We start from the raw sequence: 52,618 nt of genomic DNA on the forward strand, positions 1-52,618 counted from the left end.
CGGCGGGGTCGGGGAGTGCGAACCTGTTGCCCGCCCAGGTCACCGCCGACCGCCAGTGGAACAGTGCCAGACCGCCCGCCACGCACAGCGCCGACAGCAGCAGGGCGAAGTTGAGGCCGTGCCACAGTGCCAGGTGCGCGGGTGCGTTGCCGGCGTTGAAGGCGACGGTGTCGGCGTATCCGGCCAGAACCGGGTCGATCCAGCGTGTGGTCAGGCCGCCCAGGAGGCCCAGGGCGCTGAGAAGCACGACCGGGGCGGTGAAGAGGGGGCCGGGGGCGTGCACCGGGGTGGGGGCGATCCCGGGTTTGTCGAAGAACGCGCCCCACAGGAACCGCAGGCTGTAGGCGACGGTCAGGACCGACCCGATGACCAGGGCTGCCAGCACGGTCAGCAGCACCGGGCTGCCCGAGTACTCGAACGCCGCGAACACCGCTTCCTTGGCGACGAACCCCGCCATCGGCGGCAGCCCGGCCATGGAGGCCAGTGCCAGCACCGAGGCCCAGAACACCACGGGCATGCTCGTGCGCAGGCCGGAGAGTTCCCGTAGGTCGCGGGTGCCGGTGCTGTGGTCGATGATGCCGACCACGAGGAACAAGGGGGCTTTGAAGACCGCGTGTGCGCACAGCATGGCCAGCCCCGCCAGCGCCGTGTCCCTGGTGCCCGCGCCCAGGATCGCGGTCAGGAAGCCGAGCTGGCTGACCGTTCCGTAGGCCAGGACCAGTTTCAGGTCGTTCTGGCGCAGGGCCTTCCAGCCCGCCGCGACCATGGTCGCCGAGCCCAGGACCAGCGTCGTGTACTGCCATACGGCGACGTCGCCGAAGCCGGGGGTCAGGCGGGCCACCAGGTAGACGCCGGCCTTGACCATCGCCGCGGCGTGCAGGTAGCCGCTCACGGGGGTGGGTGCCTGCATGGCGGCCGGCAGCCACAGGCTGAAGGGCAGGATCGCGGACTTGGAGAGCGCACCCACCAGGATCAGCGCCAGGGCCACCGCGACCGGGGTTCCGCTCGGCGGGTCGGCCACCAGCAGCGAGATGCGGTAGGTCCCGCCGATCTCACCGAGCATGACCACGCCCACCAGCAGGGACAGGCCGCCCAGTGTGGTCACGACGAGCGCCATCGACGCCGCGCGCCTGCTGTCGCGGCGCTCGGTGTAGTGGCCGATCAGGAGGTAGGAGAAGACCGTGGTCAGTTCCCAGAAGACGAACAGCTGGATCAGGTCGTCGACCATGACCAGGCCCAGCATCGCGCCGGCGAACGCGGTGAAGACGCCGGCGAACCGGCCGAGCCCGGGCTCGGCGTCGCCGAAGTAACGGGAGCAGTAGACGAGGATCAGCGTGCCGATGCCGGCCGCGATCAGTGTCATCGCCAGCCCGAGGACATCCAGGCGGAAGGCCAGTTCAAGGGAGAACGCGGGAGCCCATGGGATGGTGAGTTCGACCGGTGTCCCCGCCATGATGCCGGGGAGTTGGGCCACTGCCCACGCGGTGGTCACGGCCGGAACCGCGGCCAGCACCAGGAAGGCGTTGCGTCCCCACCACCGGACCAGCAGAGGGGCCAGTGCCGCAGCCACGAAATGTGCGGTCAGCAGCCACAACAATGTGCGCCCCCTTCATGTGGACCGTGCGTGGTCCGGTTCGAAGCCCCCGCTGGGGCCTCGCCAGGTGTCAGCCTGGGCATTGGCCGCCCTTGGCCCCGGAGCGCCACATCCGTATCCATGGAGTGGCCGGGCTGGTTTACGGTTGGTTTATGTGCGGTAGCTATTTAATGTCTACGCTACCTATTGGTCAAGTGTCGTAGTGAGGATGTTGAGTGGAACGTCCCGGTGGTGACTTCGCGGAGTTCTCGCAGGCATGGGGCGATCTGATGGGCGCGGTGGTGCGTGCGCGGGGTCGCGGTACAGCCCTGACCGAGCCCGAGCTCACACTCTCCCAGGCGCTCCTGCTGGAGGTCATCGGCGGGCTGGAGCACCCCACGGTCGGCGAGATCGCCAACGCCGCGGGGATCGCCTCCCCCTCGGCCACCCGAATGCTGCAACAGTTGGAACGCAAGGGCATGGTCAGCCGGCGCCGCTCCGACCGCGACGAGCGCAGCACCGTCATCACGGTCACGGAAGCGGGCAGCCGGGCGCTGACCGAGCACCTCGACCACGTCAGGGACCGGCAGCACGCGATCTTCACGGCCGTCGATCCGCGGCTCCGTCCGGCACTCGTGGAACTCCTGCGCGGGATGCGCGACGTCGTCAACGACATGTGAGCCCTGGTCGCCAGTCCGGATCGTTGCCCGATCCGTCTGTGGCGGCGATCGGAGCGAAAGTGACGCAGCGTTTCGCCGTTTCCTGGAACTCTCCTGTGAAACATCCGCTTCGATAGCGGCTTTCCAGGCGTTACAGCGGTCGGTGACCTGGGCAGCGGACACCGCGACGCTCAACTGGCAGTAATCTCGGTTTGCCCCCGTTTCTGTGCTTCACCGCACTCCGGCGGAGCGCGGGGGCGGTCGGACCGGGGGGTTTCCGGCAGTCGGCAGGTGCTGTGCGGGCCGGGGCAGGAACATTGGTCGACAGGCAATCGCCGCAGTTCGAGCTGTAGTTCAGGCTAAGGGGCTGGTGCATGACGTGGGCTGTCGTCGTGGCCGTCGTGGGGGCGCTGGCCATCGCGAGCGGAGCGGCACTCCAGGAGCGGTCCGTGCTCAAGGCGCCGGCCGTCGGCGTCAGCCAGCTCCGGCTGCTGCGCCACCTGATGCGGTCGCCTCGATGGCTTCTGGGAACACTGCTCACCGTCTGCGGCGTCACCGCGCACATCTGGGCGCTGTGCCACGCCCCGCTGACCGTCATCCAGCCCATCGGCATCAGCGGACTGCTGTTCGCCGTGGTGCTCTCCGCCTTCCTGCACAAGCGCAGACTGACGGCGGCTCAGGTCGCGGGCTGCCTGGCCGTCACCGGCGGCTTGGTCGCGCTGTTGACGGTCCTCCCCGCGCACGCCGGCGAACCCGACCTCAACGGCAAGGTCCTGGCGGCCATGCCGTTCGCGTCGGTCGCCGTCATGCTGGCCTGCCTGGTCGTCGCGCGCCACACCGGCCGCACCACCCGTGCCTGGACGCTGGCGCTCGCCGGAGGGGTGGGGTTCGCGGTGACCTCCGCGCTCGCCAGGGTCATCGGGGTCGGCGTGCTCGACGACCCCGGCACCGTCCTGCGTCCGCTCACCCTGGTCACGGTCGTCTTGGGGTTGTCCGGCGCGCTGATGGTGCAGAACGCCTACCGCACCGGCCATTTCGCCCTCGCCTACGCCGTCCTGCTGATCAGCGATCCTCTGGCGGCGGCCGCGATCGGGGTGGCGCTGCTCGGTGAGTCGCTGCCCTCGGGGCCGATCGGATCGGCGGTTGCGGTGCTGTCCGCCCTCGTCATGGCCTGCGGGGCGATCGTCCTGGCCCGCTCGTCCGGATCCGCCGGCAAAGCCGGTTCCACGGCCAGACCGCCGCTGGAGGGCGAACATCTCCACCTGCCGTCCGTCGCCCAGGCCGGCCCCGGCATCGAGCACTGGAACGTCCCCCGCAACCGCTGACCCGAGCCGTTCACGGGGGACGGGACCGCGTGGAGCCTGCTGCCCATCGTTGACGCCGTTCGGTGTGTCGGGTGGCAGCCACCGGTGCGGATCCCGGACATCCCCGTCGATGTCCGATGTGCTGTGCTACTGCCCCTGGGTCCTGCCCTGTTCGACCACCGTGCGGCCCGTGACCGGTTCGGTCACGGGCCCTGCGCGGAGGAAGGGGCGGGTCACTCCTCGCTACTCGGCCTGTTGCTCGGCCCCGGGTTCCCCGCGTGGGCGGCGATGTGCTGGAGTGCGGTGATGTGGCCCGACAGTGCCTTGCGGCCGGCGTCGGTGAGGTTGAGCCATGTGCGCGGGCGTTTGCCGACGTAGCCTTTCTCGGCTTGCACGTAGCCCAGTTTGTCCAGCGCGCTGACCTGTTTGGACAGTGCCGAGTCGGACAGTTTGACCGCCTCGCGCACGTAGGAGAACTCCGCCCAGTGGTTGGCCGCCAGTACCGAGACGATCGACAGCCGGGTGGGGTTGAGCAGCGACTGGTCGAGGTCGCCGTGGTCGGTCATGGCGTTATGCCTTGGGGTCGCGCGCGGCGCGGTTGAGCAGTCCGCGCCACAGCGGGATGGTCAGCACGACGACGGTGATGCCGATGGTGGTGGGGTAGGGCACGTCGAAGCTGCGCATGATCAGCCCCGCGGCTGCGGCCAGGGCCATCAGGACGAGCATCACGCCTGTCCGCATCATCCTGGCGCGCCCCGACATGCCCACGGGGTGGGAGGAGGGGGAGCGCTGGTAGCCCATGGCCGAACCGGAGCGCTTCCAGCGGGGCAGGGCGGCCAGTGCCAGTGCGGCGGCCACGAGGACGAAGAGCAGGGGGGTGCTCAGGTCCGGTCGCAGGTCGGAGACGACGCCGTAGCCGATGGCCACGGCTCCCAGGGCCCACAGTGTCCAGGCGGGGTGGGCGTCGGGGGCCGCGGCTTGTTCGCGGCGCTCGTTGACCTCGTTGAGGGCCTTGGCGGCTTCTTCGGGGGTGGGATGCGACTGCATCGTGAAAACTCCCTCGCGGTTGTCCTTCAGGGGGGCGAGCGTCTCGTGTGTTTCCGTGCTTGCCTGGCTTTCATGCTGTTGCCTACAAAGAAAGTACACGAGCACTTGCCTCTTAGGCAAGTAGATGCCTGAAAGAAAATACAGTCCGCTTGTGGCGGGGTGGTGGGTGCGGGCCGGGGAGGAGGGCGGCACGGCGTTCGCGCAAGCGTGCCGTCCTGCACGTTCTCCGGTGGTCGGGGTGCGTCCGCGACCGCGATCGTGGCCGGCCGCTTGCCGTCGGGACGTACGCCACCGCCTGGACGGGTCCCTGAGGCACAGGGCCTCGCCCGTCCAGGAGCCGCGGGCCACCGGACGGCTCGGTAGCGAGGGACGGTGCCGCCCGGCCCCACGACCGGGAGCCGGGACTGCGCGTCCGCGAACCGTCGCGACACACAGAACCCGATCACGCCCCCCGTATCGGGTTTCGCACCCCCGCATTCGAAACGATGCCGATCGGGTGTGCTTTTTCCGGATAAGGCAGTTTTTCAGGGGAACAAGGGTTCCGTCCGGACCGCAGGGCGCCCCCAACGAGGTGACCGACCCGCGATCCGCCGTGAAGAACCGCCCCGAGAAAGGCACCCACCGGTGAACGACTTACACTCCTCTCCTCGCGACGAACCGCGCCCGGCCACCGACACGCGGCGCCCCGGATGGATCGAACTCCTCGTGGGCATGGCGGTGATGGCGCTGCTGGTGTTCGGGCTGCCGCCGGTGCTGAACCAGCTGGGCATGAGCGGGCCCACCGCAGGCATCGTCTCGGGTCTGCTCAGCGGCGGTGCCGGGATGGCCGCCTTCGCCGCCGCCGCGCTCGTGCGCCTGCGCTCCTGGCACGCCTTCGGCGTGCGCCGCACCACCGTGCGCTGGTTGCTGATCGGCGTCGCCGCAGGGCTCCTCGCGCTCGTGATCAGGAGCCTGACCGTGTACGTGGTCACCCTTTTCGTCGACGTGGGAACCGACACCCAGGCCAGCTACGCCGCCGGTGCCGGTGCCGGGCTGATGTCGCTGGCCCTGATAACGCTGACCCTCGGAGTGCTCACCCCCATCGGTGAGGAACTGCTGTTCCGCGGTGTGGTGACCACCGTGCTGCTGCGCTACGGCGCCCTGGTCGGCGTGGTGGGCAGCGCCGTGGTGTTCGCGCTCATGCACGGCATCAACGAGATCCTGCCCGCGTCCCTGCTGGTCGGGCTGATCGCCGCCGAGATCTACCGCCGCAGCGGATCGATCTGGCCCGGGGTCGTCATGCACATGGTTTACAACGGCATCAGCCTCGCGCTCTTGGCCTTGGCGGCGACGGCGGCGTGACCCGCGACGCGCACCGGCCCGCCGGACCGGTGCGCGCCGGGCGGCCCGGTTCCCCCGAGGCGCTGACGGGCCGCGAAGCGACCTGTCGGCGGCTACGCGGGGGCCGGGCCTTCGCGGTCCGCCACTGTCCGGTAGATCTCCTCGAACCGGTCCAGGGAAGCCTGGTGGTCGTGCCGGGTCGCGGCCTGGCGGCTCTTCGCACCCATGGCCGCCGCCAGGGCGGGGGAGCCGAGCAGTTCCGACAGGTACTTGGCCAGCTCGACGTGGTCGCCCGGCGCGTACAGGTAGCCGTTGCCTCCGGTGGTGACCAGGTGCGGCAGCGCCATGGCGTCGGCGGCCACCACCGGCAGCCCGCTGGCCATGGCCTCCAGGGTCGCGATGCTCTGCAACTCGGCGGTCCCGGCGATCGCGAAGACGTCCGCCGCGTGGTAGACCAGCGGTAGTTCCTCGTCGGAGACGAACCCCAGGAAGTGCACACGTTCGTCGACCCCGCACTCCTCGGCGAGCCGGGTGAGGCGCTGGCGCCTCGCACCCACGCCCACCAGCAGCAACTGGCAGTCGGGCACCGTGATGTCCGCCAACGCGCGGACCAGGTCCTCGATCCGCTTCTCCTCGTCCAGCCGGCCCACGAACAGCGTGCTGGGCCGGTCGGGCAGCCCGAACCGCGCCCTGACCCGTGAGCGGTCCTCGGGAGCGCCCACCGGTTGGAACCGGCCGAGGTCGATACCGCAGGACAGCGCCTCGACCGGGCGGGTGAAGCCTCCGTCCACCAGGAGCCGGGCGGCGATCCGGGTCGGAGTCGTGACGTGCTGGACCTGTCCCAGGACCCGGAACAGGTCGCGCCAGGCGTAGGACCCGACCCCGAGCCGCAACGGGTCCGGGACGCGCAGGTGGTTGAACAGGTTCTCCGGCATGAAGTGGTTGGTGGCCACCACCGGGACACCGTGCCGCCGGGCCGCGGCGAGCAGGAGACGGCCCACGATGAAGTGGTTCTGGATGTGGATCACGTCCGGCCGTACCCGTGCCAGCAGGCGGTCCAGGTGCCCGCGGCCGCCCAGGGGAACGGCGAGCCGCAGCGACTGGTGCGCCAGCGACGGCACCGACCGCAACCGGTGCACCGTCACCCCGTTCTGCTCCCGTACGACAGGTGGGCCGCTGTCGGACTGGCACAGTACGTGTACCCGTGTCCCGCGGTCGCCCAGGCCGTGGGCCAGCCGCGTCGTGAAGCAGGCCGCTCCGTTGACGTCGGGCGGGTAGGTGTCGGTGCCGATCAGGACGGTGAGCGGGCGGCTGGCGGGCACGGCCATGGTTGCGGTCTCCCGGGTGTGCGCGGCCGGGGCCTGCGGCACACGATCGTGGGGGTCGGTGTTCGTGGGCCGCGTCGCGCCGATGAACGGCGCGGAGTCGGCTGCGTACCGTGTGGTGCCGAGAGAATACCCTCCGTCGCGGCGCCTGTGCCGGAGGCGCTGCTCACTTTTGGGTCTCCCCGCGCCCGGACGGCGGCGATTCGGAGCGGAGAACCACGTCGGCAGGCCCGGGCACGTTGGCAGGCACGGGGCGGATGCGGCCACCGTTTCGGAGGGGGCGGCCGGTTCCGGCCGCCGACCCCCGGGAAAGGGAGGGGCGGCTGATCCGAAGGCGGCGTTCGCGGACACGAAGAAGGGCCCGGTGTCCGCTCCATCCCCTGAAAGCGTCCACCGGGCCCCGGGAAGGGGCCGGCGTCTCCCCGCTGACCACGCCGGCCCCTGGTCCTAGCCGCCGATACTCTCGGCGGACTGCCCGGACAGGGTGACCTCGGCTTCGCCGGTGTTGCCGCCGCGCTGGTAGGTGATGGTGACGGTGTCACCGGGGCGGTGCGAGCGGATCGCCGCGATGAGCACGTTGGGATCGGTCACGGTCCGGTCGCCCAGCGCGGTGACCACGTCACCGGCCTTCAGACCGGCCTTTGCGGCCGCCCCGTCCTGCCCGACCTCCACGATCTCCGCGCCGGCGGCGTCGTTGGACGCGCCGGTGATGGTCGCGCCGATGGTGGCGTAGGTCGCCTCACCGTTCTCGATGAGTTCCTGGATGATCGGCTTGGCCTGGTTGATCGGGATCGCGAAGCCGAGGCCGATCGAGCCGGCCTGGCCGCTCGCTCCGACGCTGTTGGAGGCGATCGCTGTGTTGATCCCGATGATCTCGCCGTTGAGGTTCATCAGCGGGCCCCCGGAGTTGCCCGGGTTGATGGGCGCGTCCGTCTGGATGGCGTCGATGACGGTCGAGGTGGAGGGCTGCTGGGATTCCTGCTCCTGTTCCTGGCCCTGTCCTGGCGGACCGAACGGGAACCCCTCCCCGGGCTGGCCCTGGTCCTGCTCGGCGCTTCCGGTGTTGACGGGGCGGTTCAGCGCGCTGACCACACCCGAGGTGACCGTTCCGGACAGCCCCAGCGGGGAGCCGATGGCCACGACCTCCGCGCCCACCTCCACCTTGTCGGAGTCGCCGAACGAGGCGGGGGTCAGCCCGGAGACCCCCTCGGCCTTGAGAACGGCGAGGTCGGACACCGGATCGGTGCCCAGGACGCTCGCCTTGGCCTGGGTGCCGTCGTTGAACTGCACGACCAGGTTGTTGTCGGCGCCCGCGATCACGTGGTTGTTCGTGAGGATCTGGCCGTCGGAGCTGATGACGACGCCGCTGCCGCTGCCTTCCCCGGCGTTGATGGAGACGACGCTCGGCAGTGTCTGGTTGGCCACCTTGCTCACGTCCCCGCTGGAGACGGAAGTGGAGGGGGAGCCGTCCAGCGAGCTGATCGGGGAGTTGCCGGTCAGGACCTGCGTGGTGATCACGGCGGCGGCCGGACCCACGATCAGGCTGGTGACCAGGGCGGTGGCGCCTGCCGCGACGAGGAGGCGGTTGCGGCTCCACGGCTTCTGGGGCCGGGGCTCCGGTCCGGTGGGGCCGGACGGGAAATGGCCCTGCGGGAATCCGCCGTGCGGAGGGGCGGGCGGGGCGCCGAAACCGCCACCGCCCGCTGAATAGGCGTTGAACGGCGTGTCGTTGGGGGGCGGCCCCTGCTGCGGGTACTGCTGGGTCGTGTGCGGTTCCTGCGGCCCCGAGCCGAACGTGGCGGCGCGTGCGGGGCGGTTGGGGATGAACGACCGCTGCGGCCCCTGCGGCGCGGCGGACTGGTCGGGGGCGCTCCACCCGGTGTGCTCGCCCGGGTAGGCGGGGCCGAGGTCGGGGGTGGTCGACTGGGCCGGGTCCTGCGGGCCGGTCCGGGGCGCCTGAGCCCAGGGGCCCGCGGGCTCGGAGGAGACGGGGCCGGGCTGCTCGACCGGCCCGGGGCGGTCGGCCGGGCGGCTGTCCCCGAAGCCGGGGGCCGCGGCCGGTTCGTCGCGTTCGGCGTCCGGGGAGACCGCGCCGGGGAGATCGGTGCCGGCCGGCGGGGTCCCATTGTTCTCCGGGCCCTCGGTGGGGGAGCCCGCACCGTGATCGGTTGCGCTCATCTGTAATTCCTCCGGGCGTTCGTCGTTACGTCCACAAGAATCACCGGAAAAGGTTAGAACGCGGTGAGACGGCGGATAGGCGCGGTTTCGAGTGGCTGTCCGAAGTTTCGGCCATGCTTTGTCAAAGTACCGGTCATCAGGGCCTTCCCTGTGCCGGTGGCCGGCCGGTGCCGCCTGCCGGACCGGAGGGGCCCGGCCGGCGGGAGTGGGGGCGGGGTTGCTCATCAAAGCGGTGATCGTGGCGGTACAAGCCTTCCGGTCCTCGTGTCGGAGGGGCCTGCGCCCCTCCCCGGCTCCGGGCGACCGTCGAAGTCATCGCGGTGCGAGCGGGGCGGCGGCGGTGGCGAAACGGCCGCGCGGACGACACCTTGCCGGGGCCGCCGAGCCCCGACTGACGGCCCCTCACGCGGTGGCGGACCGGTAACGGCTCCTGGACGCCGCGAGAAGGGCCGGTCCGCCACTCTCGCGTGGTCCGTTTCCCTCGTCCTTCCCGTTCGCGAGCGGCAGGAGGACCACCACGGTGAGACCTCCGCCGGGGTTGGGGACGGCGGTGGCGCTGCCGTGGTGGCTGTCGGCGATGGCCCGCACGAGGGTGAGGCCCAGGCCGTGGCCGTCGGTGCCGGTCCGGCCGCGCGCCCGGTGAAACGGCTCGAACAGCCGGGCGGCCTCCTCCGGCCGCAGGGTTTCGCCCGTGTTGGTGACGGTGATCGACGCGTTGCCGTCGCGCAGGGTCGTGGTCAGCCGCGCGGTTCCACCGGCGCTGTTGTGCCGGATGGCGTTGTGCAGCAGGTTGACCAGCAAGTGGTGGAGGAGGTCCGCGTCGCCGTCCACCTGGACGGGGACGCAGTCGTCGTGCACGTCGATCCGGGCGGAGGCGGCTTCCGCCTCCACCTGTTCCAACGCGCCCGCCGCCACCGCCGCGAGGTCGACGGGGCGCGCGTCGGTCACGCCGTGGTCGGCCCGGGACAGGGCGAGCAGGGACTCGACGGTCGCGATGCTGCGGTCATTGGTGGCCAGGAGCTTGGGGACCAGGGAGGCGAGGTTGTAGTCGTCTGGGTGTGCGGCGGCGACTTGCAGCATGGTGCGGGTGGTCGCCAGCGGGGTGCGCAGCTCGTGCGAGGCGTTGGCGGCGAAGCGCCGCTGGGCCTGGAAGCTCGCGTGCAGCCGGTCGAGCATCATGTCGATGCTGTCGGCGAGTTCGGTGAATTCGTCCGGGGGGCCGTCGAGGCGGATCCGTTTGTGCAGGGTGTCGCCCGCCATGGCGCGCGCGGCCCGGGTGATCCGGTGGACGGGGGTGAGGATGCGCCCGGCGATGATCCAGCCGAGCAGGAACGCGACCAGGGCCAACCCGGTGATGGCCACCCCCGACACCTGGAGCAGAGCCGCCAGGATGTCGTCTTTGCCGGCGATGGTCACGCGCGTCGGGTGCAGGGTGTCGGCGGGGACGTGCTCGGCGTTGGCGGGGATCGCCGTCATCAGGCGGCCCTCGGTGGGCAGCTCGTAGATCGGGAGGTAGCGCATCAGGGCGTACACGGCGGCCAGCAGCACGATGCCGCAGACCAGCACGGTGCCCCCGTAGAGCAGGGTGAGCCGGAGGCGCACCGACAGCCGGCTCCGCCCCAGGACGGCGGCGACGCTCACGGGGCGACGGCGAGGTAGTAGCCGACTCCGGTGGCGGTGTGCAGGATCGGCGGTGCCCCGAGTTTGCGCCGCAGCGTGGAGACGGTGATGCGGACCGCGTTGGTGAACGGGTCGGCGTGGGCGTCCCACGCCTTCTCCAGCAGGTGTTCGGCGCTCAGCACCGCCCCGTCGGCGCGCAGGAGCAGTTCGAGCACGGCGAACTCCTTGCGGGTCAGGCGCAGCGAGTGGTCGCCTCGGCGGGCGTCCCGGCGGGCGGGGTCGAGTCGGAGGTCGGCGTAGGTCAGCACCGGGGGGTGGATCGTGGCCCCGCGCCGCCGCAGGGCGTGCAGCCGGGCGACGAGTTCCGGGAAATCGAACGGTTTGACCAGGTAGTCGTCGGAGCCGAGCCGCAGGCCGTCGATCTTGTCGGACAGTTGTCCCGACGCGGTCAGCATCAGGACCCGGCAGTCCGGCCGGTTGGCCACCGCGTGTCGGCAGACGTCGTCCCCGTGCACGCCGGGGAGGTCGCGGTCGAGCACCATCACGTCGTACTCGTTGACCGCCAGGTTCTCCAACGCCGAGGCCCCGTCGGCGGCGATGTCCACGGCCATGCCCTCGCGGCGGAGACCGGACCGCAACGCCTCGGCGAGGAACGCCTCGTCCTCCACGACCAGCACCCGCACGTGCCTACCCCCTGTTTCGTGAGGACGTCGGTGCCGTTCGCGCGACGCCCGTGGATATCGGCTGTCCGAAGCGGTCACATTGTTCCCGCCGCTACGTATGGTCAATGTATGGCTACGGCCAGACGTCGACGATAACCCTCGTCCGGCTCAATGGGTCCCGGCCACGGCTTCCGCCGGGGCCGCTCCGGTGGATCGTCCACCGGTGCCGGGTTCATACCGAACGAAGGGGATTCCCATGTCCTTGGTCCTGAGGGGCACCGCCGCGCTCGCCGCCGGCCTGGCCATCGCTTTCGGGGCGGGGGGTGCCGCGTTCGCGGCCGGTCCCGGCGAAGGTGTCCCGGGCGGCTGCACGTTGCCCGTGCAGGGGCCCGGTGGCGGGGTGGGCGCTCCGATCGAGTGCCCGCCGCTGCCGTGGGAGCCGTCGGGTGACGTCGGTGTCGTGCCATCGGGTGACGAGGGTGTCGAGCCTTCGGGCGACGAGGATGCCCCGGGGGTGTGTACGTTGCCCCAGGAGTCCGGGGATGACAGTGCTCCGGTCGAGATCGAGTGCCCGACGGTGCCGGGGGTGCCTGCGGGTGACGAGGGTGTCGAGCCGTCGGATGACGAGGATGCCCCGGGGGTGTGCACGTTGCCCCAGGAGTCCGGGGATGACAGTGCTCCGGTCGAGATCGAGTGCCCGACGGTGCCGGGGGTGCCTGCGGGCGACGAGGGTGTCGAGCCGTCCGGCGACGACGGTGAGTAGATAGGTCCGTGGTCGCGGTGACTTCCTGAGGAATCACCCTTTCCCGGTGGCCCGTGCGGCGGAGATGACCTCCGCCGCACGGGCCACCGGTCGGTCGGGCGTGGACCGGTGACGGCCGTTCCCGGTTCGAGGGCTCCCGCGCCGGGGGAGACCGGCCTGTTTCTCGCGGCCCACCCCAGCTCAGAGCCGGTAGGGGTGGGCGGCGTGGAAGAGGTCCTGGAAGTGGGCGAGGTAGTGGCGGGTGTCGGTGATCGGCAGTGCCAGGGGGAAGGGGATGGCTTCCACGGTGGTGGCGTTCTCGGTCATGGTGAACCCGCAGGACCAGATCACCGGGGGGTCGTGGTTCTCGGGCAGGATGCGCAGGGTGACGTGGGGCAGCTCGGCCAGTGCCAGGAGCAGCAGGCGTTGTTCGGTCATGGTCTCCACGCCGCCGATGGGGCGGCGCAGCGCCGTCTCGGTGAGCACGTAGGTGCGGGGGTGTTCGGCGTCGATGAGCAGGTGTTGGCGGTGGGTGCGGATCTGGATGATCTCTTCGACGTGCTCGGGCCGTAATAGCCCGCTCGCGGTCAGGAGGGTGTGGGCGTAGGCGGGGGTTTGCAGGGGCGCGGGCACGGTGGAGGGTGCGAAGGCGCGGATCTGGCCGTGGGGTTCGTCCAATGCCAGGTTGCGTTGGTGTTTGACCAGGGCGGTGGAAACGTCAACGCCCATTAGGAGTGTCCTGGCTGAGTGGTGCGGGGTGGGTGCGCGGGGTCTCGCGCAGAAGCGCGCGGAACTGGTGGGCGGGGTAGCGGCGTGCTCCGCCGGGGGTGGTCACGTAGGTGATGAGGCCGTGGCTTCCCCAGCGGGCCACGGTGGAGGCGTCCACCCCGAACAGGGTCGCGACCTGGTGGTTCATCAACAGGGCGCCGTGGACGCCTTCCAGCGGCGTATCCGGGTCAGGGCCACTGGGGGCGGGGGTGGGGTCGGTGCAAGACATGAGGTCAAGGGTCCGTTCGGGCAGTATCGGCACCCGCCGCGAGAGGGCGGGCGCACGCTTGGTGGTCGAGGGGTGGGAGGGGCCGCGCGTGCGGGGTGAGCGGACGCGCGGCCCCCGTTGTTGGCCGGTTACCGGTCGGGGCGGTCCGAGGAGTCAGCGTGGTCCCGGTGGCCTTGGTGGTCGTCCAGGGCCCGCTGTTCGGCGCCCAGCTGGGTGAGGAGGGCGTCGAGGGTGGGGGCGTGCAGGTCACGCTTGCGCCCGCTGCTGTGTTCGGCCCGGGTCAACGGCGCGCGCCGGTGGGCGTTCCACATCCGTTGGGGGTCGGTGTCAGGGGTGTGGGTGATGGTCCAGGCCGGGAAGTCCCACCGCACCCGGGCCAGGGCCGCAGTAACACTGTCGAGGGTGTCCACCGTCCTCACCGGCCCGGTGGGCACTGTGTTGAAGGGGTGTGGGCGCGTACCCGGGGTGCGGTGTAGGCGCGCAGGGGTGAGGGCGGTTCGTAGACGTGCAGGCAGTGGTCCAACAGTTCGATGTCGGAGACCGCCACGACGTGGGCGGTGACACGGTTGCGCGCGGTGTAGGGCGCGGCCTCGCCGTAACGGTAGGTCACCTCCCACAGAGCCGAATGCGACTCCGCGACTTCCGCGAAACGCGGATAGTCCGGGATACGCGGCACCACCCGCGCCTGACGCACCGGCACGGGGAGTGGCCCAGGCACATCCGGCGCGGCACCGGGGGCACCGGCGCAGTGACGGCCCACCCGCCGGGCAGGCATCACCGCCGCCACCACTAACACACCCGCCAACACCAGCAGGGACAACAAACGCGGCGGGGTCCCCTTCCGGTGAGGTCCTGCCGTTGGACGGGGGCGGCTCACCGAATGCCTTCCTCGCTCTTCGCGTGGTCGCGCCCGGGCCATGATCGACGCCTCGGTTTCGGGTGCTCCGAGGACCCATTCCAGGGTGAAGAACACGCCCTGCGTGTGGGCCATAGCGCCCCAGTCGGTGGACATCGCCGCGACCAGGAACAGTCCGCGTCCGTGCTCGGCGTCCGCTCCAGGCGTGCGCACGCGGGGCCGGTCCAGCACGTCGTGGGGATGGCGGTTTCTCACCTCCACCCGCACCCTGCCCGCGTCCACGCGCACCTCGACGCCATAAGACGATCCGGGGTCGCCGCTGTGGGTATGCGTGATGGCGTTGGTCGCAAGCTCGCTGACCAACAACTCAGCGGTCTGGCTCACCTCGGGGGGAACGACCGCTCCGGGGTCGGTGACCAGGGCTGCGGCGACAAACCGCCGCACCTCGGCCACACTGCCGGGGATGCCAGGAAACACCGCCGCGCACACCGCCATCACAACCCCCCGCCATTCACGCGTCGTACGTAGGGGCGTATCCGTCGGGTTGTTCGCACAAAGGGGCGTTGAGGGGCGAGTCGGGCACTAACCTTGCTCATTGAGTCTCCACCTGGCCTTATCCAGTCGTGGGGGCTTAAGGCCCTGCCCGGCGTCGTTAGCGCCGGACAGGGCCGCTCTGCGTTCTGGGCATCTCATGAAGCCGAGCACCATGCCCTTGCATATATATACTCTATATATACTTTGCTGTATAAGGTTGTGGCAACAGAAGAGGAAAATCAAGCGGACCACTCGACAGCGCCTTTGCCGTAGCGTGCATACGTGCCTGAGGAAGGATTGAAGTGACACCACACGACCGGCCGCGTTCGCCCTATGCACAGATCGCAGACCACTACCGCGAACTGATCGCCAACGGCGAACTCAGCGAGGGTGCTCGCCTGCCAACCGTGGCCGACCTCGCCACAGCCTTCTCCGTCTCCCCCGGCACCGCCCACAAAGCAGTGCGGCAACTTCGGGGCGAAGGACTCGTGCGCACCACCCAACAGGGGACGACTGTTCTCGGCCATCGCGCCGTCCCCGCACCACCGGAACGGGTCCGCAAATCGCACCCGACCGGAAGCGACCTCGTAGACGTCACCGAAGCGGGCATTGTGCCCATGCTCCCCAACGTCGGCGCGGCACTGGGTATCAACGCGGACGCGCTCAACCTCACCGTCGTGCGCCGCCAAGCGATTACTTTCCGGGCCGGGAAGCCCTACCGGCTCTCCGTGGGCTGGCTGCCGGTGGCTTTCACCAAAGAAGTGCCCGAACTGCTGGAACCGTTCCCCATCACGAACGTCCTCGACCTGGTCGCGCAGAGAACCGGTCGCACGGCGACCGGCGGGCGGGACTACTTCGAGGCCCGCTACGCCGACCAGCGGGAAGCCGACGCTTTGCGGATTGCCGTGGGTTCGGCCGTACTCGCCGGGACCTCGGTCTGGACCGACGGGAGCGGACCCATCCAGTACTACGAATTCGTGTTGCCGCCCCACCACGCCGTCACCAGCGACTACGCCTGGGACACGCGATAGGGGGGCGAAGTGCATTGACGAAGCACCACGGCGACGCCTCTCGTGGATTCCCCGAATGCTTTGTCACGCCCGGGGTCGTACGCGGTATCGGTCGGCCGGTCGCACGCTGCCCGAGGGGTAAACAGCGCGGGTGAATCGGGCGGGGCTGCCTGGGGTGCAGCGGGTTGTGTCGTGGATTGCCAGGATCGCGGCGCGGGTGGTGTGCAGGGCGGCTTTTTCGGCTGGAGAACAGGGGGACTGCGTCCGCCAAGTGGGTCGGAGCCGTTGGGCTTCGCCGCTCTTTTCCCGGTCGGCGCCTGATCCTCGGGTCCCGCCCTGAGGTGCGTGCGTGTACGGGACCGGTCGCCTGGCCCTTATCCGTCCTACCGGGTCGAAACCCGAGGCGGGCAGCTTGACCGGTGCCGGACGGAAGCGCTGACGGTACGAGGGCACGCGCTTACGGTTGTGGCAGCGGATTTGCCCTGAACGAATCGGAGTCGGCAATGGGGCGGCACGGCAACGACGACAAGCCCGAGGACAGTGGGAAGGGCGGGGACTGGCAGAGCGACGGCCAGGACGACAGCAAGCACGGGAGCGGCGAACCGGTTGAGCCGCAGAGCGGTGACGGCCAGGAACCACGGTGACCGTTGATCCGCCCCAAGGGCCGGACTCGCTGGTTCGGCTCTTGGAGTCCTTGGGGGCGCTGGGTGATCCGGCGTGGCGGGCGGCCTTCGCCGCCGTCCCCCGGCACCGGTTCATCCCGGATGTGATCTGGCCGCGCGATGCCCAAGACCCGGCCTGGCGTGCGCCTTTGTCCTCGGACAGTCCGCAATGGCGTTCGTGGGTGTACTCGGATTACGCGCTGATCACCCAAGTCGACGACGGCGAGCCGGCGGGCGGCGACGGCAGGGGCCGGTACCCGACCAGTTCGGCGTCCCAACCCTCGCTGATGGCGCGCATGCTGGACGCGCTCACAGTGAGCGGTGGGGAGAGCGTGTTGGAGATCGGCACGGCGACCGGTTTCAACTGCGCTTTGCTGTGCCATCGGCTGGGATCTGGTCGCGTCGCCTCGGTGGAGATCGACCCGGCGTTGGCGGAACAGGGGCGCGCGAACCTCGCTGCGCTGGGCTACCGGCCTCACCTGGTGGTGGGGGATGGATCGAAGGGGGTGCCCGAGCGGGCGCCCTTCGACCGGGTGGTGGCCACGGTGGCGGCCCGTGAGATCCCATGGGCCTGGGTCGAGCAGACGCGGCCGGGCGGCGTGGTGGTGACTCCATGGGCGACGAGTTATTACGCGGCCGGGCTGTTGCGCCTGGACGTCGGAGACGGTGGCGCGTGCGGGCGTTTCCTCGGGGACGCGCCGTTCATGCTGCTTCGCGGCCAGCGGTCGGCCAAAGGGGGGCTGTGGGACTTCGTCGACGAGAGGGCGCCGGGAGTCGAGCCCTATCGGGCGGTGTTCGACCCCTCCCCGCTGGCGCTGGACGACACGGGGTTGGACCTGGCCGTCGGGGTTTTGGTGCCGGGCCTGGCCTACTACCGCTTCGACGCCAAGGACGGCAGCGGAGAGGCCAGCGTGTACGCCTATGATCGGGCGGGTTCCTGGGGGCTAATCGAGTACGAACCCAACGCGTCCGAGTATGAGGCGTACCGGTTCGGGCGGCGTGACCTCTGGGCGGAGGTCGCGCACGCGTGTTCGTGGTGGAACGACGCGGGTCGTCCGGGCCGTGACCGCTTCGGCGTCACGGTGACGGCGGCCGGTCAGCGGGTGTGGCTGGACGAGCCGGGAAACGTCGTGGCCTGACGAGAAACACCCCGACCACGCCCCTCGTGGATTCCCCGAATGCTTTGTCGCGCCCGGCGTCGTACGCGGTATCGGTCGGCCGGTCGTACGCCGACCGGGGACAAACGGTGCGGTTGGCGTGCGGGGCGGCTGTTTCGGGGAAATCCGGACGGCGTCCGCCAGCGTGGACGATGATGGTGGGCGGGTCCGTTGGGCGGCGCGCTGGAGGACCGGTCCGGCGTCCTCCGGCGCGTCGCGCAGCCGATCGCCGTCGCCTGGCGGACTATTGGTCCCGTACCCTCCGTCTCGCCCAGACTCACCGCGTGGCCGCCCACTAGCCCAAGTTCGCAGGCCACGCGGTGATTGACCCGGCCACCGCCCCCGGTGGCCCCTGCCCGTCAGCCGGTCTCGGCGGGCAGCGACTCGTCGGCCCCCCACGCGCTCCAGGAGCCCGGGTAGAGCCGGGCGCGGTCGAAGCCCGCGTGCTCCAACGCCAGCAGGTTGTGGCAGGCGGTCACACCCGAACCGCAGTAGGCGGTCACCGTCCGGGCCCGGTCGGCGCCGAGCGCGGAGAAGCGCGCGCGCAGGTCCTCGGGGGAGGCGAAGCGCCCGGCAGACGTCAGGTTGTCCTGCCACGCGGCGCTGCGCGCACCTGGGATGTGGCCGGGGCGCGGGTCCACGGCCGCCGGCTCCGCGCCGGTGTAGCGGCCCGGTGCCCGGGCGTCCAGCAGCAGGTGCCGCTCGTCGCCCGTGTGGCCGGCCACGGTCTCCTTGTCCGCCACACGGTCCGCGGGCCACTCCCTGGTGGCGCGCGGACGCGCCACCGGCACCACGCCGCCCACGTCCAGGGGCCCGTCCCAGGCGGGCAGGCCCCCGTCCAGGACGGCGGCCGAGGAGCCCAGCGCGCGCAGCATCCACACCAGGCGGGCCGCGATGGAACCCCCGGCGTCGTCGTAGGCGACCACGGCGGTGTCGTCGCCGATTCCCAGCCGCGACAGGGTGGCGGCGAAGTCGTCGGGGTCGGGCAGCGGGTGCCGGCCGCCCTCGGCGGTGGCGGGGGCGGCGAGGTCGGCGTCGACGTCCACGAACACCGCGCCGGGTAGGTGTCCGCCGAGGTAGGCGTCGCGCCCCGACCGCCCGTCCAGGTACCAGCGGACGTCGGCGACGAGGACGTCGTCGTAGTGCGTATCCAGCCACTCGGGGGAGACGGCGACGGGCAGGGACGGGGTGTGATCAGGTTGCGCCATACGGTCAGGCTAGTGCGGGGCCCGGCGCGGCGCGATCGGTTCCCCGTGGTGTTCCCGGGCTTTCAACGGGACGTTCACCCTGATCGGGGGCGTACCCGGCGCAGCCACAGCAGTCCCAGGACGGGGAGGACCAACGGCACGAACCCGTAGCCCTTGCCGAACGCCGACCACACGGTGTCGTGCGGGAACGCCTCGGGGATCAGCAGCGTGAGGGTTCCCACGCCCACGACGCCCGCGAACTCCACCGCGCAGCAGGCCACCGCCACCCAGTAGGAGGCCCGCCCGGCGCGCGCGATGCCGATCGTGGCGACGATGTAGATCACAGCGGCCACCGCCGAGAGCGTGTAGGCCAGCGGGGCCTCGTCGAACTTGGTGAGGATCTGCACGGTGGAGCGCCCGGTGGCCGCCACCGCGAACAGCGCGTAGACCGCGACCAGCAGGCGTCCCGGGCCGGTGCGCCCGGCCGACTCGGCGTCAGACAACGGGAGGGTTCCAGATCTGTTCGAGTCGCACCATCATGACCGGCAGGATGAGGCAGGCGAAGGCGATGACCGCCGGCCCCCACTTGCTGCGCTCCATGAACCCCCACGCGGCGCAGGCCGGGGGGAACAGCACGACGGTGATGAGGTAGCTGAGGAAGGTGGCGGTCTCGGCGGGTCGCTGGCCGTCGACCAGCAGGGTCACCGACACCGCGAGCTGGGCGAGCAGGAGGACCTCCAGCACCGCGAGGCCGATCAGGTGCGGCACCACCATGGGTTGGCCGCGAAAGACCGACACCAGGAACCAGCCGGCCATGGCCAGCGAGACCAGTTCGATGATGGTGGTCAGGGCGTCAACCACGACTCGCTCCGCGCATGCCCTCGTCCGCTCCGCCTCGGTTCGTTGCGCCAGGCCCGCCCTGGACTCCTACGCAGCGTAGTCCCTGCCGGGGGCGCGGCGTATCCGGGGTGCGGGGCCTCTAGATCATCGAGTAGACGGCCGACCCCACCCCGCCGCCGAGCAGACCGCCCACGACGGGTCCGGCGATCGGGATCCAGGAGTAGCCCCAGTCGGAACCGCCCTTGCCCCGGATGGGCAGGAAGGCGTGCGCCAGGCGCGGGCCCAGGTCACGGGCCGGGTTGATGGCGTAACCGGTGGGTCCGCCCAGGGACAGGCCGATGCCCACCACCAGCAGTGCGACGATCAGCACCCCGGTGCCCGAGAGCGTGAGCCCTTCGTTCTGGCCGGTGGCCACGATCACGAAGACCAGGGCGAACGTCGCGATGATCTCGGTGACCATGTTCTGCGCCGGGTTGCGCACCTCCGGCGCGGTGGAGAAAATGCCCAGGTAGGGGCCTTCGGTGTTGCCGAACTGCCCGAGATAGGTCAACCAGACCAGCGCCGCGCCCACGATCGCGCCGAGGATCTGCGCCACGATGTAGACCGGGACCTTCGCCCACTCGCCGGTGTCCAGCGCGAGGCCCAGGGTCACCGCCGGGTTGAGGTGCGCGCCCGACAGCGGCAGCGCGATGTAGGCGCCGGACATCACCCCCAGACCCCAGCCGAACGCGATGGCCACCCATCCGGCGTTCTGCGACTTGGATCTGCTGAGCGTCACGCCGGCCACGACCCCGCAGCCGAACAGGACGAGGATCGCCGTTCCGAAGAACTCACCGACGAAGATCGTTGCGGTTGTCACCATGTACCTCCGGATATCACCGTGTGCGACTAATCGCTCCCTACCCGTGACCAGTCCGATTTAGGCCATGTACTGCATGGTTGGTTTGCTGGTCCGTTTTCAGCGGTGGGGAGCGGCTGTCGGTCCGAGGGGGCGAGGTGGCCGCCGGGGCCCGCTCGCAGCGGTGGCCGGTGCCGGCCGGTGCGGCCACGGCGCTCGTATCCGTCCGGGGCGAGTCGCCACCGGTACGGGCAGCGGTTCCGGCCGGGCTGCCCGGTATCCGGCCCCGGTCACGCCCCCGCGCCGAGGCGACGGCGGCCACCGCCTCGGGGGCGGACCGGCGCGGGATTACCCGGGCGCGACGCTTCGGGCGATCGCCTCGCGGAGCAACGCCCGGCGCCCGTCGTGGACGTGCTCGGGTTCGTCCGCCGTGGCGGTGTAGACACTGCTCGCCGGCGACCACGCGGATGCCATGCCGATAACCAGGATCAGCAGATCGGCGGGGTCCGTTTTTCGGAGCCGGCCGGCGGCCTGGGCCTCGGCGACGGCGGCGAGCTTCGACTCGTGTCGCGGATCGTCGAACCATCGTCCGGTCGGTCGCCGTTCGAGCCGGGTCCAGGCGATAAGCCGTGCGAAGGCGGGGTCCCCCAGGTTCTGGTCGTAGAGGCGCACCGCCCAGGCGGGCAGGTCGTCGGCGTCGAAGGGGACGTCGTCGGCGCCGGCGTCCACCCGGTCGGCGACGACCGCGTCGAACAGGCCCTCCTTGCTGCCGAAGTAGGCGTAGAGCTGCGCCTTGTTGGCGTCGGCCGCGCCGACGATGCGGTCCATGCGGGCACCGGCGATTCCGACGCGGGCGAATTCCTCGGTCGCGGCGTCCAGGATTCGTCGCCGCGTCGCGATCCCGCGCGCGGTCGTCGGCAGCTCGGGCATCCCCAGATCATCTCAGAAAAACCAGTTGGTTGTTATCTCCCGGGGTGGCCGCTACGGTACTAAAAAGACAGACCATTCTTTCTTTTTGGAGGCATGATGAGCACGACACTCGCTTGGCAGGGCACGACCGGAGGCGTCCCCCTGCAATGCGTCGAGATCCCGAGGAGGGAGCCGCGCCGCGACGACATCACCGTCCGGATCGACTTCTGCGGCGTCTGCCACAGCGACCTCCACGCACTCCAGGGGGCCACCCCGCACATGTCCGACAGTGGTGGGCTGGTCCCCGGTCACGAGTTCACCGGGACCGTCGTCTCCGTCGGCTCCGCCGTCACCCGGTTCGCGGCGGGCGACGGCGTCGCGGTGGGCACCTTGGTCGATTCCTGCGGCGAGTGCGCGATGTGCGTGGTCGGGCAGGAGAACTTCTGCCACCTCGGCCCGCTCAGCACGTACGGCGGCACGGACCCCGTGGACGGCAGCGTGACCAAGGGCGGTTACAGCCGTGAGTACGTACTGCGGGAGAAGTTCGCCTACCACCTGCCCGAAGCCCTCGATCCGGCGGCGGCGGCACCGCTGATGTGCGCGGGCGTCACCATGTGGGAGCCCTTGCGAGCATTGGGCGTCGGCCCGGGAAGCCGCGTCGCGATAGCCGGCCTGGGCGGGCTGGGCCATCTCGGTGTGAAGCTCGCCGCCGCACTCGGGGCCGAGGTCACCGTGCTCAGCCGCACGGCCGGCAAGGCCGAGGACGCGCTCGCCCTCGGGGCAGAGGGCCTGCTCCTGACGACCGATGAGGACCAGGTGCGGCGGGCGCGGGGGCGCTTCGACCTCGTCCTGGACACCGTCTCGGCTGACCACGCGCTCTCGCCGCTCCTCGGTGTGCTCGCACTCGACGGCACGCTCTGCGTCGTCGGCAACCCCCTGATGACCGGGCCCCGCCTGCTCGAACTCACGTCCGGTCGCAAGAGGCTCACGTCCTCGGGGACCGGCGGAACCAAGGGGACCGCCGAGATGCTCGCGTTCTGCGCACGGCACGGAATCACCGCCGACGCCGAGGTGCTCCCGTCCTCCCGCGTCACCGAGGCGCTGAACCGTCTCGGGTCCGGCGACGTCCGTTACCGGTTCGTCCTCGACCTGTCCGACCTCGACCAGAAGAACGCCTGAGCCGTGGCCCTCGACGACCCGGGCGGCGACTCCTCGCGGAAGGGGTAGGGCGGGACGGTAAGGAGATCCCCCGATCCTGCCCTTGGCCGAGGGCGTGCTGACCGGGAATTACCGGGCGGGCTGCCAGAAGTACGGTCCGCAGGCGGCGACGCTGTTCCGTGGCGCGAACCTCTTCGAACCGGGCGAGTCGTTCCTGAAGGCCGTGCGGTCCCGCCGTATGAGATGCGCCGCGAAGAACGCGAACCGCTCTTCGACGTCATGGACGCCGTCGCGCGGGCGCGTCGCGGCACCGTCGCCCAGGTCGCGCTCAACCGGCTCATCGCCGTCGGCCCGCTGGTCGTCCCCATCCCGGGAGCGAAAAGCCCGCCCCAGGCGAAGAGCAACGCCGCCGCACTGGACTGGTCGCTGACCGTCCGGGAGTTCGCACTCCTCTCACGGACCGAGGAGGGGATCAGGCACTCACCGGGACGCTGAGGCACCGTTCCCCTCGGCGGCCGGTGACCCGCGTCCCGTCCGTCGGTCGGCGGCCGGGTTTCCGTTCCCGGTGCGGACGGGGGCACACCCCCCGTCCGCACCGCCGCCGCATCCGACCGGGGTGCGGGTCACCGGCTCCCGGGTGCGGCCGGAGAGCCGTGAGGGCGGGCACCCGGAACCGAGGTGTGTCCCCCGCCGGGGCCGGGCCCGTCCGGCGGGGCGAAGTGCCAGGTTGTCCCCCGGGTGGAGGGTGCAATAGGATCGGTCCTTCGTTTTGGCGGCATTCACCTGCGCGCTGAGGATCGGAACGAACCGGGCACTCTGCACACGAACCGGGGCGGGACCCACGCACCGCCGCCACCGCCCGTTCCCGCCGACCAGCAGAGGCCCGCTACGCCATGACCGACACCCGGCTCCCCCCTGCCCTGGCCCCCGAGATCCAGGCCGAGCGCGACCACCTCGCCGCCTCCCGGGAGGCCCTCCGCCGGATGCGCGCCGACGTCGTCGAGACCGCCACCTCCCTCGGTGACGTCGTCGGGGACAAGGTCACCAACGAGGTCCTGCGCCGCGCACGCGCCAAACGCGCCGAAGAGCTCGTGGACCTCCCCGACGTCCCGCTGTTCTTCGGCCGCCTCGACTACGCCCCCGGAGCGGTCTTCGAGACCGACCCCCGGGACGGCCGCACCGCCGCCCGGACCCCCGACGCCGACCGCGTCTACATCGGCCGCCGCCACGTCCACGACAGCGCCGGGACGCCCATGGTCCTCGACTGGCGGGCTCCCATCTCCATCGCCTTCTACCAGGCCACACCCGCCGACCCGATGGGCGCGCGGCTGCGCCGCCGCTACGGTTTCTCCGGCCTCGCCGAACTCACCGCGTTCGAGGACGAGCCGCTGGTGGGCCCCTCCGCCGCCGACGCGGGCGGACGCCTGCTCGCCCAGGAGATCGAACGCCCCCGCTCCGGCCCGATGCGCGACATCGTCGCCACCATCCAACCCGAGCAGGACGACCTCGTGCGCGCCCCGCTGGAGCGGTCGCTGTGCGTGCAGGGGGCTCCTGGCACCGGCAAGACCGCGGTCGGCCTGCACCGCGTCGCCTACCTCCTCTACGCCGAGCGCAAGCGCCTGGCCCGCACCGGGGTGTCCATCGTCGGCCCCAACCGGTCCTTCCTCTCCTACATCCGCAACGTCCTGCCCGCGTTGGGCGAGCTCGACGTCCGCCAGACCACGGTCGAGGACCTGCTCGGCCACGTCCCGGTGCGCCGCACCGAGGAACCCGACGTCGCGCGGCTCAAGGGCGACGCGCGCATGGCCGAGGTGATCCGCCGCGACCTCTGGTCCCTGCCGCGCGAGCCGGCCGACGCGCTGGTCGTGCAGCGCGGATCGCGCCGCTGGCGCGTGCACCCCGAGGAACTGTCGGCGATCCTGGCCGAGCTGCGCGAACGCGGCGTCGCCTACGGGTCGGGCCGCGACCTGCTGGCGCACCGCCTGGCGCACGCGGTCCTGACCCGGATGGAGGAGGCGGGGGAGGCGTGCGACGACCGCACCCAGGACCAGGTGCGCCGCACCAAGGAGGTCCGCGCCGCCGTCGTGGCGATGTGGCCCAAGGCCGACCCGGTCAAGCTGGTGCTGGGCCTGCTCACCGACCCCGAGCGTCTGGCGCGCGCCGCCGACGGCATCCTCACGCCCGAGGAGCGGGCGGCCCTCACACTTCCGGGGAGGCCGCGCGGAGCGAAGTCGGCGCGCTGGTCGGTCGCCGACCTCGCGCTCATCGACGAGGCGGCCGACCTGATCGAGCGGCCCGTCGCGCTGGGCCACGTCGTCGTGGACGAGGCCCAGGACCTCACCCCCATGCAGTGCCGTTCGCTGGGGCGGCGGGTGGCCACCGGGTCGGTGACCGTCCTGGGCGACGTCGCCCAGGGCACCGCCCCGGGTGCGGCCGGCGACTGGGCGACGATGCTGGGCCATCTCGGCAAGCCCGATGCCCGCATCGCGGTCCTGGACCGCGGCTACCGCGTCCCCGCCCAGATCATCGACTTCGCCGCGCGGTTGCTGCCCGCCATCGCCCCCGCCCTGGGCGCCCCGGTCGCGGTGCGCCAGGCCCCGGGGGCGCTCACCCGCAGCGAGGTCGCACCGGAGGCCCTGACCGGTGCGGTGGTCGGGGCGTGCGCCGCCGCGCTCGGGGAGGAGGGCTCGGTCGGTCTGATCGCCGCCGACGCCGACGTCCCGGCCCTGCGCGACGCGCTGGCCGCAGCGGGCCTGGCAGCGGCCGTCCTGGGGGAGAGCGAGGACGCCATGGAGGCCGAGCGCCTGGTCTGCGTGCCCGCGACCCTGGCCAAGGGCCTGGAGTTCGACGCGGTGGTGGTGGCCGAGCCCGCCCGCATCGTCGCCGCGGAGTCCCGGGGGCTGCACCGGCTCTACGTCGTCCTGACCCGCGCGGTGTCCAGCCTGACCGTGGTGCACGCCGAGCCCCTGCCGGAGGAGCTGGGCGACTGACCCGGGCCGCTGCCCGGACGACGGCGGTGGGGCGCGCGGCGCGGTCGGCGCTGCGTGTTCCCCACGATGGCATGCTGGCACGGTGGCGCAACTGAACGGGAAACCAGTCGAGGCCGACCAGCTCGCACGCCTGGCGTTGACCAACTACGGGCACTTCACGTCGATGCGCGTCGACAACGGCCGGGTGCGCGGCCTGGCGCTGCACCTGGAACGGCTCGGCCGCGACTGCCGGGAGCTCTTCGGCGCCGAGCTCGACCCCGAGTACGTCCGCGGCCTCGCCCGGCAGGCCGTCCCCGCCACCGGGTCGGTCACCGTCCGGGTGACGGTCTTCGACCCCGGGCTGGACCTGGGGCACCCGGCCTCGGCCCACGACCCCCACGTGCTGGTGACGTCCCGCCCGGCGGCCGAGCTCCCGCTCGCACCGCTACGGGTCCGCTCCACCGCCTACGTCCGCGACGTGCCCTCCGTGAAGAGCGTCGCGCTCTTCGGAACCCTCCACCACCGTCGGGCGGCCCAGCGCGCCGGGTTCGACGACGCCCTCTTCGTCGACGGGCGGGGCCGCGTCGTGGAGGGCGGAACCTGGAACATCGGGTTCTTCGACGGGCGGCGAGTGGTCTGGCCGAAGGCCGACTGCCTCGACGGGGTCACGATGCGGCTGCTCAAAGAGGCGCACGATCATGTGACGATCCCGGTTGAAGCCGCCGGGATCGCCGACATGCGGGCGGCGTTCGCGACGAACGCGGCCGTCGGGGTCCGGGCCGTCGGCGGTATCGACGCGACCGGCCTGCCCGACACCCACCCGGTCATCGACCGCCTTCGCCGCAGCTATCTGGAGGTTCCCGCAGACCTGCTGTGAGGGCCCGGTGCGGACCGTGCGGGGGTTCACCGCCCGGCAGTTACCGCGACGCGAGTGGGAAGTGGCGGACGGCCTTTCGTTCTCGTTTCGAGAATTCCAGACAGTCCTGAACAGCTATTACAACAAAAAAATTCATGAAAACCCATGAAGACAACGGCAAGCGGAAAGAAAGCCACACAAGCCCCTGGAAGTCGCCCTCCGGGTGTGGTTGACTGCACTGCGTCAATACCCCTTAACGGTGCGTTCTCCCCGTGCCCCCGGATTCCGCGCCCCATCATTGACCAGGAGCCGCATGTCCGCTTTCGCGCGAAGCAAGTCCGTCGCCTTCTCGATGGCCCTGGGATTGCTGATGTCCCTCGTCGTGGCGGTGGTCGGTGCAGCCCCCGCCTCGGCCGCCGGCACCTTCCGCCTGTGCAACGTCGCCGGCGACTATTCCGCCACCGCGCATTTCCCCGGCCGGGGCGGGTTCTCCACGTACGTGACCAATCCGGGCCAGTGCAACAGCATCAGCACCAACGGCGGCGAGTCCTTCTACGTGAAGATCACCAGGTTCAACTCCGGCGGCCTGTCCAAGAACAGCACTTCGTACCACATCCCCTCCGGTCGGAGCATGCAGTTCTCCACCGGTGGAACCTTCGCCTCCCCCCAGTTCACCCCGCAGGTCTACTAGAGTTCCCGGCCGTGAAGGACCGGCCCCCGTCGCGCCTGCGGCGGGGCCGGTCCTGTTCGGCCCCCGTCGCCCACCCGCCCCGCGCTGGTGTCCGGGCTCCAACCGCCAGGTGTCACCCGGGGGCCGGTCCGCCTCCGGTGCCGGAGGCCCCGCCGCCCCACACCCCCGGAAGACAGACCACGCACACCAGCCAGGCCGCCACCCCGACGATCTGCACGCGCTGGGCGACACCGAAGCCCTCCACCGGCTGGCCCGCGCCGACGGCGAGCAACAGCAGGACGACGATCATCGCGACCGCCTGCACCCCGAACACGGCCGCCGCCACCAGGAACCGGGGTCCGCCCGAAGGACGCAGCGCGATGGCCATTCCGGCCGCTCCCACCAGCGCCATCGTCCCGGCCAGGCTGCTGCTGACCGCGTGCCATGTGTGCACCGCCGACAGGGCGCCGGCGGTCTCGGCCGACGCGCACACGGCGTCCGCGGAGACGGCGCAGTCCATGGGCAGGAACGAGTCGGCTGTGGTGGCCAGCCCGAACCCCGCCAGTCCCAGCCACGCCACCAGGTGCCAGCATCCCCGCTCCCCGGTGAGGACCCCGCACACCGCTGCCAGCGCCGCCAGCACCCCGGCCGCGCGGTCGGCTGCGGAGAACAGCCCGGCGTAGGGCTGATCGGCGGCCGACAGTTCACTGACGAAGCTCAACGTCGGGCTCAGTCCCGTCGCCAGGCCGAACTCCAGCAGCCACAGCGAATAACACCCGGCCGCGATCAGCGCCGACGCCCGGCCCACCGCCCGCACCGCATGTTCCCCGTTGGCGGGGACCTTTCCCACGCCGATCATCGGGGACCCGGTTTGACCAGCGGGAACGGCAGCGTCTCCCGGATACTGCGGCCGGTGATGAGCATGACCACCCGGTCAACGCCGATCCCCAGCCCGCCGGTGGGCGCCATCGCGTACTCCAGAGCGGTCAGGAAGTCCTCGTCCAACTCCATCGCCTCGGGGTCGCCGGCCGCGGCGGCCAACGACTGCTCGGTCAGCCGCCGACGCTGCTCCACCGGGTCGGTCAGCTCCGTGTAGGCGGTGCCCAGTTCCGTTCCGTAGGCCACCAGATCCCATTTCTCCGCCAGGCGCGGGTCCCCCCGGTGCTGGCGGGTGAGCGGGGAGACGCTCGTGGGAAAGTCCAGGTAGAAGGTCGGCCGGGTCGTCACGCTCTCCACCAGGCGCTCGTAGAGTTCCAGGGTGATCTCCCCGTGCCCCCAGCCGGGGTGCAGGGCGATTCCGTGCCCGCGCGCGATGCGCTCCAACTCGGTGACCGGTACGTCGGGGCCGACCTCCGCCCCCACCGCGTCGGAGATCGCGGTGTTGATGGGGATCGCGGGCCATTCCCCGGAGACGTCCACGTCCTCGACCGTCCCGTCGTCGCGACGGCGCCGGATCACCGCGCTGCCGTTCGCGGCCACCGCCGCCGTCTGGACGAGCTCCTGGGTGAGCCGGCGCATGTCGTGGTAGTCGGCGTAGGCGTGGTACGCCTCCAGCATCGTGAACTCCGGGTTGTGCCGCACCGACACCCCCTCGTTGCGGAAGGTGCGCCCCAGTTCGAACACCCGGTCCATGCCCCCCACGCACAGCCGCTTCAAAAACAGTTCCGGCGCGATGCGCAGGTACAGGTCCATGTCGTAGGCGTTGATGTGGGTGGTGAAGGGGCGGGCGTTGGCGCCGCCGTGCACGGGTTGCAGGATCGGCGTCTCCACCTCCGTGAACCCCCGCCCCGCCAGGCTCTCGCGCAGGCTCCGCACCACGGCGCTGCGCGCCCGCAGCAGTGCGCGGGCATCGGGGCTGACCGCCAGGTCCAGGTAACGGCGCCGCACCCGGGTCTCGGGGTCGCCGATGCCCAGGTGTTTGTCGGGCAGCGGACGCAGGCACTTGGCCGTCATCGTCCACTCCGCGGCCAGCACCGAGAGTTCGCCGCCGCGCGAGGTCGCCACCGGGCCGGTGACTCCCACGAGGTCGCCGATGTCCACTTCGCGCCGCCACCGTGCGAGCCCGGCGGCCCCGGTCGCCTTCTCGGTGAGCATCACCTGGAGCCGCCCCGACCAGTCCTGGACGGTCGCGAAGCACACGCCGCCGTGGTCGCGCACCAGCAGGACCCGGCCCGCGATCGACGCCGTGTCGTCGGTGACGGTGTCCGCAGCGGTCCCGGCGTGGGCTGCTGCCAGCTCCGCGCAGGTCCGGTCCGGCGCGAACCCCACCGGGTAGGGGTCGGTGCCCCCGGCGCGCATGGCGTCGGCCTTGGCGATGCGCACCCGCACCTGTTCCGGAAGCGTGCCGTGCGCGGGGGCGCGTGTTTCGCCCTGCCCGTCCTGTGGCGCCGCCCCGCGCACCGGGGCGTCCTGCTCGGGCAGCGCGGCGGGCGCCGAGCGCTCGGCGGCGATCGAGGAGTGGACGTCCCCCCGGTTGAACAGCGACAGCAGGCTCGGCGGGGTCACGAACCCCTCCGCGATCCCGGCCGACAGCGCGACCCGGGCCAGATCGCGGGTCTCGCCGAAGCACAGGTAACGGGGGTTCCACCAGGGCCGGTACTTCACGTTGGAGCGGTACAGCGCCTCCAGCTGCCACCAGCGCGACAGGAACAGCAGCAGACCGCGCCACGCGCGCAGGACCGGTCCCGCGCCGAGCCGTGCGCCCTCCTCGAAGACGGACCGGAACACCGCGAAGTTCAGCGAGACCCGCTGCACGCCCAACCGGCCGGCCTGGCGCATCAAGGAGGCGACCATGAACTCCATCAGGCCGTTGTCGGCCGCGCGGTCGCGCCGCATCAGGTCCAGGGACAGCCCCGACGGGCCCCACGGCACGAACGACAGCAGCCCCGCCACCTCGCCGTCGGGCCCCAGCGCCTCGGCCAGCACGCACCGGCCGTCGGCGTTGTCGCCCAGCCGGCCCAGGGCCATGGAGAAGCCGCGTTCGGTCTCGGTGTCGCGCCAGGCGTCCACCCGGTCGATGATGCGTTCCATCTCCGCCGCGTCGATGTCGCGGTGGCGGCGGACCCGGAAGGTGTACCCGGCGCGCTCGACCCGGTTGGCGGCCTGGCGCACCACGCGCATCGCCCGGCCCTCCACGGTGAAGGTGCCGACGTCCAGCACCGCTTCGTCACCGAGTTGGAGCACCTTGAGTCCGGCGCGCGCGTACGCCGTCGCGCCCTCCTCGCCGGCACCCGTCACCGCCGGGGTCCAGGCGTACGCCTCGGCTTCGCGCAGCCACGCCGAGATCGCGCCGCCCCATGCCTCGGGGTCGCCGATGGGGTCCGCGCTGGCCATGCTCACCCCGGCCACGACCCGGTAGGTCACCGCGGCCTTGCCGCTCGGTGAGAAGACCACGCTCTTGTCGCGGCGGGTGGCGAAGTAGCCCAGTGAGTCGCGGTCGCCGTGCGCGTCGAGGAGCCGGCGCACGTGTGCCTCGTCGGTCGGGCTCAACTCGGCCTTCGCCCGTTGGGAACGGAACATCACCAGGAGCGCGGCCAGCAGCGAGAGCGCGCCCATGAGGCCGATCGTGAAGTTCACCCAGGTGGGGGCGTGGCCCGGGCGTCCGACCGTGAGCTGGAACGCGCCGCCCAGCGTCTTCTCCAGCGACCACAGCGCGCGGTCGGTGGGATCGGTCAACGTGCCCGGGGCCATGGTGACCAGCCCCCAGCCGATCAGTGCCGACGCCCCCAGCCCAAGGACGAGCACCCCCAGCGCCTTGGGCATGGAGGCCGGCTGCACCTTCGCGCGGAACTCGTCGCGCGCCAGGACCAGCACCACCAGCAGCACGGTCATGATCACCGCGTTCGGGACGATGAGCCACAGCAGCAGCCGGGTCTCGTGTTCGCCCGCGGGGACGAGGTACAGGCCGAGCAGCACCGCGTAGTCCACGATCACGACGAGCGCCGTGTAGGCCACCGCGATGCGGTAGGCGGGGCGTTTGCGCATGGCGAGGGCGCCGGCCAGCAGCGCCAGGAACATCGCGTAGGCCAGGTTCGCCGGGGCCGGGATGAACACGACCTCGATGACCTCGGCCACCCGGCCGGTGGCGTCGCGCAACGGCAGGAACAGGGCGCGCAGCGCGCAGACGACCGCGATGAGGGTCAGGGCCCAGGAGAGGACCGTGGGAATCCTGCCGCGCATCCGGTGCCACGGGGAGGGGCCGCCGGGGCGCCGGGGACGCCCCGGGCGCCGTCGTTCGGTCGCGTTGGTGGTGACCGTGGCACTCAACCGTTACCCCCAGTTGTCATTGGTTTGCCCTTCGTAACCTACTGAGTGCGGCGGGTGCGATCGGGGCACCGCACCGCCGCGTCGTCCCCCACCACGATCCTCTCTCCTTGCGGGCGGCGCGACGTCGGGCTTGCGGCTGAATCCTCGGGCATCGGGTATACGACCAGGGGCGCCACGTGAGCGGTGCCGAGGTTGGTCGGTGAGCGGGAGCGGAGCGGTACGGATGAGTGACATGGCCGAGGTGCGCAGGGTGATCGTCGGGGTGGACGGCTCCGACTCCAGCAGGTATGCCCTGGAGTGGTCGGCCCAGGAGGCCCGGTTCCTGGGTATGGGGCTGCACATCGTGGCCGCCGTCGAGGTGCCCGACGTCGACGGCCCCTTCGCGGAGCTGCTCCGTTCCCGGGGGGCCGCGACCGACTCCCCACGGGTCAAGGACGCCGAAGCCCTGCTCGCCTACGCTCGCGACTGGATCCTGCGGCTATACCCCGAACTCGACGTGGCCACGAGGCTCGTCTCCCGGCCCGCGGCCGACGCCCTGCTCGAAGTCGCCGACGAGCCCGGTTCGGCCCTCGTCGTCGTCGGGTCGCGGGGGCGCGGCAGCCTCGCCGCTGCGTTCGGCGGGTCGGTGAGCGTCGAACTCGCCGCGCGCTCCCCGCTTCCGGTGGTGGTCCTGCCCAACAAGCATGAGGCGGTGCGCGGTGCGCGGGGACGCATCGTCGTGGGGGTGGACGGCTCGGACAAGGGGCGGCGCGCCGCCGAGTTCGCCTTCGCCCAGGCGGCCGAGCGCGGGGCGGAACTGGTCGCGGTGTGTGCCTGGCAGCCGATCACCGCGTTCGCCATGACCATGGGGCCGGTGCCCGCGGAGATCTTCGACGACGACGCCGTGGCCGGCAGCGCCCGCGAGACACTGTCCAACGGGATCGTCGACCTGCGCGAGCGCTACCCGCAGGTGGCGGTCGACGCCCGTGTCGTCCGTGCGCACCCGGTCGTGGCCCTGCTGGAGGCGGCGACGCCCGCCGACCTGGTCGTCGTCGGATCGCGCGGCCGCGGCGGTTTCGCCGGCCTGCTCCTGGGCTCGGTGAGCCAGTCGGTCCTCCACGGCGCCCACGGCCCGGTGGCGGTTGTGCACTGACGGACACTGCGGTCGGGGGCCCGCGCCCTCCCGCCTGCCCGCCGGTGGCCGGGAGGGGCCGCGCTTCCCACCGGTGGTGCTGAAGCGGCCCGGCATCCGTGTCGACGGTTGTGAGCAGGCGTGGTGCCCCCGGTCCGTGCCGGCTGCCGGCCCTCGGGCCGACCGGCGGGGCCCACCTCCCCTCAGGGGACGGCGTGGCGCGGATGAGGGGGCTCGGTCATCGCCCGCCGTCCTTGCTCCCGTGTCCGGCGCGGCAGGGATCGTGCCCCGAGCGGGCCGGGGCGAAGGAGGTGGGCCTGCTCCTGGTGGACGGGCCCCGATTTCCGCTGCCAGTTGGCGCTCCGTTCCGCATCGTCTACTATCTTCTTGGGAAGATTTTTTCTAGATAGACTTCTGGTGCTCCGTGCGGGAGCGGTGAAGGAGGGGTCATGACCGACGCCGATCCGCGGACCGGGACCGACCGGATGCCCGTGCTGTACTTCGGCCACGGGGCCCCGCCGCTGGCCGACGACGCGCTGTGGACCGGCCAACTGGCCGGGTGGTCAGCCGACCTGCCCCGGCCCACGGCCGTGCTCATCGTGTCCGCCCACTGGGAGGCCGCCCCCGTCACCCTGGGCGCCACCAGTACGGTCCCGCTGGTCTACGACTTCTGGGGCTTTCCCCGGCGCTACTACGAAGTCACCTATCCGGCACCGGGCGCCCCGGCCCTCGCGGCCTCGGTGCGCGCGCTGCTGGGCGGCTCCGCGATCCCGGTCGCCGAGGACCCCGGGCGCGGGCTGGACCACGGCGCCTACGTCCCGCTCAAGCAGATGTACCCCGACGCCGACGTTCCGGTGCTCCAGATCTCGATGCCCACCCTGGATCCGCGCGACCTGTTCGAGGTCGGCCGGCGCCTCGCCCCCTTGCGCGACGAGGGGGTGCTGATCATGGGCAGCGGCTTCCTCACCCACAACCTGTCCTGCGTGGACATGAGCCAGGGGCCCGGTTACCAGCCGCCGTCCTGGTCGGTGGAGTTCGACGACTGGGCCGGCCGGGCCGCGCACAGCGGTGACGTCGACGCCCTGCTCGACTGGCGGGTCAAGGCTCCGGCCGCGGACATCGCCCACCCGCGCAGCGAGCACCTCGCCCCACTGTTCGTGTCCCTGGGGGCCGGCAGCACCACCACCGAGACCGCCAGTACCGTCATCGACGGGTTCTGGTACGGGCTGGCCAAACGCGCCTTCCAGTTCGGCTGACCCGTGGTGGCGCCGGGCCGGCCGCGGGGGCCCGGCACGGCGCCACCACGCGTCAGGCCGAGTCCTCCACGCCGCCGGCCAACAGCGCCTCCATGACGAGGTCCGGCTGGTCGCGCTGGATGACCTTGAGGCGCCACTTGTTGTGCACCAGGACCAGCAGCTCGTCGTCGGAGCGCCGGGTGAGGACCTCGGCGCCGGAGAGCCCGTGCAGGATCGGTGCGGAGGCGGCGTCGGTGCGGCGCGCCACCGCGTAGTCCAGCGGCGAGAGTTCGATCGGCGCGCGGAACTCGTGCTCCATCCGGTGTTTGACCACGTCGAACTGGAGGGGGCCCACCGCCGCGAGGACGGGGGCCTGTTCGCCGCGCACGTCGGAGACCAGGACCTGCACCACGCCCTCGGAGTCCAGCTGCTCGATGCCGCGCCGGAACTGCTTGTAGCGCCCGGCGTCCAGGGCGCGCGCAACCATGAAGTGCTCGGGGGCGAAGCTGGGGATCGGCGGGAAGTGCACCGGCTTGCCCTCGTACAGGGTGTCGCCCACGCTCAGGGCGTGCGCGTTGACCAGCGCGATCACGTCACCGGCGAAGGCGGTGTCGATGGTGTGCCGCTCCGAGCCGAACACCGCCTGGGTGTACTTGGTGGCGAAGGGGCGGCCCGAGGCGGCGTGGGTGAGGACCATGCCGCGGTCGAAGCGGCCCGAGCACACCCGTACGAACGCCATCCGGTCGCGGTGCTGCTTGTCCATGTTGGCCTGCATCTTGAAGACCAGACCGGAGAAGGGCGCCTCGATCGGCCGGGGGGTCCCCTCGGCGTCGGAGCGCGGCTTGGGCGCCGGCGCGAGGTCCACCAGCGTGCGCAGCAACTGCGCCACGCCGAAGTTGGTCAGCGCCGCGCCGAACAGCACGGGCGAGGACTTCCCGGCGAGGAAGGACTCCTCGTCGAAGTCGGCGCCGATCTCGCCCAGGAGCTCGATCTCCTCCAGGGCCTGCGTCCAGGTCTCGCCCTCGACCTGCTCGGCCTGGTCGTCGGAGAGGCGCTCCTCCTCGGCGCGGGTCGCGCCGCCGGGGGTGCGGCGCATCTTGGTGTAGCCGCCCTCCACGCGGTCGATGAGGCCGCGGAAGTCACCGGCGATGCCCACCGGCCAGTTCAACGGGGTGGGGCGCAGGCCGATGCGCTGCTCGATCTCGTCGAGGAGTTCGAGGGGCTCCCGCCCGGGGCGGTCCCACTTGTTCACGAAGGTGATGACCGGGATGCCCTGGTTGCGGGCCACGTCGAACAGTTTGAGGGTCTGCGGCTCCAGGCCCTTGGCGGAGTCCAGCAGCATGATGGCCGCGTCCACGGCGGCCAGGACCCGGTAGGTGTCCTCGGAGAAGTCGGCGTGGCCGGGGGTGTCCAGAAGGTTCAGGACGCAGTCGTCGTAGTCGATGCGCAGCGCCGCGGAGGTGATGGAGATCCCGCGCGCCTGCTCCATCTCCATCCAGTCGGAGGTGACGCCCTTGCGGTCGCCCTTGCCGTGCACCGCGCCCGCGGAGGTGATGGCGGCCGCGTGCAGCGCCAGCGCCTCGGTCAGGGTGGACTTGCCCGCGTCGGGGTGGGAGATCACCGCGAACGTGCGCCGCCGGGCAGCCTCGCCGACCGCTTCGGGAAGTTTGCTGGTCGAGGTATGCGCTGCCACAGTCACCGGTACTCGTCTCGTCGCTGAATTGCCCCTCGAAATCTACCTCAACGCCGCACGGCCCCCGGCCTTGACGGAAACAGCGGGCAGACGCTTCACTCATTACCGACCGGTCGGTATCGCGCTCTCTGTGTCGGAGGCAAGCGGTGAAAGCGTTGCGGGTCCACGAACCGGGCGAGCCCGGCACCGTCCTGAGGGCCGAGGAGGTCGAGCGCCCCGAGCCGGGCCCCGGCCGGCTGCTCGTTCGGGTGAGCGCGGCGGCACTGAACTTTCCCGACGCGCTGCTGTGCCGCGGCCACTACCAGGAGAGGCCCCCGCTGCCCTTCACCCCGGGCGTCGAGGTGTGCGGCGAGGTCGTCGCGGTCGGCGAGGGGGTCCCGGACATCCCAGGGATCGCGGTCGGCGACCGGGTGATCGGCTCGCCGGTGCTGCCCCACGGCGGGTTCGCCGAATACGCGTTGATGACCGCCGCCGAGGTTCTGCCCGCCCCGGGAACGCTCTCCGACGCCCAGGCGTCCACACTGTTCATCGGCTATCAGACCGGGTGGTTCGCACTGCACCGCCGAGCGGAGCTGCGCGCAGGGGAGACCGTCCTGGTGCACGCGGCGGCCGGGGGCGTGGGCGGTGCGGCGGTCCAGTTGGCCAAGGCCGCCGGCGCCCGGGTGATCGGCGTCGTGGGCGGTGCGGCGAAGACGGACCATGCCCGCGCGCTGGGCGCCGACGTGGTCGTGGACCGGCACACCCAGGACTTCGTTCCGGTGGTCAAGGAGGTCACCGGGGGGCGCGGCGCCGACGTCGTCTTCGACCCCGTTGGGGGCGACGCCTTCACTCGCTCCACCAAGTGCGTGGCCTTCGAGGGGCGCGTCGTGGTGGTCGGCTTCGCCGGCGGCACCATTCCCGCGCCCGCACTCAACCACGTCCTGCTCAAGAACTACTCGCTGCTCGGACTGCACTGGGGGCTCTACGTCCGCCGTGCGCCCGCCCTGGTGCGGGAATGCCACGAACAGCTCACCGACCTCGCGGCGCGCGGCCAGATCACGCCGGTGGTCAGCGAGACGCTCGCTCTCGGGGAGGTCCCCGGGGCGCTTCAGCGGCTGGCCGACGGGACGACGATCGGGCGGTTGGTCGTCGCGGGATGACCCCCTGGGGGCTGCGATCGCCGCCCGGCGGCCGGAAAAGACCTGCTTCCACCCCACCACCGCCTGCGCGGCCGCCCGAACGCGCCCGGGCGTGCGGTCATGGGTGACCACGGGAACCGTGATCGCCCGGAAGCCCTGGGAAGACCACCCGTTCCCACCCCCTGAAGAACGTTCGACCCCCTGCAAGACCTGAAGAACTGGAGACCCCGCATGGGACGCCCCTTCGACGTGGCCGGCCGCACCGTTGTCGTCACCGGTGGTGCCGGCGGTATCGGGTACGCACTCGCCGATCGCCTCCTGCGCGGGGGAGCCGCCCGGGTGGTGCTCGCCGACCGCGACGGCGGACAGGCCGCAGAGGCCGCCGCCCGGTTGGGCGAGCGGGCCCACGGCATCACCCTGGACGTCACCGACGCCGCCGCGGTGGCCGCGGTCGTCGAGGAGGTCGAGAAGACCGCCCCCATCGACCTGTGGTGCGCCAACGCCGGTGTCGCGCGGGGCGAGGAGTTGGGCGGGGACGCCGACTGGGAGGTCTCCTGGCGCGTCCACGTCCGGGCCACGTTGCACGTCGCCCGGATTCTGGTGCCCCGAATGGTGGGGCGCGGCGGCGGCCACATCATGATCACCGCCTCGGCGGCGGGGCTGCTCACCAACGTCGACTCCGCCGCCTACTCGGTCACCAAGCACGCCGCGGTCGCCTTCGCCGAATGGCTGGCCGTCCGTTACGGCGACGACGGCCTCGACGTCTCCTGCCTGTGCCCCATGGGGGTCAACACCGCCATGACCGCCCAGGACGGGCCCGCCGCCGCGACCCGGCTCGGCGGGGCGTACATCGAGCCCGAGGACGTCGCGGAGTCCGCGGTTCTTGCGCTGGCGGAGGGCCGTTTCCTGATCCTGCCCCAGCCGCAGGCCGCGGTCATGGAGCAGCACCGTGCGGGCGACCGCGACCGCTGGCTCTCGGGCATGCGCAGGGCCTGGCGGGAACTGCGCGCCGCACGGCCCTCTGCACCCTGACCGCCACGACCGTTGTAGACGTCGGCCGGGAGGCGGCGAAGGCCCCGTCGGGCATGACAGATGTCATGCCCGACCCGTGCGGGACGCGGAGAAAACCCATGATCGGCGACACTCTGTAATGGCCCTATGCCGGATTAGCGTCGAGACATGCACCTCGACGACGACCGTTTCCCTTCGCCCCCGACCCCGCCAGCGGACCCCGGAGCGGTGCGGACCTCCCCGACCTCCCCGGACGGCCCCGCGGTACCGCCCCGGCGCAGCCGCGGCCCGTGGCCGGTGCCGCCGGGCGTGGAGTACCACCGTGTGCTCGCGGGGGAGAAGCGCCGGATCGGGCGCGGCATCCTCGCGATCGTGCTCCTCCTGGCCGGCCTGTTCGTCTTCGGCGTCGTCCTCTCCGAGGCCGCCGCCTTCATCGACACGCGGTCGGCCACCACCGCGCCAGCGGGGAGCGGCCCCGTGTACACGCCGCTGTTCCACGCCGCCACCTTGTCCTCGATCGCCCTGCTCATCCCGTGGAGCATGGCCATCCAGCGGTGGCTCTACGGCGTGCGCGCAGCCTCACTGCACTCCGTGGTGTCGCGCTTCAGGTTCGATGTGTTCGGGCGGGCGGTCATGTTCATCGGCCCCGTCTGGCTGATCGCCTCGGTCGTCCTGAGCCTCCTCGTGCCCAAGGAGCAGGCGTACTGGTCGTCAGCGGGCCTGGCCGCCATGTTCGTCTTCACCGTCCTGCTGGCGCCCTTGCAGTCGGCCGGGGAGGAGTACGGCCTGCGCGGGCTCGTCCTCCGCGTCGCCGGGAGCTGGGGCCGGGGCCCGCGTGCGGGACTGGCCTCCGGCGTCCTGGTCTCCAGCCTGGTGTTCATGGTCATCCACCTCTCGACCGACCCGTGGCTGAACCTCTGGTACTTCACGTCCGCCGTCAGCCTGGCCCTCATCACCTGGCGCACCGGCGGGATCGAGATCGCGATCGTCGTGCACGCGCTGAACAACACGTTCCTCTTCCTCTTCGACATCGTCATGCACTCCGACTTCGACTCCATTTTCGAGCGGTCGGCTGGGGCCGGGTCGCCCGCCGTGCTCGTCCTCTGCGCCGCCGTCGTCGCGATCACGGCGGTGGTGTGGCTGCGCACGCGCCGGACGGGACCGGTCCTGACCCCCTCGGGTCCGCAGTCGGTGCGGGGGTGACGCGACAATGGCGGTCATGAGCGACTCACCACCGGTCGGCGCCCGCAAGTTCGAGACCTACGCGCGCTGGTCCGCCTACCTGGCCGTCTCGATGCCGGTCGGCACCCTCCTCCGGAGCGCCGCCGAGGCGGACCGGCTCACCGGGGCGGCCCTCGCCGTGTCGGTCGCGGCGGTCGTGCTCTGCCTCCTCCTCGTCACCGGGAACGTCCTCGTCACCAAGTGGAGCATCGACACCCTCGTCGGGCGCGCACGGCGTCTTCCCCTCGCCGGTGTCGTCGTGTGGCTGCTGGTCCTCGCCGCCTTCACGGTCGTGGCCTCCATGCTTTCCCACCCCGCGATGGGCCTAACGGTCGCCGCGGCGACCGGTTCGGCGGCCGCGAGCTTCGTCCCCGCCCTCCACGCGCGCCGGGCACTGCTGCTCAACGCGGTGACCCTCGTCCTCACCGTCCCGCTCATCGGCTTCGCCGACCTCGTCCTCCTGCTGTCCGCCGTGGTCCTGACCACCATCATCCTGTGGCTCTGCTGGTCGAGCGCCTGGATGCTGCGGGTGCTGCGCGAGCTGCAGGCCGCGCACGAGACCCGGGCCGAACTCGCGCTCGCGAACGAACGCCTGCGCATCTCCCGCGACCTCCACGACGTGTTCGGCCGGACCCTGGCGACGATCGCGGTCAAGAGTTCGTTGGCGTCGGAACTGGTCGGGCGCGGCCACGGCGAGCGGGCCGCGGCCGAGATCACCGAGGTCCGGCGCCTCGCCGATGAGGCCGGGACCGAAGTCCGCCGGGTTGTGCGCGGCGAGCTCCGCACGACCTGGGAGGGCGAGGTGTCGGGTGCGCGATCACTGCTGGAGTCCGCCGGCATCCGCTGCACGGTGACCGGGGACCCCGTGCCGGAGGAGTGCGCGCAGGCGCTCGCGTGGGTCGTGCGCGAGGGCGTCACCAACGTGCTGCGCCACTCGGCGGCGACCCGGGTCACCCTCGCGACCGCCGACGAGGACGGGGAGGTGCTCCTCAGCATCGCCAACGACGGGGCCGCTCCTGCGGGCTCCGCGCGGACCGACGGGTTCGACGCGCACGCGGCTGCCGTCGGCGGGGGAATGGGGCTGCGCTCGATGTCCGAGCGGATCCGTGCGCTGGGCGGTCGCCTCACCACGCGCCGCGACGGCACCTGGTTCCTGCTCGACGCCACCGTCCCGTCCCCGGAGGGAGACCCCGCATGACGCGCATCCTCGTCGCCGACGACGAACACCTCATCCGCGACGCCGTCGCCGGACTGCTCGACCTGGAGGACGACTTCGAGGTCGTCGGCAGGGCCGCGTCGGGCGACGAGGCACTGGCGACGGCCCTGCGGGTCCGTCCCGACGTGGCCCTGCTCGACCTGCAACTGCCCGGGCCCGACGGCATCGAGGTGGCCCGGCGGCTCGCGGTGGAACTCCCGGACTGCCGCTGCGTCATCGTCACCTCGCACGGTCGCCCCGGCTACCTGAAGTCGGCCCTCGCCGCGGGCGTGCGCGGTTTCCTGCCCAAAACCGTCTCCTCCCGCACGTTCGCCCGGGTCGTGCGCAGCGTCGCGGACGGAGGGCGCTACGTCGACCCCGAGCTAGCGGCCGAGGCGATCAGCGCGGGGGACTCCCCGCTCAGCCCGCGCGAGGCCGACGTCCTCGCCCTGGCGCGCGACGGCGCGCCCGTCGAGGAGATCGCCCGGCGCGTCTCGCTCTCCCGGGGGACCGTGCGCAACCACCTCGCGGCAGCCATCGCCAAGCTCGACACCTCGAACCGGCACGAGGCCGCGCGCGTCGCCGCCGAGCACGGCTGGATCTGAACCGGTCCGGTGGCCTGGAGACCGGACCGGCCCCGATACAGGCGAGTCGTTCCCCACGATGACAAGGAGTCCGCGATGTTCGAGGAATGGCGGCGGCGTCGGGCCGCTCGGCGGGTCGAACCCGGTGACGGGCGCCCCCTGAAACGCTTCCGCCGGTGGCAGCCGCTCTCCCGTGCCCTGTTCTCCCTCTCGTCGGAGGGTGACGACGGCCGACTGGTCGTCTATGCCGTCGACGTCGACCACGGGCAGCGGTTCCTGTCCGAGGACGGCAAGGGCAGGGCCCACCTGTACCTCGACGGCAGACACCACGCCGAGTCCGTGCTCCCCGCGGCCTTCCCCGTCCGGGGCGGCACGATCGAGGTGGAGGAGTCGACATTCGGCCTCAAGCGCTGCCACTACGTCACCGTCGAGGGGACCGAGTACCGACTCGTCCCGGACCCGAGGTCCGGCGAGGGGCGCCGCGTGCGCTTCGACCGTGAGCACCCCGTGCTGAGCCGCTGGGTCGGCTTCTCCTCCCTGGCCCTGGCCGTCGTCTCCCTGGCCCTCGTACTTCCCCAGCTTGTCGAAGCGGCCTTCCTGCTGCCGCCCGTGGCCCAGCGTTTCGGCACCTTCACCTCACCCGTCGACCTGCCCGCATGGCTCAACGTCACGCTCGGGCTCGGGATCACGCTGGCCGGCGCGGAGCGCGCGCTGCGCCTGCGGTACAACTGGCTGCTCGACTCCGTCGGGCAGGGGTGACGGCGGATCGGTTGATTGGAGTCCGGTTCCACCGGTCGCCCCGGTTTTTCCGGGCACGTTCCGGGGGCGACGTCCGGTGTTTCCTTCGTTGACCAGCGAACTCGCCGAGTTACGGTCCGGTTTACCGCGAATATCCAAGCGGCCGAATGTGGCCAATGCGGTGGCTGGTCGGGCACGAGGGGATAACGGAATCGGTCGCGGATCGCCACGGGGTGCCCTTTCACCGGTACTGTGCCCTCGGTGTCGGCACAGCTCATCAGGCGTGCCCGGGCCCGACCATCGACCAACCGGGTGGTCCGGAACCAGTAGTGGTGCCGTCCGGAACCTGGTTTCTTACGGCTGGGCAGGGAGAATCGAGAATCAGTATGATCGTCACTATCAAGGGGAACTCCTGCGCCCCTCCTTCTCTCCACCCCCCGTCCGCGATCGGCCCGCAACGCGATTTCCGGGCCTCAACGGCGGACACGAACCGTACCCGAACGGGTTCACGCCGGTGATGATCACAGTGTCCGCGCCTCGCACCGTGTCCCGAGGCGGCCGGCGTGCGTCCTCGCCGGTGTCGCGCCCGGCCCGTCGCCTGGAGGTGTCATGACGCAGTCCGCCCAGCCGGGCGACCGGGTCACCGTCGTCATCGCCTCCGACGAGCTCAGCGCGGTGGTCACCATCGAGGGACGGCCCCAGACCGTGCGGGGGGAGGGCGCGAAGGAGACCCGCCGGATCGCCCTCGACCTCGCCGCGGGCTACGCCACGCACATCGGCCGCCCCGTGCTCATCGAGGCGCGGGACGACTTCGGGGTGCTTCGCCTGGAGGCCGCTCCGGGAGGGGTCGTGCGGGGCCTGACCGAAACCTCGCCGCTCCCGCAGCCCAAGCCCAAACCCGCGCGGAGCGGGAAGGGCGGTGCCAAGGTCGCGCTGGCCGTCATCGGCGGCCTGGTGGCCATCGGGCTGGTCGCGGTCGGCGTGGTCGTGGTCATCGGTCTCCTGCCCGGTCAGACGGTGGCGCAGGACGGCGGAGAAGGACCGGTGCTGCTGGACGGGCGTTCGCCGCCCGCCGGCTTCGCCTCCACCGCGGACTGGCGGATCCCCCTTGCCCCGGGGACCCGGCCGGCCGTCGCGCCGGACGGGGGGAGCGCGGCGATCATCACCCTCGACGAACGCCTCGCCCTCGTCGACGGTTCCGGTGAGCAGTCGTGGTCGGGGGAACTGCCTCTCCCCGTCAGCGAGATCAAGGGCCTACTGAGGTTCGGCGAAGGACCGGACGGCCCCCGGGTCGTCGTCGTGGGTCCTTCGTCGTTCTGGCTCTGGCCCACCGGCGGGGGAGACCCCGTGGAGTATCCGCTCGCCTCGGGTGCCCAGGTCACCTTCGGCGGTAGCGCGCCACTCGTCACCACCGACGACGGCGTGCTGCTGCCGCAGGACGACGAGCTGGTCGAGGTCGATGTGCCGGAGGGGGCCGGGGCCATGCTCGCGCACGGCTCCGAGGTCCTGATGGCGGCGGTGGGCGCCCGCTGGTTCTGGGTTCCCGGCGAAGGGGCGTCCACCGAGGTCGAGGCGGACGCCCCCGAGGGGGCCGAGGACGAGGGCCGGATGCTCACGGCATCGGAGAACTACGTCGTCGTGCGGTGGAAGGACCCGGCCGCCGACCGTGTCCTCCTGGGGTTCCACGACCCCAGGGACGGCTCGGTCGTCGCCTCCGCTTCGATCGCGGTCGAAGAGCTCGCGGACGCCCACCTGATCGAGGGGGCGGGTGTCGCGGCGTACGGGTCCGTCCTGCTCGACCCGGACAGTCGGGAGACGCGGGTGCTCAGCGGCTTCAAGCCGTTGAGCGCGGCCGGAGACGTCCTCTACGGCGAGCTCGACGGCGAGCAGGTGGCGGTGGGAGCCGACGCACTGCCCGAGGAGATGGAACCGAACGCGGCCCGTCCGTGGGGGCTGCTCGACGGCCGGGCCGTCGTCGTCGACGGCAACAACGGCCTTTACGCACTTCCCCCTGATTAACCCTTTTGTCCTTTGTTTCTAGTGAGGAGACGCATGTCCTACACAGCACGTGCTCTCGGCGTGACGGCCGCTGGCATCCTTGCCTTCGGCTTCACGGCGACCCCTGCGCTTGCTGACGGCGCTGTCGCGCCGGAGGCACCGGTCGAGGACGCCCTCGCCCAGGAGGCGCAGGAAGCGGCGGTCACGCTTCCCGCGGCCGTCGTCCCGATGTTGGACGAGGTCGACCCGCCCATCGACCCCCCGGTCGACCCGCCCGTTGACCCGCCCATCGACCCCCCGGTCGACCCGCCCGTTGACCCTCCGGTGGACCCCCCGGTGGACCCGCCCGTTGACCCTCCGGTGGACCCCCCGGTGGACCCGCCCACGACCCCGCCCACCACCCCTCCGGGTAACGGCGGCGGTGGCGAGACCCCCGGTCCCGGTACCCCCGGCGGTGGCGGTAACGGTGGCGGTGGCAGCACCGGTGGTGGCGGTAACACCGGTGGTGGCGACGGTGGCGACACCAGGCCCAGCGGCGCGGCTCCGGCCGGGAACAGCGGCGGCTCCGGCGGCTCCGGCGACGGCGGCCAGACCGGTACCACCGGCGCCAAGGGCGACAAGGCCGACGAGCAGCTCCCGGTCACCGGTGTCGACCTCACCGGTTTCATGATCGGTGCGGCCATGATCACCGGGATCGGCGCGGTGACGGTCTTCGCCGCGCGTCGTCCCACGCGACAGGTCCAGCTCTAGCGATCGGCCCACCTCCTGCGGGAGGTGGGCAACGGCCCCCTTCGTGTTCGTCGCGAAGGGGGCCGCGCTTTGCCCGACGCTACCCGAACCTTGAAGTTTCGTGGCTCGGCGTGACAGTCTAATTGCACTCAGTTACTATCTTCTCGTTCGCGTCGTCCTGTCGGGAAAAGGAGTGCAATGGCTGTACCCAGGAGTATTGCCCGGGGAGTGGCGGTCTCGGCCGTCACCGCGGCACTTCTGCCCCCCGTCCCCGCTCTCGCCGACGACCGCGACCCCGCCGACCTCCCGGCCCTGGCCATCTCCCTCACCGACTCCCGCGACCGCATCGAGCCGGGGGAGGAGACCGACTACACCCTCACCCTGCGCAACGACGGCGAGCGGGCGGTCGAGGGCATCACCCTCGCCCAGACCGGCCCGCCGGAACTGGAGTTCCGCAGACCGGGGGAGGGCGGGCAGGTCCGCGGCGGTGCCGTCACCTGGCAGCTCTCCCTCGAACCGGGCGAGGAGGCGGTGCGCACCGTCACCGCGCTCATGAACGAGACCGGTTCCGACGTCTGGCGGGTGGCCGTGACCGCCTGCGCGGGCCTGGCCGCCGACCCCGCGCCGATCGTGTGCGCCAGCGACGCCAACCTGCTCCCGGCCGCCACGGCCGCCGACACGGCCGTCCGGGACACCGGCCTGACCGGCCTGCCCGCCCCGCTGCTCAAAGCCGTCTGCGCCGCCGCGGCGCTCGCCCTCCTCGTGGCCGCGGCGGCGGGACTGCTCTACTGGCGCCGCACCTCGATGGAGCGCCGGGCGGCCTGAACCGGGTCAGAGCGGCGGGATGTCCTCGGGCAGCAGCGTGCTGAAGTCCTCCCGGCCGATGTCGCCGCCCATCTTCACCAGGCGTCCGGCCTGCCTGGTGATCATGCGCTCCAGCACCTGGCGGGCGTAGCGCGCGTTACCGAAGGACGAGCCGCGCGGGACCGCCGAGAAGTGCTCGGCCAGGGCCTCCAGGGTCGCCGGACCGCACTCGTAGCCGGAGCCGCGCGCCATGCCGTCGATGATGCTGACCAGTTCCGCGTCGCTGTAGTTGTGGAACTCCACCCGGTGGCTGAACCGCGAGGACAGACCGGGGTTGGAGTCCATGAACCGGGCCATCTCGTCGGTGTAGCCGGCGACGATCACCGCCACCTCGTCGCGGTGGTCCTCCATCAGCTTGAGCAGGGTGTCCACGGCCTCCTGGCCGAAGTCCTGTCCGCTGCCGCCCCGGGGGGTCAGGGTGTAGGCCTCGTCGATGAACAGCACGCCGCCCTTGGCGCGCTCGAACACCTCCGTGGTCATCTGCGCGGTGTGGCCGATGTAGCGCCCCACCAGGTCCGAGCGCGCCGCTTCGATGACCTGGCCCGACGGCAGCACGCCGAGGGTGCGCAGCAACTGGCCGTACAACCGCGCGACCGTCGTCTTACCGGTACCGGGGGCGCCGGTGAAGACCAGGTGGTGGCTCATGGAGGTCACCGGCATGCCCATGGCCTTGCGCTGGTTGGACATGAGCAGCAGGTTGGCGAGGTCGTTGACGGTCTCCTTGACCTCGCTCAGTCCGGTCAACGAGTCCAGTTCGGCGCGCAGCTGGGCGAGTTCGTCGACGCTCTCGCCGGCCTTCTCCGACTCCGACACCTCCACGCCGAGGTCCACCGGCAGCAGCCGGGTGAAGTCGGCCGCGTTGTCCGGCGGGTCGCCGCCCAGCCGGTACGCCTGCCGGTCGATCATCTCCTCGAACAGTTTGCGCGCGCTGCGGCCGTTGCCGAACGTGGCGCCCCGGTGCATCCCCTCGAAGACCGTGCGCAGCGCGGCCTTCGTCTCGTCCACCAGCTCGTACTGGTGGGTGCCGCACATGTTCTCGACGATCTGCACCAGTTCGTCGACCTCGTAGTTGGGGAACTCCACCGTCCGGCTGAACCGCGAGGCCATACCGGGGTTGGCCGCGAGGAAGCCCTGCATCTCGTCGGTGTAGCCGGCGACGATCACCACGACGTCGTCGCGGTGGTCCTCCATCAGCTTCACGAGGGTGTCGATGGCCTCCCGGCCGAAGTCGGGGCCGCTGCCGCCGCCCTCCTGACCCCCCGAGAGGGTGTAGGCCTCGTCGACGAACAACACGCCGCCCTTGGCGCGCTCGAACACCTCGGTGGTCTTGATCGCGGTCCCGCCCACGTACTGCGACACCAGGTCCACCCGCGCCACCTCGATCACGTGGCCGTACCGCAGCACGTCCAGCTCGGCCAGGATGCGGCCGTAGAGGCGCGCGACCGTCGTCTTACCGGTACCGGGCGGCCCGCCGAAGACCAGGTGGCGGCTCATCGGCGGCGTGGGCAGGCCCATCTCCGCGCGCCGCTTGGCCATCTGGTTGCGGTTGATGAGCGTCTTGACCTCATGCTTGACGTTGGCCAGCCCCACCAGCGCGTCCAGCTCGGCCAAGGGACCCTCGGGCTCCTCCTCGTCCTGCCCGCCGGCCTCGCCCGAAGGAAGCGGCGGAAGCTGGGCGGAGTCGCCGGCGGCGTCCTCGCCGTAGGAGTCCGGTACGCCGTTGCCGCTGCTCAGGAGGTCGTTGGCGCGGACCCGCTCGCTGCGCACGGTCTGGCGCAGCCCGGCCCGCCCGTTCTCGCGCACCGAGCAGTCCTCCAACAGGACGTCCTCGGTGCTGTGCACGAGGACGCCGTCACCCGCGTTGGCGAAGACCTCGCACCGGCGCAGGGTGGAGCGCGCGCCGGCTGCCACGAGCACACCGTTGCGCCGTCCGTTGTAGACCCGGGTGCGCAGCAGCGACGCCTCGCCGCCGTTGTGGACGGCGACCCCGTCGCCGGTGCACTCGGAGACGTCGCAGTCGCGGAGGTCGGCCCGCGCCTCCGCGCTCACGGTGATCCCGGTGTCGCGGCTCTCGCGGATCTGCACCCCCGTCAGCAGCGGCCGGGAGCGCTCGTCCACCTGCACGGCGCTCTTGCCGGTCCGCTCCACCGTGACGTTCTCCAGGCGGCCCTGGCCGCCCTTGCGGAAGCGCACGCCCTGGCCGCGGGTGTCGGTGACGGCGATGCCCCGCAGGAACGGGCTGCTGGCCTCGATGGCGAACCCGGGGCCGTCGGTGCCGGTGACCAGCCCCCGGTCGAACTCGGTGGTGCTGCCGCCGAGCACGCTCACGCCCTTGCCGCCGCGCACGGTCAGCCCGATGAAGGACGTGGCCGCCCGGTCCTCGGCGCGCACGCCGTCGCTCCCGGCATCCTCGACCTCGCAGTCGGTGAACAGTCCCCGGGCCTTGTTCCACACGTGGATGCCCACGCCCTTGGGGCGGGCCACCCGGACCCGGCGCATCTGGGGGTCCGAACCGTTGTGCACGGCGACGCCGCGCCCGCCCAGGTCGTCGAAGCGGCAGTCCTCGACCTCCACGCGGCTGCGGCTGGACACCACCAGGCCGTCGTCGGGGCAGTCGTGCACCCGGACGTCGCGCAGGGCGGTGGAGGAGTCGTCCTCCAACGCGATGGCGGGTTTGGCGCACCCGGAGATGTCGCAGTCCTCGATGAGGCCGGACGCCTGGCCGCTGGCGAACACCCCGTTGCCGCGCACGTCGCGGAACACGCAGGAGCGCACCGTGGGCCGCCCGCGATCGCCGATGACCAGCGCGCTGGTCTCGACGTCCTCGATCACGCAGTCCTCGATGATGCTGGTCTCGGCGGTGGTGATGACCACGCCCGCCCCGGCCGAGCAGGTGACGCGGCTCTCGCGCATCGCCAGCGCGCCGGTCTCGCGCACCACGACGGCCGTCCAGGCCGAGCCGTCCACCTCGCAGTCGGCCATCTCCACCTGTCCGGCGGGGATGTCCACGGCGGGCCGCTCCTCGTCGCGGCCGCGCAGCACCAGGCCGGACAGCTTCACCGCCTCCGCGCCCGAGATCACCGCGCTGCCCGACTCCGCCGTGATCTCCACGCTGCCCCGGCCGTCCCGCGCCATCAGCGTGACGACCTTGAGCAGCATCAGGCTCTCCTCGTAGCGGCCTGGAGCGATGGTGATGATGGCGCCGCTCTGCGCCGCGGCCAGCGCCGCTCCGATCGTCGTGTGCCCGTCCGGGGCTACCGTCAGGAGTTGCCTGGCCATCTGGTCTTCCTCTTCTCGATTCCGGGCCCCGGGCGGCCCTGTGCGCGATGGTACGGGGTGTTGGGCCCGCTCCGGACGGGGGATTCCGGGATCAGTCGCACGTCGCCCTGATGGCTCCGGCCGCGACGTGGGAACTCCTGCCCTCCTGGTCGGCGAGAGTATTTTCGCCGATGTTGGTGAGCTGGACGGTGAAACTCTCGGCGGGAGAGACGAGTCCGACGACCTTCACCCAGCCGCCGCGCACCTCCGACTGGCCGATGCCGAAGATGCCCACGGAGTCGCCCTCGGGCCGGTCACCGGGGAAGATCTGGTACTTGGCCTCCGCTTCCCCGACCCACAGCGGGCTCTCGTCGTCGGGCACGTACACCAGAAGCTCGCACGAGGCGCCCGCCGTGCCGGGGGTGAAGGTCCAGTGCGCGAACTGGCCGTCGCCGCGTTCGGGGTCGCCCGAGACGGGGATGGCGTCGTAGGTGCCGTAGCAGCCCTCCGCGTCGGTGTTCGCGTCGCGGGTGGCCCAGGAGGCGAAGCCCTCGCCCTCCTCCCACATGCCGGTGCGGCCGTAGGAGGTGGGGCCGTCCTCGGCGCAGCCGGGGCCGGCGACCTCGGAGTAGGCGGGGCCGGACTCCGAGGGGGAGGCGGAGGGGGACGGAGAGGGGGCGTCCGACGGTTCGGGCGACGCGGAGGCGTCGGCGGCCTCCCCGTCGGCCTCGTCCGGGGACGCCTCGGGGGACGGTTCCGCGTCGCCCTCCGGTGAGGGCTCCCCGGACGGCTCCTCGGAGGGGACCGCCGCCGAGAACGCGTTCATCCGCCCTTCGGGTTCGGCGGCCTCCTCGTCCTCGGCCGGTGCGGCGGCGGCCTTGGCGCCCTTCTCGGCGGGCGGCGCCGCGTCCCCGCTGGGGGCCTGCGACCCGCCGACGCCGGGCAGGGAGTCGATGATCCCGGGGGCGTCCTCGCCCTTCATCGACGCCTCCGGCGCCTTCTCGTCGGCGCCCCCGCCGGTTTCCCGCTCCCCGCCGGAGGAGGCGACCGAACCGCCACGGGTGCCCTCCTCGGACGGGGCTCCAGCCCCGCCGCCGCCGGACTCCCCGCCGTCTTCCCCGGGGGAGGGGGAGGCACCGAGGGGCCCGGAGCCCCCGCTCTCCTCCTTCTTGGCCTCCGGCACGTACCCCGCCGAGGTGTCCTCCGGTGCGTCGTTGACGCCCCCGCCGCCACCGGAGCCCGCGTCGTCGCCGGAGGCCGCCTGGCGCCGGTCACCGGAGCCGGCGTCCAGGCCGGCCTGGGTGACCGCGGAGCCGTCCGCGCCGTCCGCCAGGCTGCCCGCGCTCAAGGGGACGGTCTCCAACGACACGTCCTGGGTGCCGGCCGAGACCGCGAAGGGCGCGGCGACCAGGATCAGTCCGGCGATGGCCGCGCCCGCGAGCACGGGGGCGCCGGGGCGGCCCAGCCGCGCGGTGGGGTCGACGGCCTCCAGCGGCGCGCCGGTCGTGGCGCCCACGGAGTCGAAGGCGCGGGGGCGCGCGATGGCCTCGGCCGCCGTGGCCGCGTCGGTGGAGGACGCGGCGTCCGCGGCCACCGGGCGCGGGACGTCGGGGAGGCTCGTGTCGCGGGCGGCGGGGGCCGCGTCCGCTTCGGGCGCCGTCTTCTTCTGCGCACCCTCGAACTTCTCGGTCATTGACGGGCGTCCTTTCCAAAACCCTCGGCGGATCTGACCGCGCGGGGGAGCGGGGCCGGGGGGAACCTGGCGCTGCACGGGTGCGGGTGGGGGTTTCCCGCGGGGGCGGGCCGTGTCGCTGGCCGCGCCGGCGGTGGACGGCGGCGGCCGTCCGACCGGCTGGGCGTCATTTCCACAAGCTCTGAAGGGCGTCGACAGGCGGGAGAGGGCCGCCGCGTCCGGTGAGGTGCCTCCGGGGCGGATGCGTCTTTCCCTGTTTCTGCCGCACCCTTTCTACCATTCTCGACTATCCGCCCCCACTTGCGGAAGGTCGTGGGCCCTCCGGTCGGGGAACAGCCGTCCACCACATGCCCGGGCAGTCCGGGGACCGGTCGGGACAGGGGCTCGCCGACGCGCACGGCGCGCGGAGCCCGGGACGTGTCCTCGGTCACACCGTTCTCGCCTAGGTCGTTCCGTCGTTCGGATCGCCCAGCAGCGCGTCCCGGAACAAGTCGTTGATGCTGCGCGGCGGCTCCGGGGTGCTCGGGGCCTGCGTCGTCGGAGCGGGGGCGGGTGCCGGGGGGTTCTGCCGGTGGACGGTGGTGTGGCTGGACTCGCCCCCTGGGGGCGGCGGGAGAAGGTCGTCGAGCGCTGGATCGGCGGCGCGCTGGGCGTTCCAGGCGTCGATTACTCGATTGAAGAAATCTCTTTTCTCGGGGAAGCTGACGATATTTTTTTTGCCATTTTCCCCATTGGGTATCACCGGGTTGTAGCTTCTGTTTTCTATCAGCTTTTCAATTTCACCATTACTGTGATGTTGGATTATTTTTTTGACAAGATTTGTGGAAACGTGTTTGAGGATTGGTGTGGAGTTTTTGAATTTCTGAATGGCGGCTTCTTTGGACTTGGGGTCGGGCTTGGACTTGGGGTCGGGCTTGGGGTCGGGCTTGGGCTTGGGGTCGGGCTTGGACTTGGTGGGGAGTGCGGCTGGGGTGGGGAGGAGGTTTTTGAGTGCGTCGTTGGTTTGGCGTTGGTTGTTCCATTCAGTAACGACCTGATGAAGGAGTTCGAATTTCTTTTCTTGGCTTCTGAGTTTTTTTCTGTCTCCATCGAGGTTGATGCTCGGGTTGAAGCTCGTGTCTCTTGAGAGTTGGTCGATGGTGTTGTTTCGGTAGGCGTCGAAGATTTTGTTGATGGTTTGGTTGCTGGAGTTTTCGAGGATGGGTGCGGCGTTTTTGAGTTGCTGTATTTCGGGGATCGGGCTGGGGGTTGCGGCGCGAGTGTCGACTTCGGGGTTGATGACTGCGGATCCGGGGCTGATCGGGGCGTCGGTGCCAAAGTCGGTGTTGGGCTCCGGTAGGCCAGTGTCCGTGCTGGTGTCCATAGGGACTGGGCCGAACCCGGTGTCGGTTGCGGTGGCGCTCCACTCCATGGAGCCCTCGGGGGCGGGCCGGGATGTGCCGTCGGTGTTTGCGGGCGGGGTGAGGAGGGCGTCGAGTTCGGGATCGGTTTGGCGTTGGGCGTTCCACGAATCCCTGACTCGGGTGAGGAAGGAGTATTTATCGGCGGACCTTCGGATTTGGCTTCTGGTTCCGCTGCCGTCGAGGTCGACTCGTGGATAGAAGTTCGTTTTTTCTGCGAGTTGGTCGAGGGTGTTGTTTCGGTAGGCGTCAAGAATTTTCTGGATGGTTCGACTACTAGCATTCTTGAGGAGCGGGGTGGTTTCCTTGAAGGTGGAGATGTTTTTCTTGAGTTTTTGAATTTCTTCTTGGTCGGACCTGATGGCTTCGGGGGATTCCTGGTTGGGGGAAGTGAAAAGTTCGGGGTTGGTCCGGCGTTGGGTGTCCCAGGCAGTGGTGACCTGTTCGAGGAATGAGGCTTTATCGGCGATAATTGTAAGCTGTTTTTTGTTTCTGGTGCCGTTGAAGTCGACCTGTGGTCGGAAGTTCGTGTTTTTGGCGAGTTGTTGGATGGTTTTATTGAGGTAGGCGTCGAGGATTTTTTCGATAATTTCGCCGCTGGAATCCTTGAGGATGGGTGCGGCGTCTTTGAGTTTTTGGAAATTGGGGATTGTTGCTGGTTCTGGGAGAAGGGCGGCGAGTGCGGGGTTGGTTTGGCGTTGGTTGTTCCAGGCGGTGGCTACCTGTTCGAGGAATGAGGCTTTATTGGTGAAGCTTTGGAGTTCTTCTCTGTTTCCGGTTCTGTTGAGGTCGACTTTCGGGTGGAAGTTTTTTTCTTTGGCGAGTTGGGTGAGGTTGTTGTCGCGGTAGGAATCGAGGATTCTCTGGATGGTTTGGCTGTTGGAATCCTTGAGTATGGGTGCGGCGTTTTTGAGTTGTTGGATTTCTGGGTTTGGATTGGGGGTCGCGATGGAGATGTTCTGGAGGGATGTAAAGAGTTCGGGGCTGATTTGGCGCTGGGTGTTCCAGGCGGTGATGACCTGTTCGAGGAATGAGGCTTTATCGGCAAGGCTTTCGAGTCGTTTTATTTTTCCGGTTTCATTGAGGTTGACTTTCGGGTGGAAGTTTTTGTTTCTAGTGAGTTGGTCGAGGGTGTTTCCTCGGTAGGCGTCGAGGATTTTTTGGACGGTTAGAACGCTGATGTCCCTGAGGAGGGGGGTGGCGTTTTTGAGTCGTTGTATCTCAGTGGTGAGGAGGCCGGAGACTGTGGGGTTGTTTTCCCAGGTGGTGAGGAGTGCGCGGGTGAGTTGGGTGCCTTGGCGTCCGTGGGTGTGGGTGTGCCAGGCGTCGTAGACCTGGGTGAGGGTGGGGTTGTGGTCGGTGGCTGCGTGGAGGAGTTGGTGGGCTTGGGTGGTGGTGAGGTGGGGGGGTGCGTTGGGGGTGGTGCGGTGG

44 protein-coding genes and 1 pseudogene (1 of these 45 cut by a window edge) are annotated in these 52,618 nt (G+C 71.0%); 23 read left to right on the forward strand and 22 right to left on the reverse strand.

Translation table 11 applies throughout. The features are described from left to right. On the reverse strand, positions 1 to 1,588 hold the 5' portion of the coding sequence (locus QSJ59_RS09470; protein ID WP_285758799.1) for a Na+/H+ antiporter subunit A. It extends 1,361 nt beyond the left edge of the window; the window shows 1,588 of its 2,949 coding nt (coding positions 1-1,588); its start codon is at positions 1,586 to 1,588; its stop codon lies off the left edge, out of view. A gap of 221 nt (positions 1,589 to 1,809) precedes the next feature. Between QSJ59_RS09470 and QSJ59_RS09475 the strand changes: the two genes are divergently transcribed. Both QSJ59_RS09475 and QSJ59_RS09480 read left to right on the forward strand, forming a co-directional pair. Next, complete coding sequence (locus QSJ59_RS09475; protein ID WP_285758681.1) at positions 1,810 to 2,253, forward strand: MarR family winged helix-turn-helix transcriptional regulator; 444 nt, start codon at positions 1,810 to 1,812, stop codon at positions 2,251 to 2,253. 353 nt (positions 2,254 to 2,606) lie between these two features. Next, positions 2,607 to 3,557: a DMT family transporter gene (locus QSJ59_RS09480; protein WP_285758682.1), complete on the forward strand. Its 951-nt coding sequence runs from the start codon at positions 2,607 to 2,609 to the stop codon at positions 3,555 to 3,557. A 212-nt stretch (positions 3,558 to 3,769) separates the two neighbouring features. Here the strand turns inward: QSJ59_RS09480 and QSJ59_RS09485 are convergent, their stop codons facing one another. Further along, positions 3,770 to 4,102 carry a winged helix-turn-helix domain-containing protein gene (locus QSJ59_RS09485; RefSeq protein WP_285758683.1) on the reverse strand — a complete coding sequence of 111 codons (333 nt, stop codon included), beginning with the start codon at positions 4,100 to 4,102 and terminating at the stop codon, positions 3,770 to 3,772. A gap of 4 nt (positions 4,103 to 4,106) precedes the next feature. Beyond that, a complete protein-coding gene (locus tag QSJ59_RS09490; RefSeq protein WP_285758684.1) occupies positions 4,107 to 4,583 on the reverse strand; it encodes a hypothetical protein in 477 nt (158 codons plus the stop codon). A 624-nt stretch (positions 4,584 to 5,207) separates the two neighbouring features. On the opposite strand from QSJ59_RS09490, the gene QSJ59_RS09495 reads away from it, so the two are divergent. Continuing rightward, entirely contained in the window at positions 5,208 to 5,924 is a 717-nt protein-coding gene (locus QSJ59_RS09495; RefSeq protein ID WP_285758685.1) for a CPBP family intramembrane glutamic endopeptidase, read from the forward strand. 92 nt (positions 5,925 to 6,016) lie between these two features. Here QSJ59_RS09495 and QSJ59_RS09500 read toward each other — a convergent pair whose 3' ends face one another. The 4 genes from QSJ59_RS09500 to QSJ59_RS09515 all read right to left on the reverse strand — a co-directional run bounded on the left by QSJ59_RS09500 (position 6,017) and on the right by QSJ59_RS09515 (position 11,709). Next, entirely contained in the window at positions 6,017 to 7,231 is a 1,215-nt protein-coding gene (locus tag QSJ59_RS09500; protein WP_285758686.1) for a glycosyltransferase, read from the reverse strand. 444 nt (positions 7,232 to 7,675) lie between these two features. After that, positions 7,676 to 9,406 (reverse strand): S1C family serine protease, encoded by a 1,731-nt coding sequence (locus QSJ59_RS09505; RefSeq protein ID WP_285758688.1) that lies wholly within the window; start codon positions 9,404 to 9,406, stop codon positions 7,676 to 7,678. Between the two features lie 402 nt (positions 9,407 to 9,808). Next, positions 9,809 to 11,047 carry a sensor histidine kinase gene (locus QSJ59_RS09510; RefSeq protein WP_285758689.1) on the reverse strand — a complete coding sequence of 413 codons (1,239 nt, stop codon included), beginning with the start codon at positions 11,045 to 11,047 and terminating at the stop codon, positions 9,809 to 9,811. Continuing rightward, positions 11,044 to 11,709 (reverse strand): response regulator transcription factor, encoded by a 666-nt coding sequence (locus QSJ59_RS09515; RefSeq protein WP_285758690.1) that lies wholly within the window; start codon positions 11,707 to 11,709, stop codon positions 11,044 to 11,046. The genes QSJ59_RS09510 and QSJ59_RS09515 overlap by 4 nt, the downstream gene beginning before the upstream one ends. 235 nt (positions 11,710 to 11,944) lie before the next feature. Between QSJ59_RS09515 and QSJ59_RS09520 the strand changes: the two genes are divergently transcribed. After that, positions 11,945 to 12,451 carry a hypothetical protein gene (locus QSJ59_RS09520; protein WP_285758692.1) on the forward strand — a complete coding sequence of 169 codons (507 nt, stop codon included), beginning with the start codon at positions 11,945 to 11,947 and terminating at the stop codon, positions 12,449 to 12,451. A gap of 180 nt (positions 12,452 to 12,631) precedes the next feature. On the opposite strand, the gene QSJ59_RS09525 is transcribed toward QSJ59_RS09520, so the two are convergent. The 4 genes from QSJ59_RS09525 to QSJ59_RS09540 all read right to left on the reverse strand — a co-directional run bounded on the left by QSJ59_RS09525 (position 12,632) and on the right by QSJ59_RS09540 (position 14,778). Further along, positions 12,632 to 13,159 (reverse strand): DUF5753 domain-containing protein, encoded by a 528-nt coding sequence (locus QSJ59_RS09525; RefSeq protein ID WP_285758693.1) that lies wholly within the window; start codon positions 13,157 to 13,159, stop codon positions 12,632 to 12,634. Then, positions 13,149 to 13,427, reverse strand: a complete 279-nt coding sequence (locus tag QSJ59_RS09530; RefSeq protein ID WP_349497196.1) for a hypothetical protein — start codon at positions 13,425 to 13,427, stop codon at positions 13,149 to 13,151. Before QSJ59_RS09530 ends, QSJ59_RS09525 begins: the two co-directional genes overlap by 11 nt. Positions 13,428 to 13,555: 128 nt before the next feature. Further along, positions 13,556 to 13,837, reverse strand: a complete 282-nt coding sequence (locus QSJ59_RS09535; RefSeq protein WP_285758695.1) for a hypothetical protein — start codon at positions 13,835 to 13,837, stop codon at positions 13,556 to 13,558. Positions 13,838 to 13,842: 5 nt separating this feature from the next. Further along, a complete protein-coding gene (locus tag QSJ59_RS09540) occupies positions 13,843 to 14,778 on the reverse strand; it encodes an ATP-binding protein (RefSeq protein ID WP_285758697.1) in 936 nt (311 codons plus the stop codon). Between the two features lie 341 nt (positions 14,779 to 15,119). On the opposite strand from QSJ59_RS09540, the gene QSJ59_RS09545 reads away from it, so the two are divergent. The 3 genes from QSJ59_RS09545 (at position 15,120) to QSJ59_RS09555 (ending at position 17,628) form a co-directional block, all read left to right on the forward strand. Beyond that, positions 15,120 to 15,848, forward strand: coding sequence for a GntR family transcriptional regulator (locus QSJ59_RS09545; RefSeq protein ID WP_285758698.1), 729 nt, complete (start codon positions 15,120 to 15,122; stop codon positions 15,846 to 15,848). 482 nt (positions 15,849 to 16,330) lie between these two features. Then, a complete protein-coding gene (locus tag QSJ59_RS09550) occupies positions 16,331 to 16,471 on the forward strand; it encodes a hypothetical protein (protein WP_285758700.1) in 141 nt (46 codons plus the stop codon). Beyond that, positions 16,468 to 17,628 (forward strand): methyltransferase domain-containing protein, encoded by a 1,161-nt coding sequence (locus tag QSJ59_RS09555; protein WP_285758701.1) that lies wholly within the window; start codon positions 16,468 to 16,470, stop codon positions 17,626 to 17,628. Before QSJ59_RS09550 ends, QSJ59_RS09555 begins: the two co-directional genes overlap by 4 nt. A gap of 377 nt (positions 17,629 to 18,005) precedes the next feature. Here QSJ59_RS09555 and QSJ59_RS09560 read toward each other — a convergent pair whose 3' ends face one another. From QSJ59_RS09560 to QSJ59_RS09580, 5 genes are all read right to left on the reverse strand, one after another. Then, a complete protein-coding gene (locus QSJ59_RS09560; RefSeq protein ID WP_285758703.1) occupies positions 18,006 to 18,854 on the reverse strand; it encodes a sulfurtransferase in 849 nt (282 codons plus the stop codon). 74 nt (positions 18,855 to 18,928) lie between these two features. Next, entirely contained in the window at positions 18,929 to 19,336 is a 408-nt protein-coding gene (locus QSJ59_RS09565; protein ID WP_285758704.1) for a hypothetical protein, read from the reverse strand. Beyond that, on the reverse strand, positions 19,329 to 19,694 hold the full coding sequence (locus QSJ59_RS09570) for a hypothetical protein (RefSeq protein WP_285758705.1): 366 nt from the start codon (positions 19,692 to 19,694) through the stop codon (positions 19,329 to 19,331). Before QSJ59_RS09570 ends, QSJ59_RS09565 begins: the two co-directional genes overlap by 8 nt. 118 nt (positions 19,695 to 19,812) lie before the next feature. Then, positions 19,813 to 20,535 carry an MIP/aquaporin family protein gene (locus tag QSJ59_RS09575; RefSeq protein WP_285758707.1) on the reverse strand — a complete coding sequence of 241 codons (723 nt, stop codon included), beginning with the start codon at positions 20,533 to 20,535 and terminating at the stop codon, positions 19,813 to 19,815. Positions 20,536 to 20,859: 324 nt separating this feature from the next. Beyond that, entirely contained in the window at positions 20,860 to 21,441 is a 582-nt protein-coding gene (locus QSJ59_RS09580; RefSeq protein ID WP_285758708.1) for a TetR/AcrR family transcriptional regulator, read from the reverse strand. A gap of 96 nt (positions 21,442 to 21,537) precedes the next feature. Between QSJ59_RS09580 and QSJ59_RS09585 the strand changes: the two genes are divergently transcribed. From QSJ59_RS09585 to QSJ59_RS09605, 5 genes are all read left to right on the forward strand, one after another. After that, complete coding sequence (locus tag QSJ59_RS09585) at positions 21,538 to 22,599, forward strand: NAD(P)-dependent alcohol dehydrogenase (RefSeq protein WP_285758709.1); 1,062 nt, start codon at positions 21,538 to 21,540, stop codon at positions 22,597 to 22,599. A 222-nt stretch (positions 22,600 to 22,821) separates the two neighbouring features. Continuing rightward, positions 22,822 to 23,073, forward strand: coding sequence for an aldo-keto reductase family protein (locus QSJ59_RS09590; protein WP_285758711.1), 252 nt, complete (start codon positions 22,822 to 22,824; stop codon positions 23,071 to 23,073). Between the two features lie 398 nt (positions 23,074 to 23,471). Further along, entirely contained in the window at positions 23,472 to 25,568 is a 2,097-nt protein-coding gene (locus tag QSJ59_RS09595) for a HelD family protein (protein WP_285758712.1), read from the forward strand. An 82-nt stretch (positions 25,569 to 25,650) separates the two neighbouring features. Continuing rightward, complete coding sequence (locus QSJ59_RS09600; RefSeq protein WP_285758713.1) at positions 25,651 to 26,424, forward strand: aminotransferase class IV family protein; 774 nt, start codon at positions 25,651 to 25,653, stop codon at positions 26,422 to 26,424. A 292-nt stretch (positions 26,425 to 26,716) separates the two neighbouring features. Further along, positions 26,717 to 27,094: a hypothetical protein gene (locus tag QSJ59_RS09605; RefSeq protein WP_285758714.1), complete on the forward strand. Its 378-nt coding sequence runs from the start codon at positions 26,717 to 26,719 to the stop codon at positions 27,092 to 27,094. Between the two features lie 112 nt (positions 27,095 to 27,206). Here the strand turns inward: QSJ59_RS09605 and QSJ59_RS09610 are convergent, their stop codons facing one another. Next, entirely contained in the window at positions 27,207 to 27,923 is a 717-nt protein-coding gene (locus tag QSJ59_RS09610; protein WP_285758716.1) for a DUF998 domain-containing protein, read from the reverse strand. Between the two features lie 5 nt (positions 27,924 to 27,928). Continuing rightward, positions 27,929 to 31,339, reverse strand: a complete 3,411-nt coding sequence (gene lysX, locus QSJ59_RS09615) for a bifunctional lysylphosphatidylglycerol synthetase/lysine--tRNA ligase LysX (RefSeq protein WP_285758717.1) — start codon at positions 31,337 to 31,339, stop codon at positions 27,929 to 27,931. A 223-nt stretch (positions 31,340 to 31,562) separates the two neighbouring features. On the opposite strand from lysX, the gene QSJ59_RS09620 reads away from it, so the two are divergent. Both QSJ59_RS09620 and QSJ59_RS09625 read left to right on the forward strand, forming a co-directional pair. Next, on the forward strand, positions 31,563 to 32,471 hold the full coding sequence (locus QSJ59_RS09620; protein ID WP_432707454.1) for a universal stress protein: 909 nt from the start codon (positions 31,563 to 31,565) through the stop codon (positions 32,469 to 32,471). 428 nt (positions 32,472 to 32,899) lie between these two features. Further along, positions 32,900 to 33,706 carry a dioxygenase family protein gene (locus QSJ59_RS09625; RefSeq protein ID WP_285758719.1) on the forward strand — a complete coding sequence of 269 codons (807 nt, stop codon included), beginning with the start codon at positions 32,900 to 32,902 and terminating at the stop codon, positions 33,704 to 33,706. A gap of 52 nt (positions 33,707 to 33,758) precedes the next feature. On the opposite strand, the gene QSJ59_RS09630 is transcribed toward QSJ59_RS09625, so the two are convergent. Further along, a complete protein-coding gene (locus QSJ59_RS09630; protein WP_285758720.1) occupies positions 33,759 to 35,384 on the reverse strand; it encodes a peptide chain release factor 3 in 1,626 nt (541 codons plus the stop codon). Positions 35,385 to 35,524: 140 nt separating this feature from the next. Between QSJ59_RS09630 and QSJ59_RS09635 the strand changes: the two genes are divergently transcribed. The 9 genes from QSJ59_RS09635 to QSJ59_RS09675 all read left to right on the forward strand — a co-directional run bounded on the left by QSJ59_RS09635 (position 35,525) and on the right by QSJ59_RS09675 (position 44,797). Next, on the forward strand, positions 35,525 to 36,517 hold the full coding sequence (locus QSJ59_RS09635; RefSeq protein WP_285758721.1) for an NADPH:quinone oxidoreductase family protein: 993 nt from the start codon (positions 35,525 to 35,527) through the stop codon (positions 36,515 to 36,517). A 210-nt stretch (positions 36,518 to 36,727) separates the two neighbouring features. Then, positions 36,728 to 37,528, forward strand: a complete 801-nt coding sequence (locus tag QSJ59_RS09640) for an SDR family oxidoreductase (protein ID WP_285758723.1) — start codon at positions 36,728 to 36,730, stop codon at positions 37,526 to 37,528. 147 nt (positions 37,529 to 37,675) lie between these two features. Further along, positions 37,676 to 38,710 carry a CPBP family intramembrane glutamic endopeptidase gene (locus tag QSJ59_RS09645; protein WP_285758725.1) on the forward strand — a complete coding sequence of 345 codons (1,035 nt, stop codon included), beginning with the start codon at positions 37,676 to 37,678 and terminating at the stop codon, positions 38,708 to 38,710. A 16-nt stretch (positions 38,711 to 38,726) separates the two neighbouring features. Then, on the forward strand, positions 38,727 to 39,926 hold the full coding sequence (locus QSJ59_RS09650; RefSeq protein WP_285758727.1) for a sensor histidine kinase: 1,200 nt from the start codon (positions 38,727 to 38,729) through the stop codon (positions 39,924 to 39,926). Continuing rightward, on the forward strand, positions 39,923 to 40,528 hold the full coding sequence (locus tag QSJ59_RS09655) for a response regulator transcription factor (protein WP_285758729.1): 606 nt from the start codon (positions 39,923 to 39,925) through the stop codon (positions 40,526 to 40,528). The genes QSJ59_RS09650 and QSJ59_RS09655 overlap by 4 nt, the downstream gene beginning before the upstream one ends. A gap of 75 nt (positions 40,529 to 40,603) precedes the next feature. Next, positions 40,604 to 41,266, forward strand: a complete 663-nt coding sequence (locus QSJ59_RS09660; protein ID WP_285758730.1) for a hypothetical protein — start codon at positions 40,604 to 40,606, stop codon at positions 41,264 to 41,266. Positions 41,267 to 41,854: 588 nt separating this feature from the next. Continuing rightward, entirely contained in the window at positions 41,855 to 43,264 is a 1,410-nt protein-coding gene (locus tag QSJ59_RS09665; RefSeq protein ID WP_285758731.1) for a hypothetical protein, read from the forward strand. A gap of 33 nt (positions 43,265 to 43,297) precedes the next feature. Next, a complete protein-coding gene (locus QSJ59_RS09670) occupies positions 43,298 to 43,993 on the forward strand; it encodes a hypothetical protein (protein WP_285758732.1) in 696 nt (231 codons plus the stop codon). A 177-nt stretch (positions 43,994 to 44,170) separates the two neighbouring features. Next, positions 44,171 to 44,797 (forward strand): hypothetical protein, encoded by a 627-nt coding sequence (locus QSJ59_RS09675; RefSeq protein ID WP_285758733.1) that lies wholly within the window; start codon positions 44,171 to 44,173, stop codon positions 44,795 to 44,797. A 6-nt stretch (positions 44,798 to 44,803) separates the two neighbouring features. On the opposite strand, the gene QSJ59_RS09680 is transcribed toward QSJ59_RS09675, so the two are convergent. From QSJ59_RS09680 to QSJ59_RS09690, 3 genes and pseudogenes are all read right to left on the reverse strand, one after another. Beyond that, positions 44,804 to 48,115, reverse strand: coding sequence for a right-handed parallel beta-helix repeat-containing protein (locus QSJ59_RS09680; RefSeq protein WP_285758734.1), 3,312 nt, complete (start codon positions 48,113 to 48,115; stop codon positions 44,804 to 44,806). A gap of 91 nt (positions 48,116 to 48,206) precedes the next feature. Continuing rightward, positions 48,207 to 49,787: a hypothetical protein gene (locus QSJ59_RS09685; RefSeq protein WP_285758735.1), complete on the reverse strand. Its 1,581-nt coding sequence runs from the start codon at positions 49,785 to 49,787 to the stop codon at positions 48,207 to 48,209. A gap of 442 nt (positions 49,788 to 50,229) precedes the next feature. Further along, positions 50,230 to 52,618 (reverse strand): annotated as a pseudogene (locus QSJ59_RS09690) (hypothetical protein); the annotation flags it as partial.

The sequence above is a fragment of the Nocardiopsis ansamitocini genome, from assembly GCF_030268225.1.
In the GTDB taxonomy this organism is placed as follows: Bacteria; Actinomycetota; Actinomycetes; order Streptosporangiales; family Streptosporangiaceae; genus Nocardiopsis_D; species Nocardiopsis_D ansamitocini.

What these genes read in the sequence shown, in the direction of transcription:
- QSJ59_RS09675 (WP_285758733.1), top strand. Translation starts at nt 44,171, where the DNA reads ATGGCTGTACCCAGGAGTATTGCCCGGGGAGTGGCGGTCTCGGCCGTC.
- QSJ59_RS09645 (WP_285758725.1), top strand. Translation starts at nt 37,676, where the DNA reads ATGCACCTCGACGACGACCGTTTCCCTTCGCCCCCGACCCCGCCAGCG.
- QSJ59_RS09655 (WP_285758729.1), top strand. Translation starts at nt 39,923, where the DNA reads ATGACGCGCATCCTCGTCGCCGACGACGAACACCTCATCCGCGACGCC.
- QSJ59_RS09520 (WP_285758692.1), top strand. Translation starts at nt 11,945, where the DNA reads ATGTCCTTGGTCCTGAGGGGCACCGCCGCGCTCGCCGCCGGCCTGGCC.
- QSJ59_RS09580 (WP_285758708.1), bottom strand. Translation starts at nt 21,441, where the DNA reads ATGCCCGAGCTGCCGACGACCGCGCGCGGGATCGCGACGCGGCGACGA.
- QSJ59_RS09595 (WP_285758712.1), top strand. Translation starts at nt 23,472, where the DNA reads ATGACCGACACCCGGCTCCCCCCTGCCCTGGCCCCCGAGATCCAGGCC.
- QSJ59_RS09560 (WP_285758703.1), bottom strand. Translation starts at nt 18,854, where the DNA reads ATGGCGCAACCTGATCACACCCCGTCCCTGCCCGTCGCCGTCTCCCCC.
- QSJ59_RS09680 (WP_285758734.1), bottom strand. Translation starts at nt 48,115, where the DNA reads ATGGCCAGGCAACTCCTGACGGTAGCCCCGGACGGGCACACGACGATC.
- QSJ59_RS09590 (WP_285758711.1), top strand. Translation starts at nt 22,822, where the DNA reads ATGCGCCGCGAAGAACGCGAACCGCTCTTCGACGTCATGGACGCCGTC.
- QSJ59_RS09640 (WP_285758723.1), top strand. Translation starts at nt 36,728, where the DNA reads ATGGGACGCCCCTTCGACGTGGCCGGCCGCACCGTTGTCGTCACCGGT.
- QSJ59_RS09540 (WP_285758697.1), bottom strand. Translation starts at nt 14,778, where the DNA reads ATGGCGGTGTGCGCGGCGGTGTTTCCTGGCATCCCCGGCAGTGTGGCC.
- QSJ59_RS09525 (WP_285758693.1), bottom strand. Translation starts at nt 13,159, where the DNA reads ATGGGCGTTGACGTTTCCACCGCCCTGGTCAAACACCAACGCAACCTG.
- QSJ59_RS09665 (WP_285758731.1), top strand. Translation starts at nt 41,855, where the DNA reads ATGACGCAGTCCGCCCAGCCGGGCGACCGGGTCACCGTCGTCATCGCC.
- QSJ59_RS09670 (WP_285758732.1), top strand. Translation starts at nt 43,298, where the DNA reads ATGTCCTACACAGCACGTGCTCTCGGCGTGACGGCCGCTGGCATCCTT.
- QSJ59_RS09490 (WP_285758684.1), bottom strand. Translation starts at nt 4,583, where the DNA reads ATGCAGTCGCATCCCACCCCCGAAGAAGCCGCCAAGGCCCTCAACGAG.
- QSJ59_RS09620 (WP_432707454.1), top strand. Translation starts at nt 31,563, where the DNA reads ATGAGTGACATGGCCGAGGTGCGCAGGGTGATCGTCGGGGTGGACGGC.
- QSJ59_RS09530 (WP_349497196.1), bottom strand. Translation starts at nt 13,427, where the DNA reads ATGTCTTGCACCGACCCCACCCCCGCCCCCAGTGGCCCTGACCCGGAT.
- QSJ59_RS09575 (WP_285758707.1), bottom strand. Translation starts at nt 20,535, where the DNA reads ATGGTGACAACCGCAACGATCTTCGTCGGTGAGTTCTTCGGAACGGCG.
- QSJ59_RS09650 (WP_285758727.1), top strand. Translation starts at nt 38,727, where the DNA reads ATGAGCGACTCACCACCGGTCGGCGCCCGCAAGTTCGAGACCTACGCG.
- QSJ59_RS09485 (WP_285758683.1), bottom strand. Translation starts at nt 4,102, where the DNA reads ATGACCGACCACGGCGACCTCGACCAGTCGCTGCTCAACCCCACCCGG.
- QSJ59_RS09660 (WP_285758730.1), top strand. Translation starts at nt 40,604, where the DNA reads ATGTTCGAGGAATGGCGGCGGCGTCGGGCCGCTCGGCGGGTCGAACCC.
- QSJ59_RS09480 (WP_285758682.1), top strand. Translation starts at nt 2,607, where the DNA reads ATGACGTGGGCTGTCGTCGTGGCCGTCGTGGGGGCGCTGGCCATCGCG.
- QSJ59_RS09550 (WP_285758700.1), top strand. Translation starts at nt 16,331, where the DNA reads ATGGGGCGGCACGGCAACGACGACAAGCCCGAGGACAGTGGGAAGGGC.
- QSJ59_RS09505 (WP_285758688.1), bottom strand. Translation starts at nt 9,406, where the DNA reads ATGAGCGCAACCGATCACGGTGCGGGCTCCCCCACCGAGGGCCCGGAG.
- QSJ59_RS09605 (WP_285758714.1), top strand. Translation starts at nt 26,717, where the DNA reads ATGTCCGCTTTCGCGCGAAGCAAGTCCGTCGCCTTCTCGATGGCCCTG.
- QSJ59_RS09500 (WP_285758686.1), bottom strand. Translation starts at nt 7,231, where the DNA reads ATGGCCGTGCCCGCCAGCCGCCCGCTCACCGTCCTGATCGGCACCGAC.
- QSJ59_RS09585 (WP_285758709.1), top strand. Translation starts at nt 21,538, where the DNA reads ATGAGCACGACACTCGCTTGGCAGGGCACGACCGGAGGCGTCCCCCTG.
- QSJ59_RS09625 (WP_285758719.1), top strand. Translation starts at nt 32,900, where the DNA reads ATGACCGACGCCGATCCGCGGACCGGGACCGACCGGATGCCCGTGCTG.
- QSJ59_RS09685 (WP_285758735.1), bottom strand. Translation starts at nt 49,787, where the DNA reads ATGACCGAGAAGTTCGAGGGTGCGCAGAAGAAGACGGCGCCCGAAGCG.